At 72.5% G+C, this 56,513-nt stretch carries 50 protein-coding genes, 1 tRNA gene and 1 pseudogene (1 of these 52 cut by a window edge); 9 read left to right on the forward strand and 43 right to left on the reverse strand.

Features of this window, described 5'->3' with window-relative positions; genetic code table 11:
- Both ACFWJ4_RS01590 and ACFWJ4_RS01595 read left to right on the forward strand, forming a co-directional pair.
- Nucleotides 1–2,248, forward strand: a pseudogene (locus ACFWJ4_RS01590) (hypothetical protein); the annotation flags it as partial.
- 117 nt (nt 2,249–2,365) lie between these two features.
- Nucleotides 2,366–3,295 carry a cellulose-binding protein gene (locus ACFWJ4_RS01595; RefSeq protein WP_359899925.1) on the forward strand — a complete coding sequence of 310 codons (930 nt, stop codon included), beginning with the start codon at nt 2,366–2,368 and terminating at the stop codon, nt 3,293–3,295.
- A gap of 125 nt (nt 3,296–3,420) precedes the next feature.
- Here the strand turns inward: ACFWJ4_RS01595 and ACFWJ4_RS01600 are convergent, their stop codons facing one another.
- A complete protein-coding gene (locus tag ACFWJ4_RS01600; protein ID WP_224283203.1) occupies nt 3,421–3,741 on the reverse strand; it encodes a hypothetical protein in 321 nt (106 codons plus the stop codon).
- The gene (locus tag ACFWJ4_RS01605) at nt 3,738–4,535 is read right to left on the reverse strand and encodes an alpha/beta fold hydrolase (RefSeq protein ID WP_380538210.1); all 798 of its coding nucleotides are present in this window, start codon (nt 4,533–4,535) and stop codon (nt 3,738–3,740) included. The genes ACFWJ4_RS01600 and ACFWJ4_RS01605 overlap by 4 nt, the downstream gene beginning before the upstream one ends.
- A 93-nt stretch (nt 4,536–4,628) precedes the next feature.
- Here ACFWJ4_RS01605 and ACFWJ4_RS01610 point away from each other — a divergent pair, with 93 nt between their 5' ends.
- Both ACFWJ4_RS01610 and ACFWJ4_RS01615 read left to right on the forward strand, forming a co-directional pair.
- Complete coding sequence (locus tag ACFWJ4_RS01610) at nt 4,629–5,633, forward strand: ATP-binding cassette domain-containing protein (protein WP_380538212.1); 1,005 nt, start codon at nt 4,629–4,631, stop codon at nt 5,631–5,633.
- Nucleotide 5,634: 1 nt separating this feature from the next.
- Entirely contained in the window at nt 5,635–6,402 is a 768-nt protein-coding gene (locus ACFWJ4_RS01615) for an ABC transporter permease subunit (RefSeq protein ID WP_359899931.1), read from the forward strand.
- Nucleotides 6,403–6,421: 19 nt separating this feature from the next.
- Here the strand turns inward: ACFWJ4_RS01615 and ACFWJ4_RS01620 are convergent, their stop codons facing one another.
- Nucleotides 6,422–6,745 carry an ATP/GTP-binding protein gene (locus ACFWJ4_RS01620; RefSeq protein ID WP_380538214.1) on the reverse strand — a complete coding sequence of 108 codons (324 nt, stop codon included), beginning with the start codon at nt 6,743–6,745 and terminating at the stop codon, nt 6,422–6,424.
- Nucleotides 6,746–7,135: 390 nt separating this feature from the next.
- Between ACFWJ4_RS01620 and ACFWJ4_RS01625 the strand changes: the two genes are divergently transcribed.
- The gene (locus tag ACFWJ4_RS01625) at nt 7,136–8,284 is read left to right on the forward strand and encodes an LLM class flavin-dependent oxidoreductase (protein ID WP_380538273.1); all 1,149 of its coding nucleotides are present in this window, start codon (nt 7,136–7,138) and stop codon (nt 8,282–8,284) included.
- Nucleotides 8,285–8,409: 125 nt separating this feature from the next.
- Here the strand turns inward: ACFWJ4_RS01625 and ACFWJ4_RS01630 are convergent, their stop codons facing one another.
- Complete coding sequence (locus tag ACFWJ4_RS01630; RefSeq protein WP_359828614.1) at nt 8,410–8,802, reverse strand: SCO5389 family protein; 393 nt, start codon at nt 8,800–8,802, stop codon at nt 8,410–8,412.
- A gap of 481 nt (nt 8,803–9,283) precedes the next feature.
- Here ACFWJ4_RS01630 and nucS point away from each other — a divergent pair, with 481 nt between their 5' ends.
- A complete protein-coding gene (gene nucS / locus ACFWJ4_RS01635; protein ID WP_359899935.1) occupies nt 9,284–9,943 on the forward strand; it encodes an endonuclease NucS in 660 nt (219 codons plus the stop codon).
- A 4-nt stretch (nt 9,944–9,947) separates the two neighbouring features.
- On the opposite strand, the gene ACFWJ4_RS01640 is transcribed toward nucS, so the two are convergent.
- The 5 genes from ACFWJ4_RS01640 to ACFWJ4_RS01660 form a co-directional block, all read right to left on the reverse strand.
- Nucleotides 9,948–12,227, reverse strand: coding sequence for an ATP-binding protein (locus tag ACFWJ4_RS01640; protein WP_380538215.1), 2,280 nt, complete (start codon nt 12,225–12,227; stop codon nt 9,948–9,950).
- 264 nt (nt 12,228–12,491) lie between these two features.
- The gene (locus ACFWJ4_RS01645; RefSeq protein WP_359899939.1) at nt 12,492–12,812 is read right to left on the reverse strand and encodes an STAS domain-containing protein; all 321 of its coding nucleotides are present in this window, start codon (nt 12,810–12,812) and stop codon (nt 12,492–12,494) included.
- A 354-nt stretch (nt 12,813–13,166) separates the two neighbouring features.
- Nucleotides 13,167–14,036 carry a 3-hydroxyacyl-CoA dehydrogenase family protein gene (locus tag ACFWJ4_RS01650; protein WP_380538217.1) on the reverse strand — a complete coding sequence of 290 codons (870 nt, stop codon included), beginning with the start codon at nt 14,034–14,036 and terminating at the stop codon, nt 13,167–13,169.
- Between the two features lie 170 nt (nt 14,037–14,206).
- Nucleotides 14,207–14,857 carry a response regulator gene (locus tag ACFWJ4_RS01655; protein ID WP_380538219.1) on the reverse strand — a complete coding sequence of 217 codons (651 nt, stop codon included), beginning with the start codon at nt 14,855–14,857 and terminating at the stop codon, nt 14,207–14,209.
- The gene (locus ACFWJ4_RS01660; protein ID WP_380538221.1) at nt 14,854–16,062 is read right to left on the reverse strand and encodes a sensor histidine kinase; all 1,209 of its coding nucleotides are present in this window, start codon (nt 16,060–16,062) and stop codon (nt 14,854–14,856) included. Before ACFWJ4_RS01660 ends, ACFWJ4_RS01655 begins: the two co-directional genes overlap by 4 nt.
- 68 nt (nt 16,063–16,130) lie before the next feature.
- Here ACFWJ4_RS01660 and ACFWJ4_RS01665 point away from each other — a divergent pair, with 68 nt between their 5' ends.
- Nucleotides 16,131–16,829, forward strand: a complete 699-nt coding sequence (locus tag ACFWJ4_RS01665) for a hypothetical protein (protein WP_380538223.1) — start codon at nt 16,131–16,133, stop codon at nt 16,827–16,829.
- Nucleotides 16,830–16,895: 66 nt separating this feature from the next.
- Here ACFWJ4_RS01665 and ACFWJ4_RS01670 read toward each other — a convergent pair whose 3' ends face one another.
- The 26 genes from ACFWJ4_RS01670 to ACFWJ4_RS01795 form a co-directional block, all read right to left on the reverse strand.
- Nucleotides 16,896–17,468, reverse strand: coding sequence for a cob(I)yrinic acid a,c-diamide adenosyltransferase (locus tag ACFWJ4_RS01670; protein ID WP_359899948.1), 573 nt, complete (start codon nt 17,466–17,468; stop codon nt 16,896–16,898).
- 136 nt (nt 17,469–17,604) lie between these two features.
- Nucleotides 17,605–18,105, reverse strand: a complete 501-nt coding sequence (locus ACFWJ4_RS01675) for a DUF2550 domain-containing protein (RefSeq protein ID WP_359899950.1) — start codon at nt 18,103–18,105, stop codon at nt 17,605–17,607.
- Nucleotides 18,106–18,253: 148 nt separating this feature from the next.
- The gene (locus ACFWJ4_RS01680; RefSeq protein ID WP_280676020.1) at nt 18,254–18,637 is read right to left on the reverse strand and encodes a F0F1 ATP synthase subunit epsilon; all 384 of its coding nucleotides are present in this window, start codon (nt 18,635–18,637) and stop codon (nt 18,254–18,256) included.
- 186 nt (nt 18,638–18,823) lie between these two features.
- Nucleotides 18,824–20,269, reverse strand: coding sequence for a F0F1 ATP synthase subunit beta (gene atpD, locus ACFWJ4_RS01685; RefSeq protein WP_359899952.1), 1,446 nt, complete (start codon nt 20,267–20,269; stop codon nt 18,824–18,826).
- A gap of 2 nt (nt 20,270–20,271) precedes the next feature.
- A complete protein-coding gene (locus ACFWJ4_RS01690) occupies nt 20,272–21,186 on the reverse strand; it encodes a F0F1 ATP synthase subunit gamma (RefSeq protein ID WP_359899954.1) in 915 nt (304 codons plus the stop codon).
- Nucleotides 21,187–21,218: 32 nt separating this feature from the next.
- Entirely contained in the window at nt 21,219–22,793 is a 1,575-nt protein-coding gene (gene atpA, locus ACFWJ4_RS01695) for a F0F1 ATP synthase subunit alpha (protein ID WP_359899956.1), read from the reverse strand.
- 156 nt (nt 22,794–22,949) lie between these two features.
- Complete coding sequence (locus tag ACFWJ4_RS01700; RefSeq protein ID WP_380538225.1) at nt 22,950–23,765, reverse strand: F0F1 ATP synthase subunit delta; 816 nt, start codon at nt 23,763–23,765, stop codon at nt 22,950–22,952.
- A complete protein-coding gene (locus ACFWJ4_RS01705) occupies nt 23,762–24,322 on the reverse strand; it encodes a F0F1 ATP synthase subunit B (protein WP_380538227.1) in 561 nt (186 codons plus the stop codon). The genes ACFWJ4_RS01700 and ACFWJ4_RS01705 overlap by 4 nt, the downstream gene beginning before the upstream one ends.
- Before the next feature lie 34 nt (nt 24,323–24,356).
- Nucleotides 24,357–24,599 carry an ATP synthase F0 subunit C gene (atpE, locus tag ACFWJ4_RS01710; RefSeq protein ID WP_030302757.1) on the reverse strand — a complete coding sequence of 81 codons (243 nt, stop codon included), beginning with the start codon at nt 24,597–24,599 and terminating at the stop codon, nt 24,357–24,359.
- Nucleotides 24,600–24,690: 91 nt separating this feature from the next.
- Complete coding sequence (gene atpB / locus ACFWJ4_RS01715; RefSeq protein ID WP_380538228.1) at nt 24,691–25,503, reverse strand: F0F1 ATP synthase subunit A; 813 nt, start codon at nt 25,501–25,503, stop codon at nt 24,691–24,693.
- 285 nt (nt 25,504–25,788) lie between these two features.
- Nucleotides 25,789–26,232 carry a hypothetical protein gene (locus ACFWJ4_RS01720; protein WP_359899964.1) on the reverse strand — a complete coding sequence of 148 codons (444 nt, stop codon included), beginning with the start codon at nt 26,230–26,232 and terminating at the stop codon, nt 25,789–25,791.
- A 297-nt stretch (nt 26,233–26,529) separates the two neighbouring features.
- Complete coding sequence (locus ACFWJ4_RS01725; protein WP_359899966.1) at nt 26,530–27,819, reverse strand: MraY family glycosyltransferase; 1,290 nt, start codon at nt 27,817–27,819, stop codon at nt 26,530–26,532.
- Nucleotides 27,820–27,991: 172 nt separating this feature from the next.
- Nucleotides 27,992–29,272, reverse strand: a complete 1,281-nt coding sequence (glyA, locus tag ACFWJ4_RS01730) for a serine hydroxymethyltransferase (RefSeq protein ID WP_380538230.1) — start codon at nt 29,270–29,272, stop codon at nt 27,992–27,994.
- 140 nt (nt 29,273–29,412) lie between these two features.
- The gene (locus tag ACFWJ4_RS01735; RefSeq protein WP_355252781.1) at nt 29,413–30,054 is read right to left on the reverse strand and encodes a protein-tyrosine-phosphatase; all 642 of its coding nucleotides are present in this window, start codon (nt 30,052–30,054) and stop codon (nt 29,413–29,415) included.
- A gap of 32 nt (nt 30,055–30,086) precedes the next feature.
- A complete protein-coding gene (locus ACFWJ4_RS01740; protein ID WP_359899969.1) occupies nt 30,087–30,734 on the reverse strand; it encodes an L-threonylcarbamoyladenylate synthase in 648 nt (215 codons plus the stop codon).
- Nucleotides 30,735–30,914: 180 nt separating this feature from the next.
- Nucleotides 30,915–31,781 (reverse strand): peptide chain release factor N(5)-glutamine methyltransferase, encoded by an 867-nt coding sequence (gene prmC, locus ACFWJ4_RS01745; protein ID WP_359899971.1) that lies wholly within the window; start codon nt 31,779–31,781, stop codon nt 30,915–30,917.
- Between the two features lie 58 nt (nt 31,782–31,839).
- The gene (gene prfA / locus ACFWJ4_RS01750) at nt 31,840–32,916 is read right to left on the reverse strand and encodes a peptide chain release factor 1 (RefSeq protein WP_359899973.1); all 1,077 of its coding nucleotides are present in this window, start codon (nt 32,914–32,916) and stop codon (nt 31,840–31,842) included.
- Nucleotides 32,917–33,048: 132 nt separating this feature from the next.
- On the reverse strand, nt 33,049–33,270 hold the full coding sequence (gene rpmE, locus ACFWJ4_RS01755) for a 50S ribosomal protein L31 (protein WP_030057539.1): 222 nt from the start codon (nt 33,268–33,270) through the stop codon (nt 33,049–33,051).
- A gap of 138 nt (nt 33,271–33,408) precedes the next feature.
- Nucleotides 33,409–34,545: an LCP family protein gene (locus ACFWJ4_RS01760; protein ID WP_380538232.1), complete on the reverse strand. Its 1,137-nt coding sequence runs from the start codon at nt 34,543–34,545 to the stop codon at nt 33,409–33,411.
- Nucleotides 34,546–34,685: 140 nt separating this feature from the next.
- Nucleotides 34,686–36,800, reverse strand: a complete 2,115-nt coding sequence (rho, locus tag ACFWJ4_RS01765; RefSeq protein ID WP_380538234.1) for a transcription termination factor Rho — start codon at nt 36,798–36,800, stop codon at nt 34,686–34,688.
- A 603-nt stretch (nt 36,801–37,403) separates the two neighbouring features.
- Nucleotides 37,404–38,342 (reverse strand): homoserine kinase, encoded by a 939-nt coding sequence (gene thrB, locus ACFWJ4_RS01770; protein ID WP_359899979.1) that lies wholly within the window; start codon nt 38,340–38,342, stop codon nt 37,404–37,406.
- Between the two features lie 364 nt (nt 38,343–38,706).
- On the reverse strand, nt 38,707–39,807 hold the full coding sequence (thrC, locus tag ACFWJ4_RS01775) for a threonine synthase (protein WP_380538235.1): 1,101 nt from the start codon (nt 39,805–39,807) through the stop codon (nt 38,707–38,709).
- 10 nt (nt 39,808–39,817) lie between these two features.
- On the reverse strand, nt 39,818–41,110 hold the full coding sequence (locus ACFWJ4_RS01780) for a homoserine dehydrogenase (protein ID WP_359899981.1): 1,293 nt from the start codon (nt 41,108–41,110) through the stop codon (nt 39,818–39,820).
- Nucleotides 41,111–41,248: 138 nt separating this feature from the next.
- Nucleotides 41,249–42,640, reverse strand: coding sequence for a diaminopimelate decarboxylase (gene lysA, locus ACFWJ4_RS01785; protein WP_380538237.1), 1,392 nt, complete (start codon nt 42,638–42,640; stop codon nt 41,249–41,251).
- 89 nt (nt 42,641–42,729) lie between these two features.
- Entirely contained in the window at nt 42,730–44,391 is a 1,662-nt protein-coding gene (argS, locus tag ACFWJ4_RS01790) for an arginine--tRNA ligase (RefSeq protein WP_380538239.1), read from the reverse strand.
- 83 nt (nt 44,392–44,474) lie between these two features.
- Entirely contained in the window at nt 44,475–44,966 is a 492-nt protein-coding gene (locus ACFWJ4_RS01795; protein WP_380538274.1) for a PleD family two-component system response regulator, read from the reverse strand.
- A 178-nt stretch (nt 44,967–45,144) separates the two neighbouring features.
- Between ACFWJ4_RS01795 and ACFWJ4_RS01800 the strand changes: the two genes are divergently transcribed.
- Nucleotides 45,145–45,216: transfer RNA gene (locus ACFWJ4_RS01800), tRNA-Arg, on the forward strand.
- 144 nt (nt 45,217–45,360) lie between these two features.
- Here the strand turns inward: ACFWJ4_RS01800 and ACFWJ4_RS01805 are convergent.
- From ACFWJ4_RS01805 to ACFWJ4_RS01820, 4 genes are all read right to left on the reverse strand, one after another.
- Nucleotides 45,361–46,338, reverse strand: coding sequence for a trypsin-like serine peptidase (locus ACFWJ4_RS01805; protein ID WP_380538241.1), 978 nt, complete (start codon nt 46,336–46,338; stop codon nt 45,361–45,363).
- A gap of 129 nt (nt 46,339–46,467) precedes the next feature.
- Nucleotides 46,468–47,418: a carbohydrate kinase family protein gene (locus ACFWJ4_RS01810; protein ID WP_380538243.1), complete on the reverse strand. Its 951-nt coding sequence runs from the start codon at nt 47,416–47,418 to the stop codon at nt 46,468–46,470.
- A gap of 81 nt (nt 47,419–47,499) precedes the next feature.
- Nucleotides 47,500–49,140: an MFS transporter gene (locus tag ACFWJ4_RS01815; protein WP_380538245.1), complete on the reverse strand. Its 1,641-nt coding sequence runs from the start codon at nt 49,138–49,140 to the stop codon at nt 47,500–47,502.
- A gap of 222 nt (nt 49,141–49,362) precedes the next feature.
- Complete coding sequence (locus tag ACFWJ4_RS01820; protein WP_380538246.1) at nt 49,363–51,087, reverse strand: DUF885 domain-containing protein; 1,725 nt, start codon at nt 51,085–51,087, stop codon at nt 49,363–49,365.
- 119 nt (nt 51,088–51,206) lie between these two features.
- Between ACFWJ4_RS01820 and ACFWJ4_RS01825 the strand changes: the two genes are divergently transcribed.
- Nucleotides 51,207–51,962, forward strand: a complete 756-nt coding sequence (locus tag ACFWJ4_RS01825; RefSeq protein WP_380538248.1) for a TetR/AcrR family transcriptional regulator — start codon at nt 51,207–51,209, stop codon at nt 51,960–51,962.
- Between the two features lie 337 nt (nt 51,963–52,299).
- Here ACFWJ4_RS01825 and ACFWJ4_RS01830 read toward each other — a convergent pair whose 3' ends face one another.
- The 4 genes from ACFWJ4_RS01830 to ACFWJ4_RS01845 all read right to left on the reverse strand — a co-directional run.
- Entirely contained in the window at nt 52,300–53,151 is an 852-nt protein-coding gene (locus ACFWJ4_RS01830) for a fumarylacetoacetate hydrolase family protein (RefSeq protein ID WP_359899997.1), read from the reverse strand.
- A 270-nt stretch (nt 53,152–53,421) separates the two neighbouring features.
- Nucleotides 53,422–54,630, reverse strand: coding sequence for a protein kinase (locus ACFWJ4_RS01835; protein WP_380538250.1), 1,209 nt, complete (start codon nt 54,628–54,630; stop codon nt 53,422–53,424).
- Nucleotides 54,631–54,733: 103 nt separating this feature from the next.
- Complete coding sequence (locus tag ACFWJ4_RS01840; protein WP_380538252.1) at nt 54,734–55,723, reverse strand: ABC transporter substrate-binding protein; 990 nt, start codon at nt 55,721–55,723, stop codon at nt 54,734–54,736.
- Between the two features lie 44 nt (nt 55,724–55,767).
- Nucleotides 55,768–56,513 carry the 3' portion of an amino acid ABC transporter ATP-binding protein gene (locus ACFWJ4_RS01845; RefSeq protein ID WP_380538276.1) on the reverse strand. It continues 7 nt past the right edge of the window, so the window shows 746 of its 753 coding nt (coding positions 8–753); its start codon lies beyond the right edge, outside the window; its stop codon occupies nt 55,768–55,770.

Genomic DNA, 56,513 nt, shown 5'->3' on the forward strand with positions numbered 1-56,513 from the left:
CACCGAGGCCGAACAGCACGCCACCGACCTCACCAAGCGCACCGCGGCCGAGACCGCCGAGGTCCGCGAGGCGGCCGACCAGCACGCGGCCCAGGTCCGCGAGGCCGCCGAGCAGCACTCCACCGAGGTCCGCGAGCAGGCCGACGCCTACGCCGACGAGCAGCGCACCGCCGCCGACACCTACGCCGCCGACGTCCGCGAGCAGGCCGACACCTTCGCCGCCGAGCAGCGCACCGCCGCCGAGGAGTCGCTGGAGCGCGCCGAGGCCACCGCCGAGCAGCGCCGCGCCGAGGCCGCCAAGGACGCCAAGGCGACTCGCGAGAAGGCCGCCGCCGAGCTGGCCCTGGCCAACGAGCAGGCCTCGACCGTCCGGGCCGAGGCCGGCCGCGAGCTGTCCGAGGCCCGCGCCACCGCCGACGGCATCCGGGCCGAGGCCACCGCCGAGCTGGAGCAGGCCAAGGCCGACCGCGCCGAGCTGATCTCCGCCGCCAAGGCCGAGGGCGCCGAGCTGGTGGCCGTCGCCGAGGAGGAGGCCGCCGAGGTCCGCCAGGCGGTGGCGGGCATGCACGAGGCCGCCGCCGAGCAGATCGCCGCGCTCAGGGCCGCCGCCGGGCAGGAGGCCGCCGAGGTCCGCGAGGCCGCCGAGCAGGACGCCACCGAGCTGCGCGTCCTCGCCGAGCGGGAGACCACCGAGCAGCGGGAGTCCGCCGACGCGTACGCCGCCGAGCTGCGCAGCCTGGTGGAGCGCGAGAGCGCCGAGCGGCGCGAGCTCGTCGACCGCGAGACCGCCGACCTGCGGGCCCGTACGGAGGCCGAGACCACCGCCCTGCGCGAGCAGACCGAGCTGGAGCTGGCCGCCGAGCGGGAGGCCACCGAGAACGAGCTCGGCCGGCAGCGCGCCGAGGCCCTGGCCTACGACGAGCAGCTGCGCGCGGACGCCGAGGCCGAGCTGCGCGCCGCCCAGGAGGCCGCCGAGCAGCTGCGCGCCGACGCCGGGGCGCAGGCCGCCCGGACGGTGGCCGAGGCCGAGGCCCAGGGTGCCCGCGGCATCGCCGACGCCGAGGAGCTGTCCGCCGGTCTGCGGGCCGAGGCCGAGGAGTACGCCCTCGCCACCCGCACCCTGGCCGACGAGTACGACTCCGCCACCCGCTCCCGCGCCGACGACTACGACGCCAAGACCCGGGAGGCCGCCGAGCAGTTCGACAGGGCCACCCGCGAGCACGCCCAGTCCGTCCTGGAGAAGGCCTTCGCGGACGCCGAGGCGCTCGGCGAGGACGCCCAGACCACCGCGCTGGCGACCACCGCCGCCGCGGAGGAGCAGGCGGACGCGATGGTCGCCGCCGCCCGCAAGGAGGCCGGCCGGCTGGTCGCCGCCGGCGAGGCGGCCGGTCAGGCCGAGGTCGAGAAGGGCCGTTCCGACGCGGACGCCCTGCTCGCCGAGGCCCGCCGGGACGCGACGGCGATCCGCGAGCGCGCCGAGGAACTGCGCGAGCGCACCGACGCCGAGGTCGAGGCCCTGCACGAGCGCGCCCGCAAGGAGAACGCGGCGGCCATGAAGTCGGCCGGCGAGCGGGTGGACGCGCTGGTGACGGCCGCCCAGGAGCAGCTGACCGAGGCCGAGGAGCAGGCGGTGGCCACCGTCGCCGAGGCCGAGGACCGCGCGGCGGCGCTGGTCGCGGCGGCCGAGGACCGCGCGAGCGAGCTGACCTCGGAGGCGTCCGCGGAGGCCAGCAAGGTCCGGCTGTCGGCCGTCCGCAAGGCGGAGGGCCTGCTGAAGGAGGCGGAGACCAAGCTCGCCAACTCCACGGACCGCGCCGAGTCGCTCATCGAGAAGGCCGAGGCGAAGCTGCGGTCGTCCGAGAGCGAGGCCGAGGAGCGGCTGGACCGGGCCTCCACCGAGGCGGAGAAGCGGCTGCGGGACGCCGACGAGGCCGCGGACGAGCAGATCGAGCTGGCGAAGGCGGAGGCCGAGCGGCTGCTCGCCGAGGCGACGGCCGAGGCGAAGCGGGTCACCGACGAGGGCCGGCGCGAGCTGGACGAACTGGTGCGCCGCCGCAAGGACATCAACACCGAGATCTCCAGGGTCCAGGACGTGCTGTCCGCCCTGGAGGCGTTCGAGGCGCCGGCGCCGGTCGCCCAGGCCAACGGGGGAAGCAGCACCAAGAAGGACGGGGGCGCCAAGGCCGGTGCCGGAGTTGGCTCCCCCCGGTCGGGTGGCAATCGCTCCAAGAGCGCACCACCCGATTGAGCGGACATTGGCGGTCATTGTCCGTGAGAGAACGGCATATCGCCGTCGACACTCCGGTACCGTGTCAGGATTCCCTCAACCACCTCAGCGGTTTGACGACAGGAAGCCCAGAACCCCATGAGCGACAGTCACTCCCCTCACGGCTTCGACCTGGTGCGCCGTGGGTACGAGCGCGCCCAGGTCGACGAGCGGATCACCAAGCTGGTGGCCGACCGTGACAGTGCCTTGACCCGGATCAGTGCGCTGGAGAAGCGCATCGAGGAGCTCCACCTGGAGACCCAGTCCGCCCAGGCGGCGGTCGTGGAGCAGGAGCCCTCCTACGCCGGTCTCGGCGCCCGGGTCGAGAAGATCCTGCGACTCGCCGAGGAGGAGGCCAAGGACCTGCGCGACGAGGCGCACCGCGCCGCCGAGCAGCACCGCGAGCTGGCCGAGGCCGCCGCCCAGCAGGTCCGCTCCGAGGCCGAGAACTACGCCAAGGACCGCAAGGCCAAGGCGGAGGACGAGGGGATGCGGATCGTCGACAAGTCCAAGAGCGACGCCGCCCAGCTGCGCGCCGAGGCCAACAAGGACGCCCAGAACAAGCGCGAGGAGGCGGACGCCCTCTTCGAGGACACCCGCACCAAGGCCGCCCAGGCCGCGCTGGAGTTCGAGACCAACCTGGCCAAGCGCCGCGAGCAGTCCGAGCGGGACCTGGCCGCCCGTCAGGCCAAGGCCGAGAAGCGCCTGGCCGAGATCGAGCACCGGGCGGAGCAGCTGCGCCTGGAGGCCGAGAAGCTGCGCACCGACGCCGAGCGCCGCGCCCGCCAGACCGTCGAGACGGCCCAGCGCCAGTCCGAGGACATCGTGGCCGACGCCAACGCCAAGGCGGACCGCATCCGCAGCGAATCCGAGCGCGAGCTGGCGGCCCTCACCAACCGCCGCGACAGCATCAACGCCCAGCTGACCAACGTCCGCGAGATGCTGGCGACGCTGACCGGCGCGGCCGTGGCCGCCGCCTCGCTGCCGACCGACGACACCCTGGGCGTGCCCGCCCAGCAGTCGCGCTGACGCACGCAGGCCCCGGCGGCACCGCAGGCCCTCACCCACCCGGGTGAGGGCCTGTCGGCTTTCGCGCCGTCACCGTCCCGAGCGGGCGCGGGCCGGGCGCTTCCGGGCCGGTCGGACGCGGGCCCTCACCTCGGGTAGGCGCCGTCCGGCCGCTGGTAGCCGCTGCTGAGCTGGTTGCCCTCGTCGTCGGAGACGGTGCCGAACCAGGAGGTGCACCAGACCGACACCGAGTCCGGCCAGTACTGCACCTCGAAGGGGTGTCCGGGCCCGTAGTCGCCGTACGAGGTGACGATGAAGGTCTCCCCCGGGCGCATCCAGTAGTCCTCGCCGAGCGGTTCCAGCGTGAGCTCGACCAGGCCCTCGCCCCGGTTGGTCACGGGCATCCGGCCGGTGACCTCCAGGGCGGAGAAGTCCCAGGCCGCCGCGTCCTGGCTCTCCTGGCTCATCCGGCGGCCACCCGGGCGAGCAGGGTGCGCACGACGGCGTCGAAGGCCTCGGGCGCCTCCAGGGCGCTCAGGTGGCCCACCCCGGGCAGGACGGTCAGCTCGGCGTCCGGCCGGGCCCGCAGCATCGGCTCGGCCTCCTCGGGCGCCACCAGGGCGTCCTGGGCGCCCGCCACGACGGAGACCGGCACCCGCAGGGCGGCCAGGACGTCCAGGGCGTCCGGGCGGGCCGCCATGGCCCGCTGGGCCCAGGCGACGGCGGCCGGCGGCGCGGCGGCGACCATCGCCTGCACCCGCTCCACCAGGTGCTGCGAGTCGGGCCCGAGCTGCCCGGCCGCGACCTGCTCGTCGAGCAGCAGCCGCACGCTGTCCCGCGCGGTGACGGCGGCGGCGATCCGCTCCCGGTTGGCCCGTACCGCGTCGGAGTCGGCGGTGGCCCGGGTGTTGGCCAGCAGCAGGCCGGCCAGCCGGTCGGGGTGGCGGCGGGCGAAGGCCAGCGCCACGTAGCCGCCCATGGAGAGCCCGGCGACCACCGCGCGCTCGATCCCGGCCGCGTCCAGCAGCAGCGCGAGGTCGTCCGCGACCGGGTCCAGCGAGGGCTCGTCGGCGCCCAGCACAGTGCCGCCGAACCCCCGCTGGTCGGGGGCGAGCACGCGCGCTTCGTCCCCGGTCAGGCCGGGCAGCGTGTCCAGTTGGGACGACCACATCGAGGCGTTCAACGGAAAGGCGTGCAGCAGCACGAGTGGTGTTCCGGTACCGCTCTCGCGGACCGACACTGCGGAGGGGAGCTGGGTCATGCGTCCAACCTATTCCGGCACGCCCGGCGGGCCCACTCAGCGGGCCGCGATACCCCCTTTGTCCTAGCCTGGCAAGGAAGTGAGGGAGCGCGAATGATCGAGTTGCACGACCTGACAAAACGTTACGGCAAGACGCTCGCGGTGGACCGGCTCAGCTTCCAGGTCCCTCGGGGCGTGGTGACCGGCTTCCTCGGCCCGAACGGCGCCGGCAAGTCCACCACCATGCGCATGATCCTCGACCTCGACCGCCCGACCGCCGGCCGAGTGACCATCGACGGCAGACGGTACGGCCAGCTCAGCGAGCCGCTCAAGTACATCGGCGCGCTCCTGGAGGCCAAGGCCGTCCACCCCGGCCGCACCGCCCGCGACCACCTGCTCTGGCTCGCCCAGAGCAACCGCATCCCCGTGCGCCGGGTGGACGAGGTGCTCGCCCTGGTCGGCCTCACCCCGGTCGCCCGCAAGCGGGCCCGCGGCTTCTCGCTCGGCATGGGCCAGCGCCTGGGCATCGCCTCCGCCCTGCTCGGCGACCCGGAGATCGTCATGTTCGACGAGCCGGTCAACGGCCTGGACCCGGAGGGCATCCTCTGGATCCGCAACCTGATGAAACGCCTCGCCACCGAGGGCCGGACGGTCTTCGTCTCCTCCCACCTGATGAGCGAGATGGCCGTCACCGCCGACCACCTGGTGGTCATCGGCCGCGGCCGGCTGCTCGCCGACCTGCCGATGCCGGAGTTCATCCGGCGCAACTCCCGCTCCGCCGTACGGCTGCGCACCCCGGAGCCCGAGCGGCTGCTCGACGTGCTGGCCGAGGCCGGCCTGCGGCCCGAGCCGGGCCCGGACGGCTCCCACGAGGTGGTCAACGGGGACATCGCGCGGCTCGGCGAGCTGTTCGCCGGGCACGGCGTGGTGCTGCACGAGCTCAGCCCGCAGCAGGCCTCGCTGGAGGAGGCCTTCATGCAGATGACGGCCGACTCGGTGGAGTACCACGCGGGCGACGGACCGGGCCGGGACGCGGCCGGCGCGCCCACCGAGTGGGGCGCCGGCTGGAGGGCGGACGGCGCCCGGCCGACCACCACCGCACGGCAGGAGGAGAACTGAGATGGCGTCCTTCCCGGCGATCCTCCGCTCCGAGTGGACGAAGATCCGCAGCGTCCGCTCGACGGTCTGGACGCTCGCGCTGACCTTCGTCGTCACGGTCGGCATCGGCGCGCTGCTGTCCCTGCTCACCAACAACAACTTCACCGAGTTCCGCCGCGACGACCTGTCCCCGTTCGACGCCACCGGGACGTCCTTCTCCGGCATCATGCTCGGCGAGCTGGCGATCATCGTCTTCGGCGTGCTGGCGATCGGCAACGAGTACAGCAGCGGCATGATCCGGGTCACCCTGGCCGCCGTCCCGCAGCGCGCCACCCTGCTCACCGGCAAGGCGGCGGTGCTCGGCGCCCTCGCCCTCGCGGTCTCGCTGGTGACGGCCTTCGTCACCTTCTTCGTCGGCCAGTCGCTGCTCGGCACGCACTCCACCACGATCGGCGAGCCCAACGTGCTGCGGGCGGTGTTCGGGGCCGCGCTGTACCTGACGATGCTCTGCCTGTTCTCGGCCGGCGTCACCACGATGCTGCACAACCAGACGCTCGCGCTCGGCGTGCTGGTGCCGTTCTTCTTCCTGCTCTCGCCGATCCTCTCGGCGGTGCCGAAGGTCAAGACCCTGGCCCACTACTTCCCCGACTACGCGGGCTCGCGGATGCTGCTGGTGTACGAGCAGCACGGCCAGCCGTACGGGCCGTGGACCGGCTTCCTGATCTGCCTCGCCTGGACGGCCGCGGCACTGGTCGGCGGTGCGCTGGTGCTCAAGAAGCGCGACGCCTAGCGGGACCCGGCCGGACCCGTCAGTACCGCGGAGCGCCGCGGCCTCGCAGGACGTTGGAGGCCCGGCGCTCCCGCGCTCCCCAGCAGGCGCGGTGCCAGTGCCGCCGGTCGTCCACTCCCGCGCCGTACTGCGGCCAGGCCACCACGTGGCCCACCCCCGGCGGGATCTCCTGGTCGCAGCCCGGGCAGCGGTAGAACCGCCCCGCCGTCCCGGCGACCGTCTGAACCACCCAGTCCTCGCCCTGGTAGCTCTCGGTGCGGCGCAGCGAACCGCCGGCCGGGGCGGTCGGCTCTGCGCTCTCGTGCGGGGCGGCGCTCTTGATCCGGTTGCGGCGCGGCGACACGGCGGACTCCCTCTCCTCCTGGGCTCTGGATCGTTCCAGCCTACGGCCGGGCGGGCCCCCGCACGGCCACTACCACGGCTCCGTCCGGCACTTCGGCGTTTTTGCCGAGATCCACCCGATCATCGGGGAAATCGGGAGTTCCGCGTGCCATTGGCACATGACATCGGATACCCACAAGGGGAGAAGGCGGGGCCCGCAGACCCTGCGCGCACCCGAGGAGGCCCAACGATGAGCAAGACCAGCGCCCGCGCCGAGAGCGGCCGGCCCGTCGGGATCCGGCCGGTCGCCCCCGGTCCGACGCTGACGTCCGTCCCCCCGGTCACGGCCGTCGTGGGCCGGCCGCTGCCGGCGCCCCAGCGGACGGGCGCGCTGCCGCCGTCCACCGGTCCGGTGCGGGTCGGCCTGTTCCTGCTGTCCGCGCAGTTCCCCGGGCAGAGCCACGGCGAGGCGCTGGAACGCACCGTCGAATCCGCCGTCGAGGCCGAACGCGCCGGGCTGGACAGCGTCTGGCTGGCCGAGCACCACTTCGTGCCGTACGGGGTCTGCCCGGACGCCGCCACGCTCGCCGCGATGCTGCTCGGCCGCACCCGCCGGATCGGCGTCGGCACGGCGGTCAGCGTGCTCTCCACCCGCCACCCGGTGGGGCTCGGCGAGCAGGCCGCGCTGCTGCACCTCACCTCCGGCGGACGGTTCACGCTCGGGGTGGGCCGCGGCGGGCCGTGGATCGACCTGGACGTGTTCGGCGGCGGCGTGGACGCCTTCGAGAAGGGCTTCCCGGAGCGGCTGGACCTGCTGCTGCGCTGGCTGCGCGGCTCCCGGGTGGGCGCGGACGGCCCGCAGTTCGCCTTCCCCGAGGTCGCCGTGGTGCCGCGGGCCACCGAACCGGTGCGACGGCCGGGCCTGAGCAGCTGGCTGGGCCTCGGCGGGCGGACCGGCCCGGTGCGCTTCCCGCGCCAGCGCCGGGACGACGAGGGCCTCGGCGAGGAGCTCACCGCCTCCGGACGGCCGGTGGCCGGGCCGCCGGTGGTGGTCGCCTGCACCTCGCCGGGCGGGGTGCGGCTGGCCGCCGAGCGCGGCCTGCCGATGCTGCTCGGCATGCACTCCGGGGACGACGACAAGCTGCGGATGCTGGAGCTGTACCGGACCGCCTGGCTGGCCGCCGGGCGCGGCGAGGAGCAGCTGCGCCGGATCGGCCGACAGCACGTCGCGGCCGGGGTGGCCCAGGTCGACGACCGCGCCGCGGCGGCCCGGTCCACGCTGCTGAACGCGATGCCCGGCTGGTTCGAGTACGGGCTCGGCGCCCACCGCACCGTGGACGGCCGCGAGCGCAAGATGCGCGATCCGCGCCAGTACACCGAGCTGCTCTGCGACCTGCACGCGGTGGGCACCCCGCGGCAGTGCGCCGACCGGCTGCTGGCCACCGCCGAACGCACCGGCATCCGGCGCTTCGCCCTGCTCGCCGAGGGCAGCGGCGACCAGGAGGCGACCCTGGACAACATCGCCCGGCTCGGCTCGGAGGTGCTGCCGCAGCTGGGCTAGACGTGCCCGGCGGAGGACAGGCCCGGCGGGGGGACGTACCGGGTGGGGGGACGGGCCCGGGCCGCCGCCCCTCCCCCCGCACCGGGGGACGGGGGCGGCCGGCGCCGCAGCGGGCTACGGCGGGGTCAGCAGTCCCGCAGTTCCTCGGACTGGTTGAGCAGCTGCTCCCGGACCGAGGTGAAGCGGTCGTACCGCGCCTCGTTGGCGTCCGACGGCAGGAACACCGCGACCCGGTGACAGTTCTGGAAGGCCAGCCGAACCCCGAAGTGGCGCTGGAGAGCGCCCCGGATGGCGTCGCTGGCGAGCGCGCGCAGCAGCTGGCCGCGGGCCTGCTCGCTGGGCGGCGGCACCTGGTTGTCGGCGAAGTCGGTGCCGTCGACCTTCGCCTGGGCGACCAGCGAGCTGATCAGGTCCCAGGCGTAGGGCAGAGAGACGCGGACGCAGTCGACGAATTCCCGCTCGTCGACCTCGCCCCGCTCGGCCTTCTCCAGCAGGGCCGGTGAGACGTCGAGCGACATGGATTCTCCTCTCGCGGTCCACCCGCGCGGCGCCCGGGTGGTCGTGCGTAGGTCAAGCTCACAGTGAGGGTGGCGGATTCGCATGGGGTGTCCGGAACACCGAGGGACAGGGGTTTCCGGCACCTTCGCGACAGCGGCGGCACCACGGGACGTGACGTCCTGGATACCGAACGCGCTCAGAACAGCGTGGCAGTCAACGGCGCGGCAGGCCGGTCATTCCTGCGGATTGCTTCGGAAATATGTTGCGGTGCACCGGATTGGCCGGATCCCGTCGGATCGTTCATCTGAAGTCTCCATCCCCGTTGACAGCGATCCCGCGAGCGTGCCGTCACACACCGTAGCGACTTGAGGGTGGGGGCGCCAGACCTCGACGGGGCGGTGGCGGGACCGCAGGACCTCCATGTTGGCCGGGTTCGCGCTTTCTTCACCCAGCCGTCGCGGAATCGCATCAACTGGCCCCGGTGGGCTAGCGTGGTCGACCGTGCGTCTCGTAATTGCCCGCTGCTCAGTCGACTATGCCGGTCGGCTCTCCGCCCATCTGCCCTCCGCCACCAGGCTGATCCTGGTCAAGGCCGACGGCAGCGTCAGCATCCACGCCGACGACCGCGCCTACAAGCCGCTCAACTGGATGTCCCCGCCGTGCGCCCTCAAGGAGGCCGACGGGGTCTGGACGGTGGAGAACAAGGCCGGCGAGAAGCTCATCATCACGCTGGAGGAGGTGCTGCACGACTCGTCCCACGAGCTCGGGGTCGACCCCGGCCTGATCAAGGACGGCGTGGAGGCACACCTCCAGGAGCTGCTCGCGGACCGGATGGAGGTGCTCGGTGCCGGCTGGTCGCTGATCCGCCGCGAGTACCCCACCGCGATCGGCCCGGTCGACATCCTCTGCCGCGACGCCGACGGCGCCACGGTGGCCGTCGAGATCAAGCGCCGCGGTGAGATCGACGGCGTCGAACAGCTCACCCGCTACCTCGAACTCCTCAACCGGGACCCGCTGCTGGCCCCGGTCAAGGGCATCTTCGCCGCGCAGGAGATCAAGCCGCAGGCCCGCGTCCTGGCCACCGACCGCGGTATCGGCTGCGTGGTGCTGGACTACGACGAGCTGCGCGGCATCGACGACGACAAGCTCAAGCTGTTCTGACCGCTCAGGACGGACTGGACGACGGGCTGGACGTGCCGGTCGGACCGGCCGAGCCGCTCGACGACGGGCTCGGTTTGGCGGTCGTGGTGGACGGCTCCGGCGACGGCGAGGTGCCGGTGCCGCCGCCACCGGGCTGAGTGCCGCCTCCGCCGGTGCCGCCCGCGCCCGGACCGCCGGGGTTCGGCCCCGACGGCTGCTGGCCCGGTACGGGCGGCTGCTGCGGGGCCTGCGACCCGCCCGCCCCCGGCGAGGAGCTCGGCCTCCTCGTCGGCGAGGCGCTCGGCGAGTGCGAGGCACTGGCGCTCGCGGACGGCGCCGGGCTGCTCCCCTGCGTCGGCGCACCGCCCGGCCCGGCACCGGCCGTCGTCGGCCCGGCACTGCCGGACTGCTGCGGGAACGGCGGGTCCTGGGTGCCGCCGCCGTCCAGCCGGCCGTTGTTGTGCGGGTCCTTCCCCCTGACCTCCTCCGGCCCGCTGAAGCTCATCGCCACCGCCGCGCCGAGGACCCCCAGGGTCAGCACCGCGGTGGAGACCACGGCCGCCCGCCGGCGCCTGCTGGACTTCAGGCGGGCCGGCACCCGGGCCGCGATCTTGCGGATCACCGGGGCGCGGCCGGGCGCCGCGACGGGCGCGGCGGCCGGCAGCTGCCGGCCCTCGGCGCGCAGCAGGTCGAGCATCCGGCGTGCGGCGGCCACCCCGCGCTGCTCGCCCGCGGCGGCCCGCAGGGTCAGCGCGGTCTCCAGTTCGGCGACGGCCCGGGAGGACTGCCGGACGCAGATCGCGTGCACGCCCGCCTCGTGGTGGAACCAGGCCTGGTCGACCGCCGAACCGGTGCGGCGGGCCGCCTCCAGACCGAGCTGGAGCACCCGCTCCCAGGCGCCCCAGCGCAGCGACAGCGCCAGCGCGGGCGCCGCCGCCCGGGCGAGCCGGACCACCGCGTCGTGCCGTCCGGCGGTGCGGTCGGCGAGCAGCACGCCGACCATCACCTCGGCCTCGGCGGCGACCTGTTCCAGCGTCACCGAGCTGTGCCCCACCCACCAGGCGAAGTGCTGGGCGGCCCCGTCGACGGAGCCCCGGGCGGGCCAGTGCGGGAGGAGCAGGTCGAGCGCGCCGGCGGTCAGCCGGTGGTGCCCGCCGATGGACACCGCCAGTCCGGCGTCGGCGAGTTCGGCGAGGGCGGCCTCGCCCTGCCCGACGTCGATCAGCGCCGGCAGGTGCGGCGCGGTGGGGCATTCGCCGCCGAGCGCGACGGCGAGCCGCAGCACGGCCTGCGCGGGCTCGCTCAGTCCCTCGGCGAGCCGGACCGCGGGCGAGGCGGTCTCCGCCACCGAGGGCAGCGGGACGGTGAGCCGCAGCGCGTTCTCCCGGATCGCCGGGTCCTCGTCGTGGACGGGCTCGTCGACGGCCCCGAAGACGTCCATCCGGTCGTCCTCGGCGGCCACCAGCGCGTCCACCGCGACGTCCCGCTGGCGCAGCAGCGCGGCGGCCTGGACGAAGCGCAGCGGCAGGCCCTCGGACTCGAACCAGAGGTCCACCGCCCAGGCCTTCTCGGTGACGTCCAGCGGCCGCCCGGCCAGCCGGGCGGTGAGGGCCAGGCAGGCGGAGCGGGAGAGTCCGGCCACCAGGTGGTCCTGGAGCCGGGAGCCGGGGGGCAGCGGCGGGCCGTCCGGGGCGGCGGAGATCAGGAAGGCGCAGCCGGGGGCGGCGGCGAGCAGTTCCTCCAGCTCGGCGCCGGAGGGCTCGGCGGCGTCGATCACCACGATCGCGCCGACCTCGGCGAGGTGGAAGGCCAACTGCCCGGGGTCGGGGCGGTATCCGGGGGCGTGGTGGGTGGCCGCGAAGAGGTCCTGGAGCAGGTCGGCGCCGGTCCGGCGGTGGCCGCAGAGCTGCACCACGCCGTCGGGGGCGAGGTCGGCGGCGGCCTCGGCGACGGCCGACAGCAGCGCGCTGCGGCCCGAGCCGGCCTGGCCGACCAGGCGTATCGAGCGGCCCTCGGCGAGCAGGGCGAGCAGTTCTGCGGTGTCGGTCTCGCGGTCGAGCATCGGCAGATCGGCGGGCCCGGCGCCGAGCGCGAGCGGGCCGACCGCGCGGCCGACGCCGCCGACCGGACCGCGGGCGGGCTCGCTGCGTCCGGTCCGGCGCGGACGGGGCCGCCACTCCTCGGGACAGGTCCTGGCCTCGGAGCCGTCCGGGGCGCCGACGCCCACCAGCAGGGCGCCGGAGACCAGTTCGCCGCCGCGGGTGCGAACGGCCTCCTGCCGGAACTCCCCGGATGGCTGTGCCACGTTCTGCTCCGCATCGTGCTCGGCCGTCGGCGCCCCGCGCCGCCCGGCTGACGTCCCGGTGGCGGCCGCGGCCGGGCTGGAGGCAGCCCCGGCGGCCGTCTTCTGACGGGCAGACTCTTGCACATCCGGCCCCGGCCGTGCAGAGCGGTCCGTGGCCGACGGCCGGTCCGCGGCGCTGACCAGGGGCGTTGCGCGGACGGACCGGGGGTGCGCAGGCGCACGGTCCCGGCGCGCGGCGCGGTGGGGGCCGTGGGGCCGCGGGAGTTAGAGAGCGAACCCGTGCGCCTCGGCGGCGCCGTCGACGGCCAGGATGCGGTGCAGCTTGGTGGCCACCAGTAGCCGCTGCAGCTGGGCCGGGACGGAGCGCAGCACCAGCCGGCGGCCGATCCGGCCGGCCCGCCGGTGGGTGCCCATGATCACGCCGAGCCCGGTGGCGTCCCAGAACTCCAGCCGGCCGAGGTCGAGTACGAGGTCGCCGAGGCCGCCGTCCACGGCCTGGTGCAGCCGGGCCCGCGCGTCGGCGGCGGTGCGCACGTCGAGGCGGCCTTCGATGGCCAGCGCCGTGTGGTCGCCGGTGATGCGCATGCTCTCCTCCTTCGCCTGGACGGCCTGGTGCGGGGCGGGTCCGCCCCGGCCGTGCCGGGAGCGGGAGCGGGGGGTGCATACGGGCGGGCCGAAGCCCCACACCCGGACCCGGGCGGAATGCCGGGTTCCCTCATCTGACGGTGAACCGGCTCCGCAGGTTGCTGGTTTTGGCCAGATCTGAAGCAACTTCACCCGTCCGAGGGAATATACGCAGGTCGGCCCCACACCTACGCTCGATTACCGCCCAAATCACCCGTCTGCGGCACCCGGCGTGAGGAAACTCACCCGGCCCTGCGGGGCGGGCCGTACGATGCTCCGATCGCACGGCCCGGCCGGTCGTTCAGCCCTGCCGGCTCACTTGCCCTCGTACGGGTAGAAGCCGCGGCCGCTCTTGCGGCCCAGGTCACCGGCGGTGACCATGCGGGCCATGATCTCCGGCGCGGCGAACTTCTCGTCCTGGGTCTCGGTGTAGATGTTGCGGGCGGCGTGCAGCAGGATGTCCACGCCGGTCAGGTCGGCGGTCTGGAGCGGGCCCATCGCGTGGCCGAAACCGAGCCGGCAGGCGGTGTCGATGTCCTCGGCGGTGGCCACGCCCGACTCGTACAGGCTGGCGGCCTCGACGACCAGCGCGGTGATCAGGCGGGTGGTCACGAAGCCGGCCACGTCGCGGTTGACCACCACGACCTCCTTGCCGACGCCCTCGGCGTAGGCGCGGGCGGTGGCCAGCGTCTCGTCGCTGGTCTTGTAGCCGCGGACCAGCTCGACCAGCTTCATCATCGGGACGGGCGAGAAGAAGTGGACGCCGACGACCGACTCCGGGCGCCCGGTGGCGGCGGCGATCCGGGTGATCGGGATGGCGGAGGTGTTGGAGGCCAGTACGGCGCCGTCCTTGGCGAGCTTGTCGAGCTCGCGGAAGACGGCCTCCTTGACCTCCAGCTTCTCGAACACGGCCTCGACCACGATGTCGGCCTCGGCGACGGCGCCCAGGTCGGTGGTGATGGTGATCCGGCCCAGCGCGGCCTCGGCGTCCTCGGCGCTCAGCCTGCCCTTGGCGACGAACTTCTCGTAGGAGGCGCGGATGCCGGCCAGGCCCCGCTGGAGCGCCTCCTCGGTGACGTCCCGCAGCACCACCGGGTGACCGGCCTGCGCGGACACCTGGGCGATGCCGGCGCCCATCAGGCCGGCACCGATCACGGCGATCTGCTTGCTGGACGCATTGCTCATGGCTGGGTCTCCCGATGCCGTCGCCGCCCCGCGGGCGGGCCCTGAAGGCGGCTCAGGGCAGGGGTCGCCGCCAGAGAGCCGCATCGCTCGTTTTTCCGGGACTCTAATGCCCAAATCCCCCGTGCAATAGCAATCGGGAGTGTGATCTGCAACCGACCTAAAACAGGTGATCAGACGGTCAGTCCGAGGTCCTGCGCCAGGATCGCCGCCTGCACCCGGCTGCGCAGCCGCAGCTTCGCCAGGATCCGGCTGACGTGCGTCTTGGTGGTCGCCTCCGCCATCTCCAGCCGGGCCGCGATCTCCCCGTTGGACATCCCGGCCCCGATGCAGGCCAGCACCTCCCGCTCGCGGCCGGTCAGCGTCCCCACCGCGGCCCGGGCCTCCGGTCCGACCGGCCGCTCGGGGCGGGCGAAGGCCCCGATCAGCCGTCTGGTCACCGAGGGCGCCAGCATCCCGTCCCCGCGCGCCACCGTGCGGATGCCCTCGATCAGGGTGTCCGCCTCCAGGTCCTTGAGCAGGAACCCGGACGCGCCGGCCCGCAGCGCGCCGTAGACGTACTCGTCCAGGTCGAAGGTGGTCAGCACGAGCACCTGGCCGGCCCCGGCGGCGACCACCTCGCGGGTCGCCGAGACGCCGTCCAGCCGGGGCATCTGCACGTCCATCAGCACCACGTCCGGCCGCAGCTCCAGGGCCAGCCGGACGGCCTCCTCGCCGTCCGCGGCCTGCCCGACCACCTCGAACTCCGGCTCGGCGCGCAGGATCATCACCAGCGCCGCGCGTACCGCCGCCTGGTCCTCCGCCACCAGCACCCGGATCGTCATGCCCGCCCCTCGTTCCCCTGGGCGCGCGGCAGCACCGCGCGCACGCTCCAGTACCCGTCCTTCGGCCCGGCCTCGAAGCTGCCTCCGAGCAGCCCGGCCCGTTCCGCCATGCCCACCAACCCGGCCCGGGCACCGGGCAGTTCACGGCCCGGACCGCCCCGGTACGGGCTGTCGACCGAGATCCGAAGTTCCTCCGGCGCGAACTCCAGCCGCAGACTGACCAGTCCGGGCCCGGCGTGCTTGAGGGCGTTGGTCAGCGACTCCTGGACGATCCGGTACGCGGCCAGCCCGACCGGCACCGGCACCTCCCCGCGCTCGCCGCGCTCGTCCAGCTCGAAGTCCAGCCCGACGTCCCGGCCGGCCGCCCGGGCCTTGGCCAGCAGGGCGTCCACCGCGGCCAGGTCGGGGGCCGCGTACGACTCGTCCACCTCTCCCCCGCCACTGTCCCGGAGCAGTCCGATCATCCGACGCATTTCGGCCAATCCCTGGACGCTGTTCTCCCGGATCACCGCCAGCACCTCCACCAGGGGATCGTCCTGGGGCAGGTCCCGGCGCCGGGCCACCGACTGCGCACCGGTGGCGTGGATCGCGATCGCCGACAGGTGGTTGGCCACCACGTCGTGCAACTCCCTTGCCATCCGGGCCCGTTCGGCGCCGATCGCCTCACGCCGGTCCATCTCCGAGAGCAGCGCGGTCTGTTCCGCCCGCAGCCGCTCGGCCTCCGCCTCCTGCCGGTGCTTGCGCACCACGTCGCCGCTCCACACCGGGCCCAGGAAGACCAGTGTGCTGACCACCACGATCAGCAGCGCCAACGAGGTGCCGCCGTAGACCGCCGCCAGGGTGGACAGTGCCAGCACCGTGGCCCCGCCGGACAGGTGCAGCACCCGGGACATCCGCGGGGTGCCGTAGATCACCGCCGCGTACAGCAGGTCGGTGTACATGATCAGCGTGGCCACCAGGTTGCCGGCGAACACGCTCGCCGCGAAGGCCAGCCCGCCGAGCGACACCGCGAGCACCGGCCTGGTCCGCCGGACCAGCTCCAGCCCGGCCATCACCAGCAGTGGCGGCACCACCGCCCACAGCGGCACCCGGTCGGCCCGGTCGTACACCCCGAAGGCGATCAGCACCGCACCGCCGAGCAGCCCGGCGAGGGCGATCAGCTGGTCCTGTCGGCGCGGGGGGAGCGCGGGGAACGGGAGGGGCACGTCCCCATCTCATCATCCCCGGCGGCCGGCCCGGCTCCGGTCCACGAAGGAGCCCGCTACATCGAAAGGTGCAGGCCGGTACGGCACCGCGCGACGACGACAGCGGCACGCCCACCGCACGAGGCTGGAAGCACCACCGAAACGTCCGGGAGCAGAACGTGATCGTCACCCTCATCGTCGCGGCCGAGATCTCCTTCTGGATCCTGCTCGGCCTCGGGCTGACCGCCCGCTACCTCCTCCGGTGGCGCCGCACCAGCACCGCGCTGCTGGTCGGCCTGCCGGTGGTGGACCTCACCCTGTACGCCCTCACCGTCCTCGACCTGCGCGGCGGCGCCACCGCGAGCTGGACGCACGCCCTGGCCGCGAGCTACGCGGGCTTCTCGATCGGCTACGGCCCCTCGCTGGTCCGCTGGGCCGACCGGCACTTCCTGCACCGCTTCGCCGGCGGCCCCAAGCCGCTGCCCTCGCCCAAGTACGGGCCGGAGCGGACCAGGTACGAGTGGCAGATCGCCGGCCGGACCGTCGTGTCCGCCGCGGTCACGCTGAGCCTGATCACCCTGCTCGTCCCGCTCTCCGCGGGCTCCGCCCACTTCGGCACCTTCCTCCAGTGGTACCTCAAGCTGGGCATCGCCGCCGTGGTCAACGTGATCGTGGCCGGCTGCTACTCGCTCTGGCCCAAGCAGCCGCCGGCCGGCGTGACGGTCGAGGACGGCCGGGTCGTCACCGGGAAGACCCTCGCCGGCAGCGCCCCGGCCGACCGGCCCTGAGCCGTCGAGGGCCCGTCCTCGGACTCCCACGGGGGAGCAGTCCGAGGACGGGCCTTCGGCATGTTCCTAGCGGTTCTCGCCCGGGACCCAGAGCACGTCCCCGCGCTCCTTGTTGGCCACCCGGGCCAGGATGAACAGCAGGTCGGACAGCCGGTTGAGGTACTTCGCGGTCAGCGGGTTGACGCTGTCACCGTGCTCCGCGATCGCCGACCAGGTCGAGCGCTCGGCCCGCCGCACCACCGTGCAGGCCAGGTGCAGGTGGGCCGCCCCGGGCGTACCGCCGGGCAGGATGAAGCTGCGCAGCTTCTCCACCCGCGCCAGGTACTCGTCGCAGTCCGTCTCCAGCCGGTCGATGTAGGACTGCAGCACCCGCAGCGGCGGGTACTTCGGGTCCTCCACCACCGGGGTGGACAGGTCGGCGCCGACGTCGAACAGGTCGTTCTGGACCCGGACGAGCACCGCCGTCATGTCCTGCGGCAGCTCACCGACGGCCAGGGCCACGCCGATCGCGGCGTTGGCCTCGTTGGCGTCCGCGTACGCGACCAGTCTCGGATCGGTCTTGCTGGTCCGGCTCATGTCGCCGAGCGCGGTGGTGCCGTCATCGCCGGTACGGGTGTAGATGCGCGTCAGATTGACCATGCGGCCAGAGTAGCCGCCGGGTTAGGCGCCGTTAACCCCGCCTCGGAAGGTCCCCGGGCGTGTCGGCAGGCCGCTGCGCGACATCGACCCTCCCCCGGCCTCCGGCCGGGGGCACCCCCGTCCGGGAGTCCCGTCGCTACGCGACATTCACCCTCTGGCCGGGCGGGGCCGCCTCCAGCCAGGCCAGGAAGCCGGTCAGCGCGTCCTCGCTCATCGCCAGCTCCAGCGGCGAACCGTTGTGCAGGCACCGCAGCACCACCGAGCCGGACAGCAGCGCCAGCTCCTCCTGGCCCTCCGGGTAGCGCCGGCCGAGCACCTCGATCTCCCGGCGCGGCAGCACCTTGCGCGGGCGCGGGGCGTACGAGAAGACCCGGAACCACTCGATCGAGTCACCGCTGTACCGGCCGATACCAAAAACCCACCCCTTGCCGTCGGTCGGGGGGACCGGGGCTGAGGTGGGTTTGCCGTTCTCGTCGAGGTCGGGCTGCGTCGAGGCGTCGGCCGGCATTTTGAGCCGGTAACTGCAGTCGAAGGTGCCGCCGACCCGCTGGATCAGGCGGCGCCGGACGGCGAAGGCCATCAGCCCGATCACACCCAGGGCCACGACCGCCGCACACACCACAAGCGCGAGGACCATGCTCACCCACCTCCTCGCTACCCGCGTTCCCCGTAGCGGTCGTATCAAGCGACCGCGCTGACCTACCAACTACGACGACAGTCCCGGGGTCACGCTCACGCGTCCCCGGGACCGTCGGTCGACCCCGCCAAGCCGGGGTCCGGCGCACTCAGACGTGGGCCTTGAGGCCGCGCGCCGCGAACAGACGGACCTCGGCGCGCCGCTCGGCGTGCTCGTCCAGGTCCGACTTGGCCTTCTCCAGTGCGCGCTCGGCACGCGCGACATCGATCTCGTCCGCCAGCTCGGCGATCTCCGCGAGCAGAGACAGCTTGTTGTCGGCGAAGGAGATGAAGCCGCCGTGCACCGCGGCGATCACGGTGCCGCCGTCCACCGTGCGGATGGTGACCGGACCGGTCTCCAGCACGCTCAGCACCGGGGTGTGGCCCGGCATGATGCCGGTGTCACCGGAGGCCGTACGGGCGACGACGATGGTGGCCGCACCGGACCACACCTTGCGGTCGGCTGCGACCAGCTCGACGTGCAGCTCAGCCAACGTGGGCTCCTAGGCTCATGCAACGCCCGATTACTCGGGAGTTTCGGTAAGAATAACGGCCCCGCGCCTCCGGCATGAAACCGGCGGCACGGATTTGACCGGAATCACAGCCGATGTGCCGCGAGGGGTGGTCCCCAGGCTCGGGGGCCACCCCTCACGGTCACGCACAGCTGCTACCGGCCGCGATTACTTCTTCGCCAGCTCGGCGGCGTTCTTCTCGAGGTCCTCGATGCCACCGCACATGAAGAAGGCCTGCTCCGGGACGGAGTCGTACTTGCCGTCCGCGATCGAGTTGAAGGCCTCGATGGTCTCGGACAGCGGCACGGTCGAACCCTCGACACCGGTGAACTGCTTCGCCACGTAGGTGTTCTGCGAGAGGAAGCGCTCGATGCGGCGGGCACGGTGCACCGTGACCTTGTCCTCCTCGGACAGCTCGTCGATACCGAGGATCGCGATGATGTCCTGGAGGTCCTTGTACTTCTGCAGGATCCCCTTGATACGGATGGCCGTGTCGTAGTGGGTCTGCGCGATGTACCGCGGGTCGAGGATGCGGGACGTGGAGTCCAGCGGGTCGACGGCCGGGTAGATGCCCTTCTCCGAGATCGGGCGCGACAGAACGGTCGTCGCGTCCAGGTGGGCGAAGGTGGTGGCCGGCGCCGGGTCGGTCAGGTCGTCCGCGGGGACGTAGATCGCCTGCATCGAGGTGATCGAGTGACCGCGGGTCGAGGTGATGCGCTCCTGCAGGAGGCCCATCTCGTCGGCCAGGTTCGGCTGGTAGCCCACCGCGGAGGGCATGCGGCCGAGCAGGGTCGACACCTCGGAACCGGCCTGGGTGAACCGGAAGATGTTGTCGATGAAGAGGAGCACGTCCTGCTTCTCGACGTCACGGAAGTACTCCGCCATGGTCAGCGCGGACAGCGCGACGCGCAGACGGGTGCCCGGCGGCTCGTCCATCTGGCCGAAGACCAGCGCGGTCTTGTCCAGAACGCCCGAGTCGACCATCTCGTCGATGAGGTCGTTGCCCTCACGGGTGCGCTCGCCGACACCGGCGAACACCGACACACCACCGAAGTTCTCGGCGACGCGGTAGATCATCTCCTGGATCAGAACGGTCTTGCCGACACCGGCACCACCGAACAGACCGATCTTGCCACCCGTGACGTACGGGGTGAGCAGGTCGATGACCTTGATGCCGGTCTCGAACATCTCGGTCTTGGACTCGAGGTCCTTGAACTCCGGGGCCTTGCGGTGGATCGGCCACCGGACCTGGACCTGCGACTCGAACTCGTCCTTGTCGACGTTCAGCACGTCACCGAGGGCGTTGAACACCTTGCCCTTGGTGATCTGGCCGACCGGGACGGAGATCGCCGCACCGGTGTCGGAGACCTGCGAACCACGGACCAGGCCGTCGGTCGGCTGCATCGAGATGCCGCGGACCATGCCGTCGCCGAGGTGCTGGGCGACCTCGAGGGTCAGGGTCTTCTTGCCCGTGCCGTCGGGGTTGTCCACCTCGACGTGCAGGGCGTTGTACATGTCCGGAATCGCGTCGACGGGGAACTCCACGTCGACGACCGGGCCGATGACCCGCGCGACGCGGCCCGTCGCCGTGGTCGGCTCAACAGTGGTGGTCATACTCATTCGCTCCCGCGGCTAGCGTCGGCGAGGGCGTTGGCACCGCCGACGATCTCGCTGATTTCCTGGGTGATCTCGGCCTGACGGGCCGAGTTGGCAAGCCGCGTGAGCGACTTGATGAGCTCGCCGGCGTTGTCCGTCGCGCTCTTCATCGCGCGGCGGCGGGCGGCGTGCTCGGAAGCGGCCGACTGCAGCAGCGCGTTGTAGATCCGGCTTTCGACGTACCGCGGCAGCAGGGCGTCCAGGACGCCCTCCGCCGACGGCTCGAAGTCGTACAGCGGGAAGATCTCCGACTTGGCCGGCGTCTGGTCGCTGAGCTGGACCTCGTCCAGCTTCAGCGGCAGCAGCCGCGCCTCGACCGCGTTCTGCGTCAGCATCGACACGAACTCGGTGGAAACCAGGTGGAGTTCGTCCACACCGCCGGTCTCGGCCGTGAAGGCCTCGATCAGGTCGGCCGCCACGGTCTTCGCGTCACCGTACGTCGGCTTGTCCGAGAATCCCGTCCACGAGCCCTCGATCGCCAGACCGCGGAACGTGTAGTACGAGACGCCCTTGCGGCCGATGATGTACGCCACCACGTCCTTGCCCTCGGACCGCAGGCGCTCGGCGAGCACCAGCGAAGCCTTGATGGCGTTGGTCGAGTAGCCGCCGGCCAGGCCGCGGTCCGCCGTGATCAGCAGGACCGCCGCGCGCTTGGCGTTCGGGTTCTCGGTGGTGAGCGGGTGCTTGGCGTTGGACCGGGTGGCCACCGCCGTCACCGCCCGGGTGAGCTCATCGGCGTACGGAGTGGAGGCGGCCACCGCGCGCTGCGCCTTGACGATGCGCGACGCGGAGATCATCTCCATCGCCTTGGTGATCTTCTTCGTCGCGGTGACAGAGCGGATCCGGCGCTTGTAGACCCGAAGCTGTGCTCCCATGGGTCGTTACGTCCTTTCCCTCGCTACCGGACTCAGGCCTGCTCGGAGAGCAGCTTGCCGTCAGCGGTCTGGTAACCCTGCTTGAAGGCCTCGATCGCGCTGGTCAGCGCGTCGACGGTGCCGTCGGCCAGCAGACCGGTCTCGACGATGCCGGCGAGCAGGTCCTTGTGCTGCAGGCGGACGTGGTCCAGGAACTCGCGCTCGAAGCGGCGGATCTCGGCGACCGGGACGTCGTCCAGCTTGCCGTTGGTGCCGGCCCAGATGGAGACGACCTGCTCCTCGACCGGGAACGGCTGGTACTGACCCTGCTTCAGCAGCTCGACCATGCGCGCACCGCGCTCCAGCTGGGCCTTGGAGGCCGCGTCCAGGTCGGAACCGAAGGCGGCGAAGGCCTCCAGCTCACGGTACTGGGCGAGGTCCAGACGCAGACGGCCGGCGACCGAGCGCATGGCCTTGATCTGGGCGGAGCCACCGACGCGGGAGACCGAGATACCGACGTTCACGGCCGGGCGGATGCCGGCGTTGAACAGGTCGGACTCCAGGAAGCACTGGCCGTCGGTGATGGAGATGACGTTGGTCGGGATGTACGCCGAGACGTCGTTGGCCTTGGTCTCGATGATCGGCAGACCGGTCATCGAGCCGCCGCCCAGGGCGTCGTTCAGCTTGGCGCAGCGCTCCAGCAGGCGGGAGTGCAGGTAGAAGACGTCACCCGGGTAGGCCTCGCGGCCCGGCGGGCGGCGCAGCAGCAGGGAGACGGAACGGTAGGCCTCGGCCTGCTTCGACAGGTCGTCGAAGATGATCAGGACGTGCTTGCCGTCGTACATCCACTCCTGGCCGATGGCCGAACCGGTGTACGGGGCGAGGTACTTGAAGCCGGCCGGGTCGGAGGCGGGAGCGGCCACGATGGTGGTGTACTCCAGCGCGCCGGCCTCCTCCAGGGCGCCGCGGACGGACGCGATGGTGGAGCCCTTCTGGCCCACGGCGACGTAGATGCAGCGGACCTGCTTCTCCGGGTCGCCCGAGCGCCAGTTGTCGCGCTGGTTGATGATCGTGTCGACGGCCACCGCGGTCTTGCCGGTCTGGCGGTCACCGATGATCAGCTGGCGCTGGCCGCGGCCGATCGGGGTCATCGCGTCGATGGCCTTGATGCCGGTCTGCAGCGGCTGCTTGACCGACTTGCGGGCCATGACGCCGGGGGCCTGCAGCTCAAGGGCACGGCGACCGGTGGCGGCGATGTCGCCCAGGCCGTCGATCGGGTTGCCCAGCGGGTCCACGACGCGGCCGAGGTAGCCGTCGCCGACCGGAACCGAGAGGACCTCGCCGGTGCGGCGCACGGTCTGGCCCTCTTCGATGCCGCCGAACTCACCGAGGACGACGACACCGATCTCGCGGGTGTCGAGGTTCAGCGCGAGGCCGAGCGTGCCGTCCTCGAACTTCAGCAGCTCGTTCGCCATGACCGAGGGCAGGCCCTCGACATGCGCGATGCCGTCCGCCGCGTCAGTGACCGTGCCGACCTCTTCCACAGAAGCGGCGTCCGGCTGGTACGACTGGACAAAGTCGGCCAGCGCGTCCCGGATCTCCTCCGGACGGATCGTAAGCTCCGCCATCAGGCTTCCCTGCTCTCCTAGTTTGCGATCCTCGGCCCGCCATTGAGGGCCGCAAGTATTCGACTCTCGGCCGGGTCTTCCGAACCGGCCGTACGATGTGCCGGCTCCTTGGGGAGCCGGTTTCCCGACCGAGGGTCGGATGTGCTGCTTCGGTGCTCAGCCTTCGAGCGACTGGCGAGCGCCTTCGAGGCGGCTCGACACGGTGCCGTTGATGATCTCGTCGCCGATCTGCACCTGGACGCCGCCGACGACCTCGGGGTCGACGTCGATGTTCAGGTGGACCTGGCGGCCGTACATCCGGCCCAGAGCACCGGACAGGCGCTCCTTCTGGGTGTCCGACAGCGGCACCGCGGTGGTGACCAGGGCCACCACGCGGCCACGGCGTGCGGCGGCGAGCTTCGAGTAGGACTCGAGGCCCTGCTCCAGGCTACGGCCACGCGGCGCGTTGACGAGGGCGGTGACCAGCCGGACGGTGCCGGCGTTGGCGCGGCCGCCGAGCAGCTTCTTGATCAGCTCGGCCTTCGCGACGGCTCCGGCCTTCGGCTCGGTCAGCGCGGCACGCAGCTCGTGCGCGCCGCTCACCACCCGGCCGAAGCGGAAGAGCTCGTCCTCGACGTCGTCCAGGGCGCCGGCCTTGTCCGCGGCGATGATCTCCGCGTACGCGGAGAGCTGCTCGGTCGCGTCCACCAGGTCGCGCGAGCCCGACCAGCGGGAGCGGACCAGGCCGGAGACCAGGTCGACGGCCTCGCCGGAGACCTGGCCGGTCAGCAGCGAGGTGACCAGCTGGGCCTTGTCCTGGCCGGACCGGGACGGGTCCGTCAGGACTCGGCGCAGCGACACCTCACGGTCCAGCACGGCCGTGACGGCGGTGAGCTCCTCGGCGAGCTTGGCCGCGTCCACCGAGGTGGAGTCGGTCAGGCTCTCCAGGTTCTGCCGGCCGGCAGCGAGGGCCTCACGGCTGGCGCCGATCACTTGGCCGCACCCTGAGCAACGGCGGCCTTGGCCTCCAGCTCGTCCAGGAAGCGGTCGATGACGCCGCTCTGCCGGGCGTGGTCCTCCAGGGACTCGCCCACGATGCGGGACGCCAGCTGGGTCGCCAGCGAGCCCACGTCCTGACGCAGGGCGGCAGTGGCCTGCTTCTTGTCCGCCTCGATCTGGGCGTGACCGGCGGCGACGATGGCCTCGCGCTGGCGCTGGCCCTCCTCGCGCATCTCGGCGAGCTGGGCGGCACCCTGCTCGCGAGCCTGCTCGACGATGCGGGCAGCCTCGTGGCGCGCCTCGGCGAGCTCGGCGCGGTACTGCTCAAGCAGGGCCTGGGCCTCCACCTGGGCGGCCTCGGCGCGCTCCATGCCGCCCTCGATCGCGTCCCGGCGCTCCGACAGCACCTTCTCGATGCTGGGGAGGAGCTTCTTGCCGAGCAGACCGAAGACGATGAAGAAGCAGAGCAGGCCGATGATGATCTCGGGCCATGCGGGCAGGAGAGGGTTCATGATCTCCCCCTCCTCCGCGAGGTGAGCCGCGATGGTCATATCTGGACCTTCCTCGAATGGTCTACGGCGGGGATTACTTGGGGCCCTGGCCGAAGACGAACGGCATGACGATGCCGATGAGGGCGAGCGCCTCGGTCAGCGCGAAGCCGATGAACATGTTGGAGCGGATGAGGCCGGCAGCCTCGGGCTGGCGGGCCATGGCCTGGACGCCGTTGCCGAAGATGAGACCGACACCGATGCCGGGGCCGATCGCGGCGAGGCCGTAGCCGATCGAAGCGACGGAACCGTAGACGCCGACCTCAGCGAGCATGCTCATTGCAATGTGTCCTTTGCGGGGATGGTGTACCGGTGGTGATTGGCCACCGGGCGTTCCGGGGGGTGGTTCAGGAGGGCCGTGGGCCCCTGGCTCAGTGCGCCTCTTCCAGGGCACCGGCGATGTAGCTGCTGGCCAGCATCACGAAGATGTAGGCCTGCAGGAACTGGACCAGCAGCTCGAAGCCGGTGAGGCCGACGGCGACGACGAACGAGGCCGAACCGTACAGCGCGCCCAGGGTCGGGCTGAGCAGGTACCAGGAGGCGATGGAGAACATCACGATCAGCAGGTGGCCGGCGAACATGTTCGCGAAGGCTCGGACCGCGAGCGTGAAGGGGCGCACGAAGATGTTCGAGAAGAACTCGATCGGCACCAGGATGAACATGACCCAGCCGGGGATGCCCGAGGGCCAGCAGAGGTTCTTGAGACCGCCGACGAAGCCGTGCTTCTTGAAGGTCAGCGTCATGTAGGTGACCCACACGACCGCGGCCAGGCCGGCCGGGAACGCGATCGCCGCCGTCACCGGGAACTGGGCGAACGGGATGACCGACATGATGTTCAGCAGCCATACGAAGAAGAACATCGAGACCAGCATCGGGACGTACTTCTCGCCCTTTTTGCCGATCGTCTCCAGGACGATGGAGCGCTTGACGAAGTCGTAGCCGATCTCACCGACCAGCTGCAGCTTGCCGGGGACCAGCTTCGGCTTGGCGAAAGCGGCCCAGAAGAACACCACGACCAGCGCTGCGACGATGATCGACAGCAGCATCGGCTTGTTGAACTCGAAGCTACCGATGGAGAAGATCGGCTCGAACTGGAACTCGTTCAGGCCAGGGGCCGGGAAGCCGCAACCAGCGTCCCCGAAGTGGCAACTGCCTGAGGCGAGGGACGTGAGTTCAGCACTCACCACGGACTCCTTCGTCGTGACGCATGGATACGGCAACCTCGGTGTGTCGGCGTGGCCTGCGGCCACGGAGCGGCACTGGAACTTGATGGGTTTCTCGCCGACCCCGCGCGCCGGCGCACAGCACCACAGCGGGATCATCGAAGACTGCGCGGGTCCGGGGGGCGATCGGTCCGCTGTCCGGACAGACCTGGCCTCTTCCCGTACTCCGTTGTTGCGACGGACGATAGCAGCCCGTCAGCGCGGCATAAACACCGCCCCCCTCGTTGGGGGGACAGTTGGGCCTCGTCACTGTTGACGCCCCTTGTCGGAGGGCTTGTCGCCCTTCTTTTCGGAGGCGTCGGGGTCGACGTAGAAGGTCTTGGCCTTGAGCGCACCACGCACCTGGAAGCCCGTCCAGATCAGGGCGCAGCCGAGCAGGGTGAAGGCGAAGGCCTGCCGGTTGAAGAGATCGGTGTTCTTGAAGACCGCGAGCACGATGCCGACCAGCAGGATCTGCGTGGTGTACACCAGCAGCGCCGCGGCCATCATGATCTGCGGGTTCGACCTGGTCAGCCGGTCGAGCGCGAACTGGCCGGAGGCGAAGAAGGCCATCACGAGCAGCGCGCCGAAGAGGGCACCGAGCAGGCCCTTCCCGCCGGCGACGGCGAAGGAGATCGCCATGGCGATGATCCCGGCGGCCGCAGTGGGAATCGCGGCGCCTCGGAGGATCCGGGCGTCGGTGGACGGCATGTCGGCAGCTCCGGCGGCATGTCGATGTGGCGGGGGACGGGCACAGCGGTGGCGGGTGACACCGGACCGAGGCATCGCCGCGGGCCGCCCATCGAAACGGCGGGCCCGGTGAGGGAGACCGACAGGGACGGAAGTCATCCACCTGTCAGGTCTTTCGGCGTGTTCTCGGTACTCGTGAACGGTATCACAAACTATTTGATGAGAGCTTTACCATGAATATGTGGCACCTGTCACACCAACGGCGCAACGGATCCGCCATTCGAGTGAACGCCATCGGATGGACCCTCAACTCCCTTGTCAGTGACGGCCGGTGGCCTTGTGGTGGGGACCGACCGCGGTGGAGCCCACGCCGGAGTCCCGACCGGCTTCACCGAGGAGTTGCTTGTCCTTCGCCGACAGTTCGGCCATCGGACCGCTCTGCTGCCGCCGGTAGCGCGGGGGGACGAAGGACTGCACCGCCCGCGGGGCGCGCGGCCGGAACCGCGGGGTGAGCAGCACCACCAGGCCGACCAGGCAGAGCCCGGCGAGCGTCAGGACGACGGTGCGGCCGGTGTTGGTCACCGAGAAGGCCACCGAACCGAAGGCGATCAGCGCGGCCCAGAAGTACATGATCAGTACGGCGCGGCTGTGCGAGTGACCCACCTGGAGCAACCGGTGGTGGAGGTGGCGCTTGTCCGCGGCGAACGGGGACTGGCCGGCCCAGGTGCGGCGCACCACCGCGAGCAGCAGGTCGGCCAGCGGCAGCGCGATGACCGTCAGCGGCAGCAGCAGCGGGATGTAGATCGGCACCAGGGCGTGCACGGCGGCGGTCTGCGAACCGGTCTCGTTGCTGATCAGGTCCGGGTCGACCCGGCCGGTGATCGAGATCGCGGCGACGGCCAGCATCAGCCCCAGCATCATCGAGCCGGAGTCGCCCATGAAGATCCGCGCGGGGTGCATGTTGTGCGCCAGGAAGCCCAGGCACATGCCGATCAGCAGCACGCTGAACAGCACGGCGGGGGCCGCGTCGGTGATCGTGTAGCCGTACCAGAGCCGGTAGCTGTACAGGAAGAAGGCCATCGCGGCGATGCAGACCATGCCGCCGGCCAGGCCGTCCAGGCCGTCGATGAAGTTCACCGCGTTCACCATGACGACGACCAGGGTGACCGAGATGACCATGCCCTGGGTCGGGCTGACCGCGACCGGGCCGACACCGGGCACCGGGAGGGTGATCACCGTGACGCCCTGCCAGACCATCACGCCGGCGGCGATCATCTGGCCGCCGAGCTTCACCAGCGCGTCCACGCCCCACTTGTCGTCGAGGACCCCGAGCAGGAACATGATCCCGGCGCCGGACAGCAGCGCGCGGATGTCGGTGCCCTGCGAGAACACCTTGCTCAGGTTGTCGAGCTGGGAGGCGACCAGGATGCCCGCGCACAGTCCGCCGAACATCGCGATTCCGCCGAGCCGTGGCGTGGGCTCGCGGTGCACGTCGCGGGCGCGCACCGGCGGCATGGCGCCGGCCGCGATGGCGAACTTCCGGACCGGGCCGGTCAGCAGGTAGGTGACGGCGGCGGTGCAGAACAGCACCAGCAGATACTCACGCACCACTGGCCTCCTGCATCACTGTCGAACGGGGAAGTACCGAAGGTACTCCCCTGCCTTCCCGGGGTTCGAGGTGCGTCGCCACGGCACACACCTTATTGAGTCGGACGCCGGGACCGTGCATCGCGGTTCGCCCTCCCGGGTAGGAGATCCGGATACCCGCGGAGAACCTCCGTCAGCCACGGTCGGCGAAGGCCAGCGCCAGCTCCCGGACCCGCGCCGCGGCGGGGGCGACCGCGCCCCCGGCGAGCACCCGCGCGATCAGCCCGGCGATCTCCGTCAGCTCGGGCTCCCCCATCCCCTGGCTGGTCACCGTGCCCGTGCCCAGCCGGATGCCGGAGGCCTCGGCGGCCGGCGCCGGGTCGTACGGCAGCGCGCACTTGCCGAGCAGCAGCCCGGCCGCCGCGCAGCGCCGCTCGGCCTCCGCTCCGGTCACCCCGAGCGGGCTCACGTCGGCGGTCACCAGATGGGTGTCGGTGCCGCCCGTCAGCGGGCGCATCCCGGCCTCCGCGAGCCCGCCGGCGAGCGCCCGCGCCCCGGACACCGTCCGCTGCGCGTACGCCCGGTACGCGGGCCCGGAGGCCTCCGCGAGGGCCACCGCCTTGCCGGCCACCTCGTTCATCGCCGCGCCGCCCTGGCTGAACGGGAACACCGCCCGGTCGATCCGCTCGGCCAGCTGCGCGGTGCACAGCAGCAGCCCGCCGCGCGGACCGCGCAGGAGCTTGTGGGTGGCCGCCACGGTGACGTCCGCGTACGGCACCGGGGAGGGCGCCACCCCGGCCGCGATCAGCCCGGTGGTCTGCGCGGCGGAGGCGATCAGATAGGCGTCCACCTCGTCGGCGATCTCCCGGAACGCCGCCCAGTCCGGGTGCCGGGGGTATGAGATCGAGCCCGCCACGATGGCCTTGGGGCGGTGCTCCCGGGCCAGGTCGCGGACCTGGTCGAGGTCGATCAGCCCGTCGCTCTCGCGCACGCCGTAGCCGGTGAAGGCGAACCAGCGCCCGGAGAAGTTGGCGCGCGAGCCGCAGCTGAGGTGGCCGCCGTGCTCCAGCGACATCGCCAGCACTCCGTCGCCGGGCCGCAGCAGCGCCGCGTACGCCGCCAGCATCGCCGAAGTCGCCGACCGCGGCTGGACGTTGGCGTGCGGGGCGGCGAACAGCTCACGGGCCCGGTCGATCGCCAGCAGCTCGGCGGCGTCCGCCAGCGCGCAGCCGGTGTGGTGCCGGCGGCCCGGGTAGCCCTCGGCGTACTTGTCGATCAGCGGGCCGGTGAGCGCCGCCAGGACGGCGGGGGTGGTCAGGTTCTCCCCCGCCAGCAGCTGGATCGTTTCGGCGCGCCGCTCGGCCTCCGCGGCCAGCAGGTCGGCCAGCTGCGGATCGGCCCGGTGCAGCGCCTCGGACGCCCAGGGGCGCCCGGTCGTCGTGGTGGGGTCGGTCGCGGCATCGGTGACGGTCATGGCGGGGCTCCCGGGCGCTGCGGGGACTGTGTCACCCAGCGTAGGACCGCCGACCGCGCCCGGCCCGCCGAGCCACGGCCGGACAGCCCCATTCAGCGCCTCGGCGCACGCCCGCGGGCCATCGGCGCGGCGCGGGGACGTCAGCGCGGCGCGGGGACGCCGGTGAGCGCGGTGACCACCGGGTCGACCGCGTGGAATATCTCCTCGCCGCAGTTGCGGAACATGCCGATCGGCGCCCCGTACGGGTCGTCCAGCTCGTCCGACTCCGGGGTGGCGGCCAACAGCCAGCCGCGCAGCGCGGCGGCCGCCCGGACCAGCGCGCGGGCCCGCTCGGTGACATCGGCGCCGCGCCGGGGGTCCGGCAGGGTGCCCGGGTCTATCGTCCGCACCAGGCGGGTGAACTCCTTCAGCGTGAAGGTGCGCAGCCCCGCCTCGTGACCCATCGAGATCACCTGGGCGCGGTGGTCCAGCGTCGCGGTGAGCACCAGGTCGGCCTCGACCACGTGCTCGTCCAGCAGCTCGCGGCCGGTGAAGCCCCCGCTGTCGGCGCCGTACTCGTCGAGCACGGTCGCGGCGTGGTCCTCCATCGGCGCGCCCTCGTGGCCCCAGGTGCCGGCGCTCTCGACCAGGATCCGCCCGGCCACCCGGGGGCTCAGCCGGGTGTCCAGCTCACGCCGGGTCAGCCGCTCGGCGATCGGCGAGCGGCAGATGTTCCCGGTGCAGACGAACAGGATCCGGAAGTGGTCCAGCGGCCTGGGGCCCACGCTCAGGTACGGCGCTATGCCGGGCCCGGCGTGGAGCGAGGCGGTGGGCGTCAACTGCCGGCCTCCAGGTCGGGGACGACCTCCCTCAGCTGCTCGACGCTGATCGCACCGGCCCGCAGCAGGACCGGGACCTTGCCGGTGACGTCGACGATCGACGAGGTGGCGGAGTCCTCGGCCGCCCCGCCGTCCAGGTAGACCGAGATCGCGTCGCCGAGCTGGGCCTGGGCCTCGTCGCAGGTCAGCGGGGGCGTCCCGCCGATCCGGTTGGCGCTGGAGACGGCCAGCGGGCCGGTGGCGTTCAGCAACTCGATGGCGACCGGGTGCAGCGGCATCCGGACCGCGACGGTGCCGCGGGTGTCGCCGAGGTCCCAGCGCAGCGAGGGCTGGTGCCGGGCGACCAGGGTGAGCCCGCCGGGCCAGAAGGCGTCGACCAGCTCCCAGGCCTGCTCGGAGAAGTCGGTGACCAGACCGTGCAGGGTGGTCGGCGAGCCGACCAGCACCGGCGAGGGCGTATTGCGGCCACGGCCCCGGGCGGCCATCAGCTCGGCGACGGCCTCCGGGGAGAAGGCGTCCGCACCGACCCCGTACAGGGTGTCGGTGGGCAGCACGACGAGTTCGCCGCGGCGGACGGCCGAGGCGGCCTCGCGCAGACCGGTGGCGCGGTCCCCGGCATCGGCACAGTCGTAGCGGCGGCTCATCGGTGCGGTCCCCTTCCGGAGTGGCTCATGGCAGTCACTACGGCCGCCACTGTGGTCACAGCGCGGCCTTGCGCGCTGTCGTACAGCGCTTGGTGTTCACGACCCGACCCTCCGGGCGGTCGTACTGCGCCCGATTCTTCACGACCCGACCCTCCGGGCGGTCGTACTGCGCCCGACTGTTCACGACCCGACCCTCCGGGCGGTCGTGAAGCGCGGCCGGTTGTTCAGGTCGCGGTGGTCGGCGGTGTCCGTCCAGCCGTGTTCCTCGTTGAAGATCCACGGCACCTGGCCGCCCTGCTGGTCGGCGTGCTCGATGACCACCGCGCCGCCCGGGCGCAGCAGTCGGGCCGCGACCCGCTCGATGCCGCGGATGGTGTCCAGGCCGTCCTCGCCGGAGAACAGCGACATCTGCGGGTCGTGGTCGCGGGCCTCCGGCGCGACGTACTCCCACTCGGTGAGCGGGATGTACGGCGGGTTGGAGATGACCAGGTCGAAGCGGCCGTCCCAGGAGCGGTCGTCCTCGAAGGCCCTGGTGGCGTCACCGGCGTGCAGGGTGACCCGGGCGCGGTCCGGGCTGGCCTCGATGTTGCGCCGGGTGTACTCCAGCGCGCCCTCGTCCAGTTCGAAGGCGTGCACGGTCGAGCGCGGCAGTTCCTGGGCCAGGGCGAGGGCGATCGCGCCGGAGCCGGAGCACAGGTCCACCACCAGTGGCTCGGCCACGTCCATGTCGCGCACCGCGTCTATCGCCCACTCGACGACCGTCTCGGTCTCCGGCCGGGGCACGAACACCCCGGGGCCGACCTCCAGTTCGAGGTAGCGGAAGAACGCCCGCCCGGTGATGTGCTGGAGCGGCTCGCGCGCCTCGCGGCGGGAGACGGCCTCCCAGTAGCGGGCGTCGAAGTCGGCGTCCTTCACCGTGTGCAGCTGGCTGCGCTTGACGTTGTGGACGTAGGCGGCGAGCTCCTCCGCGTCGAAGCGCGGCGACGGCACGCCGGCCGCGGCCAACCGCTGGGTGGCCTGGGCCACCTCGGCGAGCAGCAGGTTCATCCGTACGACCTCTTGTTTCTCCGGCTCCGGGCGAAACGCGGGCTGGGGCGCGCCGGTCTCAGTTCTCTTGGGCCGCGGCGAGCTTGGCCGCCGCGTCCTTGTCGACGCAGGACTGGATCACCGCGTTCAGGTCGCCGTCCAGGACCTGGTCCAGGTTGTACGCCTTGAATCCGGTGCGGTGGTCCGAGATGCGGTTCTCGGGGTAGTTGTACGTGCGGATCCGCTCGGAGCGGTCCACCGTGCGGACCTGGCTGCGGCGCGCGTCCGAGGCCTCCCGCTCGGCCTCCTCCTGCGCGGCGGCCAGCAGCCGCGAACGCAGGATGCGCATCGCCTGCTCCTTGTTCTGGAGCTGGCTCTTCTCGTTCTGGCAGGACGCCACGATACCGGTCGGCAGGTGGGTGATCCGGACCGCGGAGTCGGTGGTGTTGACCGACTGGCCGCCGGGGCCGGAGGAGCGGTAGACGTCGATCCGCAGGTCGTTGGCGACGATCTCGACCTCGACCTCCTCCGCCTCGGGGGTGACCAGCACGCCCGCCGCGGAGGTGTGGATGCGGCCCTGCGACTCGGTGGCGGGGACGCGCTGCACGCGGTGCACGCCGCCCTCGTACTTCAGCCGGGCCCAGACGCCCTGGCCGGGCTCGGTGCTGCCCTTGGTCTTCACGGCCACCGAGACGTCCTTGTAGCCGCCGAGGTCGGACTCGTTGGAGTCGATGAGCTCGGTCTTCCAGCCGACCCGCTCCGCGAAGCGCAGGTACATCCGGAGCAGGTCGCCGGCGAACAGCGCGGACTCCTCGCCGCCCTCACCCGCCTTGATCTCCAGGATGACGTCCTTGTCGTCGCTCGGGTCGCGCGGCACCAGCAGCAGCCGCAGCTCCTCGGTGAGCTCGTCCCGGCGTGCCTCGGAGTCCTTCACCTCGGCGAGGAACTCCGGGTCCTCGGCGGCGAGTTCGCGCGCGGCCTCGATGTCCTCGCCGGCCTGCCGCCACTGCCGGTAGACCCGGGTGATCGGGGTCAGCTCGGCGTACCGCTTGGCCAGCTTGCGGGCGTTGTTCTGGTCGGCGTGGACGGACGGGTCGGCCAGCCTCGTTTCGAGGTCGGCGTGCTCGACGAGGAGCTCTTCGACTGCCTCGAACATGGGGTGGCCTTCTTCCCGGGGACTCGGAAACGTGTGGGGGGTGGGGAACTCGCGGGGGGACGCGAACGGCGCCGGCCCCCAGCGCCCCCGACAACGAGTACGGGGGCACCGGGAACCGGCGCCGAGGGAGCGCTAGGCCTTCGCGCTGTGCTGCTTGCCGAAGCGGGCCTCGAAGCGGGCCACGCGGCCACCGGTGTCGAGGATCTTCTGCTTGCCGGTGTAGAACGGGTGGCACTGCGAGCAGACCTCGGCGCGGATCTCGCCACTGGTCTCGGTCGAGCGGGTGGTGAACTCGGCACCGCAGGTGCAGGTCACACGGGTGACCACGTACTCGGGGTGAACGTTGGGCTTCAAGGGGTTCTCCTAGGTTTCGGGAGGGCACCGGGTCGGCGGCTGGAGCGCCGCACGTGAACCGGGACCGACGGACCAGTCTGCCAGGACCGGCCGCATCTTCCCAAACCGGGTCGCGTTCCGGGATATTCCGGGCGCCCCTCAGTGCGCCGTTCCGGCCTTCGGGGTGGACTTCGGGGTGGCCTTCCCGGCATCCCGTGCGGCCGTCGAGGGGGCGGCCGTGGGAGCCGCCTGGGCGGGGTTCTCCGGCTGCGCGGAGACGACCGCCGACGGGAACGCCTGGTCGGCCCTGAGCGCCCCCCAGACCTGCCCGGCCTGCGGCTGCTGCTCGACCACCCGGTTCGGGTCGCCGGGGGCCGTCTCCACCGGCAGGGTGACCATGCTCAGCTGGTCCGGGCCTATCCCCTTGAGCTCCTGGGCGAGCCCGACCAGCGAGTTCACCGAGCCGAGCGCGGAGTCGGTGGTGATGCTCCTGGTCACGGTGTCGCCGATCGACCACAGCTTGACCGGGTTGGTGAGCATCCCGTTCCCCCCGACCTGCTGCAGCAGCGACTTCACCATCTGCTTCTGGAGCTCGATCCGGCCGAGGTCGCTGCCGTCGCCGACGCCGTGCCGGGTGCGCACGAAGGCCAGTGCCTGCCGGCCGTCCAGGTGGTGCTCGCCGGGCGGCAGGTCGAGCCCGCTGTCCTTGTCGTGGATGGCCACCGTGGTGGTCACGGTGGCCCCGCCCATCGCGTCCACGACCCGGGCGAAGCCGGCGAAGTCGATCTGCAGGTAGTGGTCCATCCGCAGCCCGGTGAGCTGCTCGGTGGTCTTGACGGCGCAGACCGCGCCGCCGCTCTCGAAGGCGCTGTTGTACATCGCGCGCTTGGCGCCGGGCGCGGTCCGGCCGCTCGGGTCGGTGCAGTCGGGGCGGGTGACCAGGGTGTCGCGCGGGATCGAGACGACCTGGGCGCGGGAGTGGTCCTGGTTGATGTGCACCACCATCGCGGTGTCCGAGCGGGCGGTGTCGCCGGTCTCCCCGCCCGCGATCGAGCCGTTGTCGCCGCCGCGCGAGTCGGAGCCGAGCACCAGGATATTGAAGGAGCCGTCGGTGGCGGCCGGCGGCCGGGCGTCGCCGAGCCGGGCGTCGATGTCGACGCTCTTGATGTTGCCGTTGAGCCTGAACCAGGCGAAGAGGGCCGCGCCGGCGCCGAGGACGACGAGCGCGACGAACGCGCAGGCGGCCGTCCGCAGGACTCTGCGGCGGCGCCCTGGAACCCTCTTGTGTTCGGCCATACGGTCCAGAGTAAATCGGACAACATGATCCAAACGCCCTCAAGTTGTCCCGACTCTGGAACAAACCGGGCCGGACGCACGGAACCCCGGACCGCTCGCGCGATCCGGGGTTCCGTGCGTGGACAACCGTCCGGCTACGGTCAGTCGTTGGAGCCGGGGGTGGTCTTGGCGATCTGCATCAGGAACTCGGCGTTGCTCTTGGTCTGCTTCATCTTGTCCAGGAGCAGCTCGATCGCCTGCTGCGAGTCGAGCGCGTGCAGCACCCGGCGCAGCTTCCAGACGATGGCCAACTCCTCGCTGCCGAGCAGGATCTCCTCCTTGCGGGTGCTGGAGGCGTCCACGTCGACGGCCGGGAAGATGCGCTTGTCCGAGAGCTTCCGGTCGAGCTTGAGCTCCATGTTGCCGGTGCCCTTGAACTCCTCGAAGATCACCTCGTCCATGCGCGAGCCGGTCTCGACCAGCGCGGTGGCCAGGATGGTCAGCGAGCCGCCGTTCTCGATGTTGCGCGCGGCACCGAAGAACTTCTTCGGCGGGTACAGCGCGGTCGAGTCGACACCACCGGACAGGATGCGGCCGGAGGCCGGCGCGGCCAGGTTGTAGGCGCGGCCGAGACGGGTGATCGAGTCCAGCAGGATGACCACGTCGTGGCCCAGCTCGACCAGGCGCTTGGCGCGCTCGATGGCCAGCTCGGCGACGGTGGTGTGGTCCTCGGCCGGGCGGTCGAAGGTCGAGGAGATGACCTCGCCCTTCACCGACCGCTGCATGTCGGTGACCTCTTCCGGACGCTCGTCGACCAGGACGACCATCAGGTGGCACTCGGGGTTGTTGTGGGTGATCGCGTTGGCGACCGCCTGGAGCACCATGGTCTTGCCGGTCTTCGGCGGCGCGACGATCAGACCGCGCTGGCCCTTGCCGATCGGCGACACCAGGTCGATGATCCGGGTGGTCAGCACGCCCGGGTCGGTCTCCAGGCGCAGCCGCTCCTGCGGGTAGAGCGGGGTGAGCTTGTTGAACTCGGGGCGGCCGCGGCCGCTCTCCGGGTCCATGCCGTTGACGGAGTCCAGCCGCACCATGGCGTTGAACTTCTCGCGGCGCTCGCCGTCCTTGGGCTGGCGCACCGCGCCGGTGATGGCGTCACCCTTGCGCAGGCCGTTCTTGCGGACCTGGGCGAGCGAGACGTAGACGTCGTTCTGGCCCGGCAGGTAGCCGGAGGTGCGCACGAACGCGTAGTTGTCGAGGATGTCGAGGATGCCCGCGACCGGGATCAGGACGTCGTCCTCGCCGATCTGCGGCTCGGCGGGGCCGGCCTCGAAGCCGTCGCGGCCGCGACGGCCACGGCGGTCGCGGTAGCGCCCGCGCCGGCCGCGGCGGCCGTCGCCGAACTCGTCGTCCTCGTAGCCGCCCTGCTGGATCTGCGGCTGCTGGGCCTGCTGGGTCTGGCGGCCCTGCTGGTCGGCCTGGCCGCCCTGCTGCTGGCCGCCGCCCTGCTGGGACTGGCGGTCGGTGCGGTCGGTGCGCTCGCGGCGGTTGCGGCGGTCGCGGCGCGACTCGCGGCTGTCGGCGTCCTGGGCCTCGCCGGCCTCCTGACGCTCGGTGCGCTCCGTACGCTCGGTGCGCTCGCCGCCCTCGCGGCGCTCGCGCCGCTCACGGCGGTCGCGACGGCTCTCACGGCCGTCCTCACGGCCCTCGAAGCCGCGGGTCTCGGCCGGGCGGGCCTCGGCCTGCTTCGGCTCGGCGACCGCGACGGTGGCGGCCTCGGCCGGGGCCTCCGCGACCGGGGCGGTGGGCGCGCCGGCGGCCGAGGTGGCCCGGCGGCGGGTGCGCTCGGTACGGGCGGGCGCGGCGGTCTCGGCGGCGGCCTGGACCGGGATCTCGATCTGGGCCTGCGGCTCGGCGGCGGCCGGAGCCTCGGCCGTCTTGGCGGCGGCCTTGGTGCGGCGGGCCGGCTTCTCGGCCGGGGCCTCGGCGTCCGCCTTGGCGGCGGTGCGCTTGGCGGCCGGGGCGGTGCCACCGGCGGCGAGCAGCGGGTCCCCGCCGCTCTTCTCCTTGATGGTCTCGATCAGCTGGCTCTTGCGCATGCGTCCGGTACCGGTGATGCCAAGGTCCGCGGCGAGCTTCTGCAGCTCGGCCAGGACCATGCCGTCCAGGCCCGCGGCGGCGCTGCGGCGGCGCCGGGCCGGGGCAGCGGGGGCGGCGGCTGCGTCCGACGCCTCGGCGTCCGGGCGCGCGCCCATCAGATCGGTGGAGTCGCTCACTAAGGGTCCTTCCCTGGAGCGGACGTCGGCCTGTCTGGCTCGGCGACCGGTTGTGCTGTCCTGACCAACGCTCGACTGCGTCGGTCCGAGGCGGTGATCCCTCGAATGGCGGGAGCCCGTCGAGGGAGAGCTACGTACGAGGTGCGGTGCTTGAAGCACGGTGGTGCTGAGTGGCGCGTGGGCCGGTCGTGTGTCGACCTCCCCTGAGGGCGTAACCCCCACGCTCCCTGCGAATCCCGGGCCCCCGTCGCGTGACGGTGGCCCGCGCTCCGCCCGTCCTGGCCTCAAGGTGGGAGGCCGCGGGTGGGAGTCAGGTGCCGTCACGGCTTCGGGATGCGGCCGCGTGTCGCGCAGGCAGGCTGCGTACGCGCTGCGGTGGGCTCCCGGAGAATCGTCGCCCCGTGCATCGCCGGGACTCCACTGCCGTGGAGTGCTGGGATCGGGACGCGGCGCACCTAGCCCCGGAGGGCACCTGGTGCAGCAATGAGGTTAACACTACCGACCCCCTCAGACATTCCCCAGCCTTGCGCTTGCCAATCGTGTCCGCCGGACCCGGCTCGGCAGGGTGCCGGCGCCGGGTCCCGAGCGGCCCGTTCGGGCTGCTCAGACGTCCAGCGGGAGCACGACGGCCCCGGTGCGGTCGACGTCCAGCCGGTGCGCGGCGAACGCCGGGTCGCCGCCGTGGCCGTGGTGCCCGGCGAAGGAGAGCACCTTGTCGGCGCCCGCCTCGTCGGTCAGCGCCAGGACGGTCGGGCCGGCCCCGGAGATGACCGCGGGGACGCCCTCGGCGCGCAGCGCGCCGACCAGGGCGGCGCTGTCCGGCATCGCGGAGGCGCGGTAGTCCTGGTGCAGCCGGTCCTCGGTGGCGGCGAGGAGCAGCTCGGGGCGCCTGGTCAGCGCCTCCACCAGCAGTGCGGAGCGGCCGGCGTTGACGGCCGCGTCGGCCAGTGGGACGGTCCTCGGCAGCAGTCCGCGCGCGGTCTCGGTGAGCACTTCGCCGGCCGGTACGAACACCACCGGGACGACCTGCTCGGACGGCTCCAGCGCGACCGCCTTGGCCGACTCCTCGTCGGTCCAGGCGATGGTGAAGTTGCCGCGAAGGCAGGCCGCGACGTTGTCCGGGTGGCCCTCCAGCTCGGAGGCGAGGGCCAGCAGCGCGTCGTCGTCCAGCGCGGACGGGCCGCCGATGGTCACGGCGCGGGCGGCCACGATGCCGGCGCAGATGGCGGCCGAGGAGGAGCCGAGGCCGCGGCCGTGCGGTATCCGGTTGGCGCAGACCACTTCGAGGCCCCGCGGCTGGCCGCCGAGCCGGTCGAAGGCGGCGCGCATCGAGCGGACCAGCAGGTGGCGCTCGTCGCGCGGCAGCGTGTCGGAGCCCTCACCGGCGATGTCGACGGAGAGGCCGGAGTCGGCGACCCGGACGACGACGTCGTCGTACAGACCCAGCGCGAGCCCGAAGGCGTCGAAGCCCGGGCCGAGGTTGGCGCTGGTCGCGGGAACCCTGACCCGGACGGCGGCGGCACGGAACGCAGGACCGGCCATGCGGTGGACTCTCCTGGGGAAATCGGGCGGCGCGGAGCGCGTCGTCGGTGCGAGGGTGGGGAACGGACCGCGGCCCCTCGGGGGGCGGGCGGTCGCGACGGTCGGCGCGGCCCGGACCCGCCGGGCCCGGGGCATGTGCCGCACGGCCGAGGCCAGAGTATCGAAGAGAGGTTCCCCAGCGGTACACCCCGTGGGCCTTCGATCTGGTGTGTTGCCGGTTCTGGCCGGAATGCACACCCCCCTCCGTCAAAGGGAGGGGTGGAAACGGATCGCAATGCGCAGCCCAATTGACACAAAAGTGTCAGTCGGGAACTCCGACGGGCCGACCCCCGAAAGGGTCGGCCCGTCGACGTGCCGGCGCCCGTTACCGGTCGAGCAGCCCGAGGCTGCGGGCGGCCGCCTCCGGGTCGATCGGGACGATCTGCGGCTGCGGCGCGCCGGCCACCGCCCAGTCCGGGTCCTTCAGGCCGTTGCCGGTCACGGTGCAGACGATCCGCTGGCCCGGGTCGACCAGACCGGCCTCCGCCTTGGCCAGCAGACCGGCCACCGAGGCGGCCGAGGCCGGCTCCACGAAGACGCCCTCCTGCGAGGCCAACAGCCGGTAGGCGGACAGGATCTGACGGTCCGTCACCTTGTCGATGAGGCCGCCGGACTCGTCCCGCGCGGCGAGCGCGAAGTCCCAGGAGGCCGGGTTGCCGATCCGGATCGCGGTGGCGATGGTCTGCGGCTTGAGCACCGGCGCGCCGTCCACGATCGGGGCCGAGCCGGAGGCCTGGAAGCCCCACATCCGCGGGGTGCGGGTGGCGAGGCCGTCCGCGGCGTACTCGCGGTAGCCCTTCCAGTACGCGGTGATGTTGCCCGCGTTGCCGACCGGCAGGACGTGGATGTCCGGGGCGTCGCCGAGCATGTCGACGATCTCGAAGGCCGCGGTCTTCTGGCCCTCGATCCGCGCCGGGTTGACCGAGTTGACCAGCGCCACCGGGTACTTCTCGGACAGTTCGCGCGCAAGGGTGAGGCAGTCGTCGAAGTTCCCGTCGACCTGCAGGATCCTGGCGCCGTGCACCAGCGCCTGGCCCATCTTGCCGAGGGCGATCTTGCCCTGCGGGACGAGCACCGCGGAGACCATCCCGGCCCGCACCGCGTACGCGGCGGCGGAGGCCGAGGTATTGCCGGTGGACGCGCAGATGACCGCCTGCGCGCCCTCCTCCTTGGCCTTGGAGATGGCCATCGTCATCCCGCGGTCCTTGAAGGAACCGGTCGGGTTGGCGCCCTCGACCTTGAGGTAGACCTCGCAGCCCGTGCGCTCGGAGAGCACCTGGGCGGGGACCAGGGGCGTGCCGCCCTCCAGCAGGGTGACCACCGGGGTGGCCGCGGTGACCGGCAGGCGGTCCCGGTACTCCTCGATCAGGCCGCGCCACTGGTGGGTGTGCGCGCCTCGGACGACGTTCTCGGCAACGGCGTTCATGGCTGGTTCCTTATTCCCCTTCGACCCTCATGATGCTGGCCACGTCCCGCACGCTGTCCAGCGCGCGGAGCTTGTCGACCGTCGCCGACAGCGCGGCGTCGGTGGCACGGTGGGTGACCACGACGAGCGAGGCGTCGCCGTCGCGGCCCTGCTGGCGCACGGTGTCGATGGAGACGCCGTGCTCGGCGAAGACGGACGCGACCTGCGCGAGCACGCCCGCGCGGTCGTCCACGTCCAGGCTGACGTGGTAGCGGGTGACGACCTCGTCCATCGGCTTGGCCGGCAGCCGGGTGTACACCGAGTCACCGGGACCGGTGGCGCCGGCCAGCTTGTTGCGGCAGACCGCGACCAGGTCGCCGAGCACCGCGGAGGCGGTCGGCGAACCGCCCGCGCCCGGGCCGTAGAACATCAGCCGGCCGGCCGCCTCGGCCTCGACGAACACCGCGTTGTACGCCTCGCGGACGGAGGCCAGCGGGTGCGACAGCGGGATCATCGCCGGGTGGACGCGCGCGGTGACGGACTCGCCGTCCGCGGCCCGCTCGCAGATCGCGAGCAGCTTGACCACGCAGCCCATCTCCTTGGCGGAGGCGATGTCGGCCGCGGTCACCTCGGTGATGCCCTCGCGGTAGACGTCCGCCGCGGTGACCTTGGTGTGGAAGGCGATGCCGGCCAGGATCGCGGCCTTGGCGGCGGCGTCGAAGCCCTCGACGTCGGCCGTCGGGTCGGCCTCGGCGTAGCCCAGCGCGGTGGCCTCCTCCAGCGCCTCCGAGTAACCGGCGCCGGTGGTGTCCATCTTGTCGAGGATGAAGTTGGTGGTGCCGTTGACGATGCCCAGCACCCGGTTGACCTTGTCACCCGCGAGGGACTCGCGCAGCGGACGCAGCAGCGGGATCGCGCCCGCCACCGCGGCCTCGTAGTACAGGTCCACCCCGGCCCCGGCGGCCGCGGCGTGCAGCTCGGTGCCGTCCTTGGCGAGCAGCGCCTTGTTGGCGCTGACCACCGAGGCGCCCTGCCCGAAGGCGGACAGGATCAGCGATTTGGACGGCTCGATGCCGCCCACCACCTCGACCACCACGTCGATGTCGCCCCGGTTGACCAGGGCCTCGGCGTCGGTGGTGATCAGGTGCTCGGGGACGCCCGGGCGGGTCCGCCCGGCGCGGCGGACCGCGATCCCGGCCAGCTCGACCGGAGCACCGATGCGAGCGGCGAGGTCGTCGGCCGTCGTCGTCATGATGCGCGCCACCTCGGAGCCCACCACACCACAACCCAGCAACGCCACCTTCAGCGGGCGCGTACGCATCATCCGACTCCGCTCTGCATTCATCAGCTTCGGTAATTTCCGGCGGGTTTTCCTGGACCGCCGGGAACTTCGGTCCGTACCAGTCTCCGGGACTTTCCGTACGGATCTACGGTCGTTCCATGATCTGAGACAAGGATTTCGTCATCCGATATCCAGACGCAGGAGATCCTCCTCCGTCTCGCGCCGGACGATCACCCGTGCCGCACCGTCCTTGACGGCGAGCACGGGGGGCTTGAGGGCGTGGTTGTAATTGCTCGCCATCGAACGGCAGTAGGCGCCGGTGGCGGGCACCGCGATCAGGTCGCCGGCGGCCAGGTCGGCCGGCAGGAAGGCGTCCCGGACGACGATGTCGCCGGACTCGCAGTGCTTGCCGACCACCCGCACCAGCATCGGCTCGGCGTCGCTGGTGCGCGACACCAGGGCCACCGAGTACTCGGCGTCGTACAGCGCGGTGCGGATGTTGTCGGACATCCCGCCGTCCACGCTGACGTAGGTGCGCAGGCCCTCCAGCGGCTTGACGGTGCCGACCTCGTACAGCGTGAACGCCGTCGGGCCCACGATCGCCCGGCCCGGCTCCACGCTCAGCCGGGGGGTGTCCAGGTTCGCGGCGGCGCACTCGCGGCGGACGATGTCGGCCAGCGCGGCCGCGATCTCGGCCGGCTCGCGCGGGTCGTCCTCGCTGGTGTACGCGATGCCGAGGCCGCCGCCGAGGTCGATCTCGGGCAGCTCGACGCCGTGCTCGTCGCGGATCCCGGCCAGCAGGCCGACCACCCGGCGGGCGGCCACCTCGAAGCCGGCCATGTCGAAGATCTGCGAGCCGATGTGCGAGTGGATGCCGCGCAGCTCCAGGCTGTCGTGGCCGAGCACCCGGCGCACCGCCTCGGCGGCCGCGCCCCCGGTGAGGGACAGGCCGAACTTCTGGTCCTCGTGCGCGGTGGCGATGAACTCGTGGGTGTGCGCCTCGACGCCGACGGTGATCCGGATCAGCACCTGCTGGCGCACGCCCTGGCGGGCGGCGATCGCGGCCAGGCGCTCGATCTCGTCGTAGGAGTCGACCACGATGTGCCCGACGCCGGTCCTCACCGCGTGTTCGAGCTCGTCCGTCGACTTGTTGTTGCCGTGCAGCGCGATCCGCCGCGGCGGCATCCCGGCGGCCAGCGCGACCGCCAGCTCGCCCGCGCTGCACACGTCGAGGTTGAGGCCCTCCTCGTGCAGCCAGCGCACCACGGCCTTGGAGAGGAACGCCTTGCCGGCGTAGTAGACGTCCGCCTCGGTGCCGAAGGCGTCCCGCCAGGCGCGCGCCCGGGAGCGGAAGTCCTCCTCGTCCAGCACGTAGGCCGGGGTGCCGAACTCGGCGGCCAGCCGCTTGACGTCGACGCCGCCGACGGTGGCCACGCCCTCGGCGTCGCGGGCGACGGTGCGCGACCAGACCTTGGGGTCGAGCGCGTTCAGGTCGGCGGGCGGGGCCTGGTAGTGGCCCTCGGGCAGGACATCGCCGTGGCGGGGGCCTGCCGGGTGTGCGGAGCGGCTCATCTTCGTAGATCCTTCGAGACCTATGGCGAGGGGCGGCGACGGTCCACGTTGACCGTCAGCCGCCCCCGCTGTGCGCTTGGGGGTGGTGCCTACATCCGCTCGGGCGCCGTCACGCCCAGGAGCGTGAGGCCGTTGGCGAGCACGGTGCGCGTCGCCTCGACCAGCCAGAGGCGGGCGCGGTGCGTGTCGTTGAGCTCCTCGTCGCCCTTGGGCAGGAACATGCAGTTCTCGTACAGGCGGTGGTACTTGCCCGCGAGCTTCTCCAGGTACACGGCGACCCGGTGCGGCTCGCGCAGCTCGCCGGCCGTGGCCAGCACCCGCGGGAACTCCGCGAGGTGGCCGAGCACGTCGGACTCCCACTCGGTGGCGAGCAGCTCGGGCTTGAACTGCTCGACCGTGCCCTTGTCCACGCCCAGCTCGGCGGCCTTGCGCGCCACACCGCACATCCGGGTGTGCGCGTACTGGACGTAGAAGACCGGGTTCTCGTTGGTCTGGCTGGTCAGCAGGTTGATGTCCAGCGTGATCGTCGAGTCCGTGGAGGAGCGCGCCAGGGTGTAGCGGGCGGCGTCCACGCCGATCCACTCGACCACGTCGTCGATCGTGATGATGTTGCCGGCCCGCTTGGACATGCGGACCTCTTCGCCGTCGCGAAGCATCTTCACGAACTGGCCGATCTTCACCTCGATGTTGCGGTTCATGTCGTCGCCCGCGCAGGCCGAGATGGCCTTGAGGCGGTTGACGTAGCCGTGGTGGTCGGCGCCCAGCATGTAGAGCGCGACCTCGGCGCCGCGGTCCCGCTTGGACAGGTAGTACGCGGCGTCGGCGGCGAAGTAGGTCTTGTCGCCGTCGGCCTTGATCAGGACGCGGTCCTTGTCGTCACCGAAGTCGGTGGTGCGCAGGAAGACCGCGCCGTCCTGCTCGAAGACGTGGCCCTGCTCGCGCAGTCGGTCGATGGCCTTCTCGACCGCGCCGGAGTCGTGCAGCGTCTTCTCCGAGAACCACACGTCGAAGTGGGTGCCGAACTCGTCCATCGAGCGCTGGATCTCGGACACCATGAGCTTGAGGCCCTCGGTGCGGAAGACCTGCAGCTGCTCGTCCTCGGGCAGGTCGAGCACGCCCGGGACCGCGTCGGTGAGCGCCTTGGCGATGTCGACGATGTACTCGCCGACGTACCCGCCCTCGGGCACCTCGCGGCCGTTCGCGGCGGCCTGCAGCGAGGCGGCGAACTTGGTGATCTGCACACCGGCGTCGTTGAGGTAGTACTCGGTGGTGACGTCGGCGCCGGAGGCCCGCAGCACGCGCGCCAGCGAGTCGCCGACGGCGGCCCAGCGGACGCCGCCGATGTGGATCGGGCCGGTCGGGTTGGCGGAGACGAACTCCAGGTTGATCTTCAGGCCGCCGAGGGCGTCGTTGCGGCCGTAGGCCTCGCCCGCCTCGACGATGGTGCGCGCCAGCGCACCGGCGGTGGCGGTGTCCAGGGTGATGTTCAGGAAGCCCGGACCGGCGATGTCGACCTTGGCGACGCCGGTGATCCCTCGCAGTCGCTCGACCAGCAGCTCGGCAACGGCTCGCGGCGGCTTGCCGGCCGCCTTGGCGAGCTGGAGGGCCACGTTCGTCGCGTAGTCGCCGTGGTCCCGGTTCTTGGGCCGGTCGACCGTCACGTGCTCGGGCACGGCGACGGCCAGCTCGCCCGCCTCGACGGCGGAGCTCACTGCGGCCTGGATTGCCTGGGAAAGGTCTGCGGGGGTCACGACGCCAAGCGTAGGCGAGACGGGGTGCCCGCCCGCCACTCGGTTTACCGGTTGAGACGCCGGGGTGCCGTCGTTACGGGGTCTCAGCCGCGATCGGTGCGCTCTGTTCGCTCAGGGCGAACTGCCGCGGCGGCTTCACCGGCCCTGTCGCCGGCCTGCTCGCCGGTCTCTGCGCCGGCCTCTTCGCCGGGCGGCCCGCCGGGGTGCCCGGTGAGCCGCATCAGGCGTCGCACCAGGGCCACCAGGTCGGCCGGATCGAAGGGCTTGCCGAGGTAGCCGTCCACCCCGACCGTCTCCCCCAGGTCGAGGTCCGCCGGGGTGCAGGCGCTCACGATCGCGATCGGCAGCCGGCTGGTGTCCGGGGTGGCGCGCAGCCGGGCCGCCGTCCGCAGGCCGTCCAGCCGCGGCATCACCACGTCCAGCGTCACCACGTCCGGCTGCACCCGGCGGATGACCTCCAGGCACTCGGCGCCGTCGGCGGCGGTCACCACCTCGAAGCCTTCGAGCTCCAGGTTGACCCTGATCAGCTGGCGGATCACCTCGCTGTCGTCCACCACGAGGACCCGCCCGGACACTCCCGACACCTCACCGAGGGTATCGGCGGCCCCGCCGCCCCGTCCGGCCTTTGGGCACTTCCGCTCCCCCGCCCGCCGGGCCGCCGCGACGATCTTCGGGGAAACCCGTGCACGGGCCGCGTCCGAAGCCTGGTAGTGTTCTCCACGTCGGAAGCGCGAGCGACCGACAGGCCAACAGGCCCCCGTAGCTCAGGGGATAGAGCACCGCCCTCCGGAGGCGGGTGCGTAGGTTCGAATCCTACCGGGGGCACTCACGCAGTCATTGCGAGAGTGTAATCAGGGCCCAGATCAGTGGAGTTGATCCACGATCTGGGCCTTTGTCGCGTTCCGGGCCCGGTGGGGCCTGACCGCACGGGGCCGGACCGGGCCCGGCGCGGAACCGGGCCCGACGGGCTCAGGAGGCGGCCGCCTCCGCCTGGGCGTACAGGTCCGCGATGGTGTGGTCGAAGTAGGCGCTGTAGGAGACGTCGTCGGTGTCGCCGCCCTGCTGGTAGCCGCCGATCGCGCCGATCACGTCGCCGGTGGCGGTGTTGATCCAGGGGCCACCGCTGGTGCCGGACGGGTAGGCCGGGCAGTGCACCACCCGCTGGTAGGCGCTCTGCTGCCCGGTGCTGTTGGTGCACAGCAGGGGCGTCTCGGAGTCGGCGGGGTAGCCGTAGAGCCGGACGGTGGCGTCGAACGGCTCGTCGGCGCCCAGCCGGTTGCCGCCGACCACGTCCTCGACGTTGCGGCCGTTGCTGGGGGCCGTCTCCAGGATCGCGAAGTCCTCGTCCACGTCGCCCTTCTGGGCCCAGCCGGCGGTGGTGTGGATCGCGGTCACCTGCCAGGTGCCGTACGGGGCGGAGCCGTCGCGGTAGCCGGGGGCGAAGGTGACGCCGTCGGTGCTGCTGAGGCAGTGCGCGGCGGTCAGCAGCAGGTTGGCGGTGGCGCTGTGCAGCACGCTGGCGGTGCAGAAGTGGTTGCCGGCCGCCAACGCGCCGCCGAACAGTGCGCCGACGGTCCCGGCTTCACGGTCGCCGGCCGGGGCCGGGCCGGTGGTGCCGAGGGCGACGTCGGAGGCGGCGGGAGCGGCGGCGGGGGCGGCCGCGGTGGACGGGTCGACCGGCGGCGGGGCGGCGGTCGGGGTCGCGGGCGCGGGCGTGGAGGACGCGGGGGCCGCGACCTGGGTGGCCGCCGCCGGATCGGTGGCCGGGGCGGGCGCGGCGGCGGCACGGGTGCTGCGGGCCGCCTTCCCGGCGGCCGTCGCGTCCGACAGGTTCAGCCCGTGCGTCCCGCTCAGCAGGGCGGCGACCGCCACCGCGGACAGCACGGTGAACAGGGACGGGGCCAGGAGTCTGCGGCGGCGCGACCTCTGGCGGCTGTGCTTGCCCATGCCTGTTTCTCCTGCCGGGGCGATCGGGGGCGGCGTTCGGTCAACGACTATGCCGCCTCAGCCTGGTAGGGGCGTGACCGGCTCCTTGGAGCTCGATGAGAAACCCGCCACCCGGCCGCACCCCCGACGTCACGGACCGGCGAGCACCGCATCCAGTTCGGCGGCTCCGACGAAGGCGGTGTGCGTCCCGGCGGCGGTGCAGGCGAAGGCCCCGGCCACCGTACCGGCCCGGGCGCAGTCCAGCGGCGAACGGCCCTGGAACCAGGCGTACAGGAAGCCCGACACGAAGGCGTCCCCGGCGCCGTTGCTGTCCACCACCGGGCGGCCCGGGTCGACGGCCGGCAGGTGGCGCGGCGCGGGGTCGTCCCGGGTGAGCAGGTGGCAGCCCTCGGCGCCGGCGGTGGCGACGACCACCCGCGCGCGCCCCTCGGCGAGGATCGCGCGCATCACCTCCTCGTGCCGGCCGGGGCAGCCGGCCGCGGAGAGGAAGACCAGGTCGGAGCCGAGCGCGTACGCACGGCGGTACGGGTCGACGCCGTCCCAGTCGTGCAGGTCGGTGGAGGTGGTGCGGCCGAGGCGGTGGAGGTCGCCGTACATGTCCCGGTTGACGCCGGTGATGGACAGGTGGACGTGCCGGCTGCGCTCGGCGTACGGCAGGTAGAGGTCGCGCGGCAGCCGCAGGTCGGCGGGGTGGCGGGCGTCGAAGAAGGAGAACCGGCGGCCGGCCGCGTCCACCAGGTTGACCCCGCGCGGGGTGCCGTGCGGGCTCACCAGGTGCGCGAAGTGCAGGCCGTGGCGCGCGTAGTGGGCGCGGATCAGGTCGCCCTGGGCGTCGTCGCCGAGGAAGTCGATGAACGCGGTGCGCAGGCCGAGGTGGTGGGCGCCGAGGGCGACGCCGTTGCCGGTGTGGCCGACGTAGTCCCGCACCGGTTCGACGAGCTGCGAGTCGCCGGGCGGGACTTCCAGCCGCTCGACCCGGACGATGGTGTCCACGCCGGCGCCGCCGACGACGAGCAGGTCGAACTCGGGCTGCGCGGCCCCGGGCGGCACGTTCTCGGGCGGCACGTTCTCGGACAGCACGGCGGCGCCTCCTTGATCCCTGGACGGTGGCCAGGAGTCAAGCAGGCGCCGGAGGTTGACTGCAAGACCTTGCTGCAAATTTCAATCGACCGACGGCCGCTCCGCTCCGGTCTCCACCCCGGCCTCCGCCCGCCCCTCGCCCGCGGGGCGGACGTTGGCCCTGACATCGGCCGCGGCCGCCGCCCGCAGGTCCGTCGGACGACCGTCCCCGGCCGGTACGGCCGCGGCCGGCGCCTCCGCCCCGGAGGCGCCGCCCTCGACGGCGGTGGCCTCACCGGGCGCCGGCCGGTGGTTGATCATCAGCACCGCGACCAGCGCGGCCGCCAGCAGGACGCCCATCGCCACCCAGGTCGCGACCACGTAGCCGTGCACCGCGCCCTCGGCCCGCACCGCCGGGTCGGAGGCGATCCGGGTGGCCAGGAAGCTCGCGGTGGCACTCGCCGCGATCGTGTTCAGCAGCGCCGTGCCGACCGAGCCGCCCACCTGCTGGGCCGAGTTGATGGTGGCCGAGGCCGCGCCGGTCTCGTTCGGGGCGACCCCGAGGGTGGCCAGGCTCATCGCCGGCATGAACACCAGGCCCATGCCGAAGCCGAGCAGCAGCTCGGCGGGCAGCACCATGCCGGCCCACGCGCTGTCCACCCGCATCTGGGTCAGCCAGGCCATCCCGGCCGCGGCGAGCAGCAGCCCCGGGCCGATCAGGTTCCGGGACGGCACCCTGGTCATCAACCGGGCCGCGACGCCCGTCGAACTCAGCACGATGGCGGCCGTCATGGGCAGGAAGGACAGACCGGACATGATCGGCGAGAAGTGCTTGATGGCCTGCAGGTAGTAGGTCAGGAACAGGAACAGGCCGAACATGCCGACCATCGCCAGGCCCACCGAGAGCGCGCCGCCACCGCGGTTGCGGTCGGCGACGATGTGCAGCGGCAGCAGCGGGTGCGCGGTGCGCCGTTCGACCAGCACGAAGGCCGCGAGCAGCGCCACGCCCAGGACCAGCGAGCCGATCACCAGGCCGTCGCCCCAGCCCCGGCTCACGGCCTCGGAGGTGCCGTAGACGATCGCCAGCAGGCCGCCGCAGCCGAGCAGTGCCCCGGGCAGGTCCAGCGGCGTCCGGCGGCCCTTCCCGACGTGGTCGCGCTTCAGCACGTTGAACGCCGCGAAGGCGGTGACGACGGCGATCGGCACGTTGACGAACAGGCACCAGCGCCAGTTCAGGTACTCGGTCAGCAGCCCGCCGGCGATGAAGCCGATCGCGGAGCCGCCGGCGGCGATCGCACCGAAGATGCCGAAGGCCGTACTGCGTTCCCGTGGATCGGAGAAGGTGGTGGAGAGCAGCCCCAGCGCGGAGGGCGCAAGCAGGGCGCCGAACGCCCCCTGGAGGGCACGGGCGCCGAAGAGCATGGCCGGGCCGACCGCCGCGCCGCCGAGGGCGGAGGCGAGGGCGAAGCCCAGCAGGCCGACGGTGAAGACGCGCTTGCGGCCGAAGAGGTCGCCCAGCCGGCCGCCGAGCAGCAGCAGGCCGCCGAAGGCGAGCGTGTAGGCGGTGATCACCCACTGCCGGTCGGCGTCCGAGATGCCCAGGTCCCGCTGGGCGGACGGCAGTGCGATGTTCACGATGGTGATGTCGAGCACGATCATGAGCTGGGCGGTGGCGATGACGGCCAGCGCCCACCAGCGGCGGCGGTCCGCGTCCTCATGACCGGTGACGGTTTGCGCAGTCACTGATCGAGCCTTCCGGAGTGGGGCGGAGAGGTCACGCAGTCGCCTTCCAGCCAAACTCCGCTCCGGACGGATGGCAAGGAAAAACCTCACCAAATCGGACTCCGGGGACAAAAGAACCAGACCCCCGGGACTCCGGACCGAGTCCCGGGGGCCTGGTTCCCGGCCCCGCGGCCACCGCCGGCGCCGCGCCGTGCCCGACGCGCGCCCGACGGCGCACGGCCGTCAGAGCGCCGAGAGCTCCTCGACCAGGTCGTCCAGGCCCAGCGAGCCCTGCGAGAGCGCCGCCATGTGCCAGGCCTTGAGGTCGAACTCCTCGCCGCGCGCCTCGTGCGCCGCCTTCGCCGCCGCCCGTCCGCGCAGCCAGGCGCGCTCGCCGAGCTTGTAGCCGATCGCCTGGCCGGGCAGGCCCAGGTAGCGGACCAGCTCGCTGTCCAGGAACTCGGCGGACAGGCCGCAGTACAGGCCGAAGAACTCCCGGGCGTCCTCCGGGGCGACCGGCTCGCCCGGCTTGTACGGGGAGTCCGCCGGGAAGTCCAGGCCCACGTGCATGCCGATGTCGACGATGACCCGCAGCGCGCGCATCATCTGCGCGTTGAGGTAGCCCAGGCGATGGCCCGGGTCGGTGAGGTAGCCGAGCTCGTCCATCAGGCGCTCGGCGTACAGCGCCCAGCCCTCCAGGTTGGCGCTCACCCCGCCGAGGCTCACCTGGTAGGTGGAGAGCCGGTCGGCGACGTAGTTCCACTGCGCGAGCTGGAGGTGGTGGCCCGGCACGCCCTCGTGGTACCAGGTGGAGACCAGGTCCCAGACCGGGAAGCGGTCCCGGCCGACCAGCGGCAGCCAGGTCCGCCCGGGGCGGCTGAAGTCCAGCGAGGGCGCGGTGTAGTACGGCGCGGCGGCGCTGCCGGCCGGGGCGATCCTCGACTCGACCCGGGTGACCGGCTCGGCCAGGTCGAAGTGGGTGCCCTGGAGGTCCCGGACGGCCTGGTCCATCAGGCCCTGGAGGTACTCCCGGGTGGTCTCGGCGCCCTCGATGGCCGGGCCGTCGGTCTCCAGCCACTGCATCGCCGCCAGCGGGCCCGCGCCCGGCAGGACCTTCTCGGCCTCGACCTCCATCTGCGCCAGCAGGTCGTGGAACTCGCTCCACGCCCAGGCGTAGGCCTCGTCCAGGTCCAGGTCGGCACCGGTCCAGTAGCGCACCCAGCGGACGTAGCGCTCCCGGCCCGCGGTGTCCGGAGCGCCGGCCGCGGCCGGGCCGTACACGTCGCGCAGCCAGTCGCGCAGCTCGGCCAGCGCCTCGGCGGCGGCCACCGCGTGCTTCGACAGCTCGGGGAGCAGGGCCTCCGGCGCACCCTGGACGAACTGGCCGAACCAGGCACCGGGCACCCGCTCGTCGGCCGGCGTGTCCTCGCCCAGCCACTCGGCGAACTGCCCGAGCACCGTGGTCACCTGGCGCGGGCCGGACAGCAGGCCGCGCTCGACGCCCTCGGCCAGCGTCCGCCGGTACTGCTCGAACGCCACCGGGATCCTCGCCATGCGGCGGCCGACCACCTGCCACTCGGCCTCGGTGTCGGTCCCCATCAGGGTGAAGGATTCCCGCAGGTCGTGCACCGGGGAGCCGAGGTTGCGCAGCGAGCGGAAACTCTCCCCGGCCTCGTGAACGGCGAGTTCGGCGGAAAGCCGCTCGCGCAGCAGCCGGGCGCAGCGGCGCTCGGCCTCGTCCTCGGCCGCGCCGGTCCGCTCGGCCTCGTCGAGCTTCGCCAGGGTGCGGCGAGCGAGGTCGGCCAGGGCCTCGGGGCCGGCCGGGGAGAGGTCGGGCAGCCGGTCGTCATCGAGGTTGAGGCCGAGGTACACCGCGGTCAGCGGGTCGAGCTCGGCCAGTTCGCGGACGTGGTCGTCGGCGATGCGGCGAGGGGTGGCGCCGTCGGCGGTGATCAGTTCTTCACGCATTCCGACATCATTTCGTGGCGCGGCCGCTTTGCAACCCCTTTGCGAGTGGGGTTCGCCTGCGAAAATCCGTTCGGCGCGACAGGATCGGATCGGCCCGACGCCCATTACGCTTGGCCGCCATGGAAGCCAGCCCCACCTCGGCAGGTCAGGCGCCCGTACCGGCCTCGTCCGAGCCGCGTCCGCGCCGCACCGGCTACCGACGGCTGCCGGTCCAGCAGCGGCGCGAACAGCTGATCGCGGTCGCCCTGGAGCTGTTCGCCTCCCGGCCGCCCGAGGAGGTGAGCCTGGACGACGTCGCCGAGGCCGCCGAGGCCTCCCGCCCACTGGTGTACCGCTACTTCGCGGGCGGCAAGCAGCAGTTGTACGAGGCCGCGCTGCGCACCGCGGCGGACGAGCTGACCAGCCGCTTCGCGGTGCCGCTGCGCGGGACGCCGTCCGAGCAGCTGTCGGCGGTGCTGGACGGCTACTTCGCCTTCGTGGCCGAGCACGACGCGGGCTACTCGGCGCTGCTGCGCGGCGGTTCGGTGGTGGAGACGGCCCGCACCTCGGCGATCGTGGACGACGTCCGGCGGGCGGCGCTGCGGCGCACGCTGCGGCACCTGGGCGTGCGGGAGGCCGGGCCGCGGCTGACGCTGCTGGTGCGCTCGTGGATCGCGGTGGTCGAGGGCGCGTCGCTGAGCTGGCTGGACGAGGGGCGCGCGCTGCCGGTGACGGAGCTGCGCGACTGGCTGGTGGACCAGTTCACCGCGATGGCCGCGGCGACGGCGCTGCACGACCCGCAGACGGCCGAGGTGCTGGCGGGGGTGCTCGCGCTGGAGGGGCCGCGGCCGCAGCGGGCGGAGCGGCTGCGGGCGGTCCTGGGCGGCGCTTCGTAGCTCGCGGTTCCGGGGCCGGGCGACCTCTCCGCTCCGGGGCCGCACGACGTCAGGGCCGCAGGACTTCAGGGCCGCACGACTTCGCGGCCGCGGGTCGCGGCGGCCCTCCCGACCCCCGTGCCAAGGGTCGGGGCGGCCTCGGCCGTTAGGGCCTGTCTGACAATTCCCACCGGGTGCGCGACGCCGGGGCACGCACCTCGCCGCGTTGTCGTCGGTCGCCAATGGCCCCCAGCCTGGCGGCCGGGAGGTGCCCCCACCGCAGTGGCTCCCTCCTCCGCCTTGCGATGCACGCACCCCGACACCGCGCCCTGATCCGACGCGAATTGTCAGACACGCCCTAGGCCTTGCCGAGCACCTGGCGCTGGCGGCCGAGCCCGTCGATCTCGATCTCGACCACGTCGCCCGGGGCGAGGAACGGCGTGCCGGGGCGACCCAGGGTGACCCCGGCCGGGGTGCCGGTGATGATCACGTCGCCGGGCTCCAGCACCATGAACCGGCTCGCGTAGCGGACCAGTTCGAGCACCGGGAAGACCATCTCCGCGGTGCTGCCGTGCTGCCGCTGCTCGCCGTTGACCCAGAGCCGCAGGGTCAGCGCCTGCGGGTCGGCCACCTCGTCGGCGGTGACCAGCCAGGGCCCGAGCGGGGTGAAGGTCTCCGCCGACTTGCCCTTGTCCCACTGGCCGCCGCGCTCGAACTGGAAGGCCCGCTCGGTGACGTCGTTGGCGATCGTGTAGCCGGCGATCACCCCGGCCGCCTCGGCGTGCGAGTCCAGGTAGCGGGCGGTGCGGCCGATCACGACGGCCAGTTCGGCCTCGTAGTCGGTCTTCTCGCCGCCGCGCGGCACCAGCACCTCGTCGTACGGGCCGACCACGGTGGAGCTCGGCTTGAGGAAGATCACCGGCTCGGCCGGGATCGCGGCCCCGGCCTCGGCCGCGTGGTCGCGGTAGTTGAGCCCGATGCCGACCACCTTGCCCGGCCGGGCCACCGGTGCGCCCACCCGCAGGCCGTCGAGGTCCACCACCGGCAGGAGGCCGGAGGCCGCCTCCCGGGCCAGCGCGGCCGGGTCCAGCCCGGCCAGGAAGGCCCCGTCGAGGTCGCGGGCCCGCCCCGAGAGGTCGTACGCGGTGCCGTCCTCGCCCAGGACGACCGGGCGCTCGGCGCCCGCGGGTCCGACGCGCAGGAGCTTCATCGATCCGTCACCAGCCTTTCGTCGCAGCTCACCGGGGCGGCGCGGACGCCGCTCCCGTGTCCGGCAACGAGGTATACCAACGCGTCCGGGTCGCGGACCAGACCGTCCCGATGGGCGAAATCCTCCCGGTTCCCGCCCGGGCCGCGGCCCGGGCTCGGCGGCCCGCACGGTTGACACCCGGCGGGCGTCCGGCCCACGGGCCGGCGGAGCGGGTAGGCGGGGCGGGCCGGCAGCGCGGGTCGGCGGTGACTCCGGGCCGCGCGGGACGCCTCAGTCGCCCGGCGCGCCGCCGAGCAGCACCCCCAGGCTCAGCGCCCGCGGCCGGCCCGGGCCGAGCCGGGCGGCCTCCCGCTGCCAGTGCGCGAGGTCGCGCCGCGCGTCCGCCCGGGCCTCCGGGGTGGCGCCGGGCACCTGGGCCAGCTCGTCCAGCAGCGCGACGGCGGCGCCCGGGCTGCCGTCCCGGGCCAGCCAGAGGGCCAGGTCGTGGCAGGTGCGCAGGGTGCGCGGGTCGTCCGGTCCGCAGATCCGGGCGAAGTCGGGCACGAGCGCGGTGAGGATCTCGACCGCCTCCGCCGACTCGCCGGCCTCACCGTGCCGCCAGGCCCGGTCGGCCCGCCGGCGCAGCTGCTCCGGGCTGGGGTCGTCCGGGCGCAGCATCCCGGGCCGGACGACGCGCAGCCGCTCCAGCACCTCGGCGGCCCCGGCGGGCCGCTGCTCGGGCCGCTTGGCGAGCAGTTCGGCGATCAGCGCGCCCAGCGCGGGGTCCTTGCTGCGGACCCGGGACGGGACCTCCTCCAGGTGTCGGTACATGTACTCGGCGGCCGAGGCGGCGCGGAACGGGCGCGCGCCGGTGCAGACCTCGTACAGCATGATGCCGAGCGCGTAGAGGTCGGCCCGGCCGTCCACCACGCCGCCGGACCAGCACTCGGGCGCCAGGTACGGGACGGTGCCGACCACGTTGCCGGTGGAGGTGAGCCGGACGGTCTGGGTGACCAGTCGGGCGATGCCGAAGTCCAGGACCTTGGCCCGCTCCCCGTCCTGCGCGATCATCACGTTCTCGGGCTTGATGTCCCGGTGGACGATCCCCGAGCGGTGCGCGGCGTCCAGCGCCTTGCACACGTGCCGTATCCAGCGCAGCGCCTGCTTGTGGTCCGGCCGGCCGTCCTTGAGCACCTCGGACAGCGCCCGGCCGCGGACCAGCTCCATCACCAGGTACGGGATCTTCCCGGAGCCGGTCTCCGTCCACCCGTAGTCGTACACGGTCACGATGTGCGGATTGTTGAGGCCGCCGGCCGTCCGGGCCTCGCGGACGAACCGGCTGACCGCCTCCCGGTCGGTGGCGTGCTCGGCGAGCAGCACCTTGACCGCGACCTCCCGGTCGATGGTCGTGTCGGTGGCCCGCCAGACCACGCCGAACCCGCCCCTGCCCAGCTTCTGCTCCAGCCGGAAGCGACCGCCGAGCACCTCGCCCTTCTCCATGCCCTCCCCCAACTCGACCGCGCCCGCCCGGCATTCGCCGTCGGGAGGGGGTCACCATAGCGGCGGGCGGGAACGAACGGGTGAACGTCCCCGGGCCGCCCTCCTACGGCTTGGGCCTGGGCAGCCCGGGCGGGTTGATCTCCGAGTTCGGCACGGCCTCGTTGTCCAGGCCCCAGCGCTTGAGCACCTGCCCGTACGTGCCGTTGCGGATCAGTTCGTCGATCGCCCCGTTCAGCGCCTTGACCAGCCCGTTGTCCTTCCGGGTGGTCGCCGCGATCTTGCCGAGGACGTCCGCGCCGCCGCCCGAGTAGGTGCCGACGACCTCGGTCTCGCCGGTCTGCACGGCGTGGAAGGCCAGGCTGGGGTTGGGGCCGGTGTAGACCTCGATCCGGCCGGAGGCGAGCGCCAGGTAGTACTCGGTGCCCTGGAAGTACTTGATGTCGATCGGCTTGAGCCCGTTCCTGACGTTCTCCTCGCTCCAGGAGACCAGCAGCTTCTCCTGGTTGGTGCCGGTGGCGACGCCGACCGCCTTGCCCGCGAGGTCCTTGGGTCCGGTGACCTTCAGGCCGCCGCCCTTCTTCGCCTCGAAGCCCAGGACGTCCAGCCGGTAGGTGGCGAAGTCGTACTTCTCCTTGCGCGCCTCGGTGACGGTGATGTTGGAGACGCCGACGTCGTACTTGCCGCTGTCCAGACCGACGAAGATGTTCTCCCAGGAGACCGGGTTGAACTCGACCTTGAGGCCCAGCACGTTGCCGATCAGGGAGGCGAGGTCCGGCTCGACGCCGATGATCGTCCGGTCGTCGTTGGCGTAGAAGTCCAGCGGCGGGGTGGTGCCGATCGAGTCGACGACGGTCAGCGTCCCCTTCTTCCTGATCTCCTCCGGGACCAGCGCGGCGATCGCGTCGACTTTGGGCGTGGTGACCCGGTTCTGGTCCGGCGAGAGGTTCACCACCGTGCCGTCCGGCGCGGTGCTGCCCCTGGCCGGGGCGAGTTCCGCCGACGCGCCCGTGGCGGAGCCGCCGCAGCCGGCCAGGGCGAGGGCGGCGGCGAGCGCGCCGGCGGCGGTCACGAGGGCGCGACGGGGTAGGGACATGGCGGAACTCCTGCTCGGTGAAGGGGGGTTGGGGGAAGGGAAGGTCAGAGGACCTTGGCCAGGAAGGCCCGGGTGCGCTCGTGCCCCGGCCGGTCCAGGACCTCGGCGGGCGGGCCCTGCTCGACCACCACGCCGCCGTCCATGAAGACCACGGTGTCGGCGACCTCGCGGGCGAAGCCGATCTCGTGGGTGACCACGATCATCGTGGTGCCGCTGCGGGCGAGGTCCTTGATGACGTCCAGCACCTCGCCGACCAGCTCCGGGTCGAGCGCCGAGGTGGGCTCGTCGAACAGCAGCACCTTGGGCTCCAGCGCCAGCGCCCGGGCGATCGCCACCCGCTGCTGCTGCCCGCCGGACAGCTGCCGGGGGTAGGCGGCGGCCTTGTCGGCCAGCCCGACCCGCTCCAGCAGCGCCAGCGCCGCCGCCCTGGCCTCGGCCTTCGGGCGGCGCAGCGCGGCGACCGGCGCCTCGACCAGGTTCTCCAGCACGGTGAGGTGCGGGAACAGGTTGAAGTTCTGGAACACGAAACCGATGCCGGTGCGCTGGCGCAGCACCTCGCGCTCCTTGAGCTCGTACAGCCGGTCGCCGGAGCGGCGGTAGCCGATCAGCTCGCCGTCGATGGCGACGTGGCCGCGGTCCAGCTTCTCCAGGTGGTTGATCGCCCGCAGCAGGGTGGACTTGCCGGAGCCGGACGGGCCGAGCACCACGGTCACCGAGCCGGCCGGGACGTCCAGGTCGACCCCGCGCAGCACCTCCAGCCGGCCGAAGCTCTTGTGCAGGCCGCGGACCC

It is taken from the genome of Kitasatospora sp. NPDC127067, from assembly GCF_042724755.1.
Classification (GTDB): domain Bacteria; phylum Actinomycetota; class Actinomycetes; order Streptomycetales; family Streptomycetaceae; genus Kitasatospora; species Kitasatospora lactacystinica.

What these genes read in the sequence shown, in the direction of transcription:
- ACFWJ4_RS01595 (WP_359899925.1), top strand. Translation starts at nt 2,366, where the DNA reads ATGAGCGACAGTCACTCCCCTCACGGCTTCGACCTGGTGCGCCGTGGG.
- ACFWJ4_RS01600 (WP_224283203.1), bottom strand. Translation starts at nt 3,741, where the DNA reads ATGAGCCAGGAGAGCCAGGACGCGGCGGCCTGGGACTTCTCCGCCCTG.
- ACFWJ4_RS01605 (WP_380538210.1), bottom strand. Translation starts at nt 4,535, where the DNA reads ATGACCCAGCTCCCCTCCGCAGTGTCGGTCCGCGAGAGCGGTACCGGA.
- ACFWJ4_RS01610 (WP_380538212.1), top strand. Translation starts at nt 4,629, where the DNA reads ATGATCGAGTTGCACGACCTGACAAAACGTTACGGCAAGACGCTCGCG.
- ACFWJ4_RS01615 (WP_359899931.1), top strand. Translation starts at nt 5,635, where the DNA reads ATGGCGTCCTTCCCGGCGATCCTCCGCTCCGAGTGGACGAAGATCCGC.
- ACFWJ4_RS01630 (WP_359828614.1), bottom strand. Translation starts at nt 8,802, where the DNA reads ATGTCGCTCGACGTCTCACCGGCCCTGCTGGAGAAGGCCGAGCGGGGC.
- ACFWJ4_RS01645 (WP_359899939.1), bottom strand. Translation starts at nt 12,812, where the DNA reads ATGCGCATCACCGGCGACCACACGGCGCTGGCCATCGAAGGCCGCCTC.
- ACFWJ4_RS01650 (WP_380538217.1), bottom strand. Translation starts at nt 14,036, where the DNA reads ATGAGCAATGCGTCCAGCAAGCAGATCGCCGTGATCGGTGCCGGCCTG.
- ACFWJ4_RS01655 (WP_380538219.1), bottom strand. Translation starts at nt 14,857, where the DNA reads ATGACGATCCGGGTGCTGGTGGCGGAGGACCAGGCGGCGGTACGCGCG.
- ACFWJ4_RS01670 (WP_359899948.1), bottom strand. Translation starts at nt 17,468, where the DNA reads ATGGTCAATCTGACGCGCATCTACACCCGTACCGGCGATGACGGCACC.
- ACFWJ4_RS01675 (WP_359899950.1), bottom strand. Translation starts at nt 18,105, where the DNA reads ATGGTCCTCGCGCTTGTGGTGTGTGCGGCGGTCGTGGCCCTGGGTGTG.
- atpD (WP_359899952.1), bottom strand. Translation starts at nt 20,269, where the DNA reads ATGACCACCACTGTTGAGCCGACCACGGCGACGGGCCGCGTCGCGCGG.
- ACFWJ4_RS01690 (WP_359899954.1), bottom strand. Translation starts at nt 21,186, where the DNA reads ATGGGAGCACAGCTTCGGGTCTACAAGCGCCGGATCCGCTCTGTCACC.
- atpA (WP_359899956.1), bottom strand. Translation starts at nt 22,793, where the DNA reads ATGGCGGAGCTTACGATCCGTCCGGAGGAGATCCGGGACGCGCTGGCC.
- ACFWJ4_RS01705 (WP_380538227.1), bottom strand. Translation starts at nt 24,322, where the DNA reads ATGACCATCGCGGCTCACCTCGCGGAGGAGGGGGAGATCATGAACCCT.
- atpE (WP_030302757.1), bottom strand. Translation starts at nt 24,599, where the DNA reads ATGAGCATGCTCGCTGAGGTCGGCGTCTACGGTTCCGTCGCTTCGATC.
- ACFWJ4_RS01720 (WP_359899964.1), bottom strand. Translation starts at nt 26,232, where the DNA reads ATGCCGTCCACCGACGCCCGGATCCTCCGAGGCGCCGCGATTCCCACT.
- glyA (WP_380538230.1), bottom strand. Translation starts at nt 29,272, where the DNA reads ATGACCGTCACCGATGCCGCGACCGACCCCACCACGACGACCGGGCGC.
- ACFWJ4_RS01740 (WP_359899969.1), bottom strand. Translation starts at nt 30,734, where the DNA reads ATGAGCCGCCGCTACGACTGTGCCGATGCCGGGGACCGCGCCACCGGT.
- prmC (WP_359899971.1), bottom strand. Translation starts at nt 31,781, where the DNA reads ATGAACCTGCTGCTCGCCGAGGTGGCCCAGGCCACCCAGCGGTTGGCC.
- prfA (WP_359899973.1), bottom strand. Translation starts at nt 32,916, where the DNA reads ATGTTCGAGGCAGTCGAAGAGCTCCTCGTCGAGCACGCCGACCTCGAA.
- ACFWJ4_RS01760 (WP_380538232.1), bottom strand. Translation starts at nt 34,545, where the DNA reads ATGGCCGAACACAAGAGGGTTCCAGGGCGCCGCCGCAGAGTCCTGCGG.
- thrB (WP_359899979.1), bottom strand. Translation starts at nt 38,342, where the DNA reads ATGGCCGGTCCTGCGTTCCGTGCCGCCGCCGTCCGGGTCAGGGTTCCC.
- thrC (WP_380538235.1), bottom strand. Translation starts at nt 39,807, where the DNA reads ATGAACGCCGTTGCCGAGAACGTCGTCCGAGGCGCGCACACCCACCAG.
- ACFWJ4_RS01780 (WP_359899981.1), bottom strand. Translation starts at nt 41,110, where the DNA reads ATGATGCGTACGCGCCCGCTGAAGGTGGCGTTGCTGGGTTGTGGTGTG.
- lysA (WP_380538237.1), bottom strand. Translation starts at nt 42,640, where the DNA reads ATGAGCCGCTCCGCACACCCGGCAGGCCCCCGCCACGGCGATGTCCTG.
- ACFWJ4_RS01805 (WP_380538241.1), bottom strand. Translation starts at nt 46,338, where the DNA reads ATGGGCAAGCACAGCCGCCAGAGGTCGCGCCGCCGCAGACTCCTGGCC.
- ACFWJ4_RS01820 (WP_380538246.1), bottom strand. Translation starts at nt 51,087, where the DNA reads ATGCGTGAAGAACTGATCACCGCCGACGGCGCCACCCCTCGCCGCATC.
- ACFWJ4_RS01825 (WP_380538248.1), top strand. Translation starts at nt 51,207, where the DNA reads ATGGAAGCCAGCCCCACCTCGGCAGGTCAGGCGCCCGTACCGGCCTCG.
- ACFWJ4_RS01830 (WP_359899997.1), bottom strand. Translation starts at nt 53,151, where the DNA reads ATGAAGCTCCTGCGCGTCGGACCCGCGGGCGCCGAGCGCCCGGTCGTC.
- ACFWJ4_RS01835 (WP_380538250.1), bottom strand. Translation starts at nt 54,630, where the DNA reads ATGGAGAAGGGCGAGGTGCTCGGCGGTCGCTTCCGGCTGGAGCAGAAG.
- ACFWJ4_RS01840 (WP_380538252.1), bottom strand. Translation starts at nt 55,723, where the DNA reads ATGTCCCTACCCCGTCGCGCCCTCGTGACCGCCGCCGGCGCGCTCGCC.